Source organism: Streptomyces sp. NPDC001852 (assembly GCF_042891825.1).
Lineage (GTDB): Bacteria > Actinomycetota > Actinomycetes > Streptomycetales > Streptomycetaceae > Streptomyces.
On the sequence record NZ_JBIATN010000044.1, the window covers coordinates 1 to 47,739 of the forward strand.

32 protein-coding genes and 2 pseudogenes are annotated in these 47,739 nt (G+C 69.5%); 16 read left to right on the forward strand and 18 right to left on the reverse strand.

Annotation, left to right across the window (positions count from 1 at the left end; all coding sequences use genetic code 11):
* Positions 1 to 771: 771 nt before the first annotated feature.
* Complete coding sequence (locus tag ACFYZB_RS42330) at positions 772 to 1,158, forward strand: hypothetical protein (RefSeq protein WP_388767217.1); 387 nt, start codon at positions 772 to 774, stop codon at positions 1,156 to 1,158.
* A gap of 206 nt (positions 1,159 to 1,364) precedes the next feature.
* The gene (locus ACFYZB_RS42335) at positions 1,365 to 1,544 is read left to right on the forward strand and encodes a DUF6207 family protein (protein WP_388767218.1); all 180 of its coding nucleotides are present in this window, start codon (positions 1,365 to 1,367) and stop codon (positions 1,542 to 1,544) included.
* A gap of 177 nt (positions 1,545 to 1,721) precedes the next feature.
* Here the strand turns inward: ACFYZB_RS42335 and ACFYZB_RS42340 are convergent, their stop codons facing one another.
* The 4 genes from ACFYZB_RS42340 to ACFYZB_RS42355 all read right to left on the reverse strand — a co-directional run bounded on the left by ACFYZB_RS42340 (position 1,722) and on the right by ACFYZB_RS42355 (position 9,335).
* On the reverse strand, positions 1,722 to 2,450 hold the full coding sequence (locus ACFYZB_RS42340) for a hypothetical protein (RefSeq protein WP_388767219.1): 729 nt from the start codon (positions 2,448 to 2,450) through the stop codon (positions 1,722 to 1,724).
* A 185-nt stretch (positions 2,451 to 2,635) separates the two neighbouring features.
* A complete protein-coding gene (locus ACFYZB_RS42345) occupies positions 2,636 to 2,905 on the reverse strand; it encodes a DUF3761 domain-containing protein (RefSeq protein ID WP_388767220.1) in 270 nt (89 codons plus the stop codon).
* A 489-nt stretch (positions 2,906 to 3,394) separates the two neighbouring features.
* Entirely contained in the window at positions 3,395 to 4,333 is a 939-nt protein-coding gene (locus ACFYZB_RS42350) for a LysM peptidoglycan-binding domain-containing protein (protein ID WP_388767221.1), read from the reverse strand.
* Between the two features lie 22 nt (positions 4,334 to 4,355).
* Positions 4,356 to 9,335, reverse strand: a complete 4,980-nt coding sequence (locus ACFYZB_RS42355; RefSeq protein WP_388767223.1) for a LamG-like jellyroll fold domain-containing protein — start codon at positions 9,333 to 9,335, stop codon at positions 4,356 to 4,358.
* A 437-nt stretch (positions 9,336 to 9,772) separates the two neighbouring features.
* Between ACFYZB_RS42355 and ACFYZB_RS42360 the strand changes: the two genes are divergently transcribed.
* Both ACFYZB_RS42360 and tpg read left to right on the forward strand, forming a co-directional pair.
* Positions 9,773 to 16,222 (forward strand): RHS repeat-associated core domain-containing protein, encoded by a 6,450-nt coding sequence (locus tag ACFYZB_RS42360; RefSeq protein ID WP_388767224.1) that lies wholly within the window; start codon positions 9,773 to 9,775, stop codon positions 16,220 to 16,222.
* A 764-nt stretch (positions 16,223 to 16,986) separates the two neighbouring features.
* Positions 16,987 to 17,550, forward strand: coding sequence for a telomere-protecting terminal protein Tpg (gene tpg, locus ACFYZB_RS42365; RefSeq protein WP_388767225.1), 564 nt, complete (start codon positions 16,987 to 16,989; stop codon positions 17,548 to 17,550).
* Positions 17,551 to 17,921: 371 nt separating this feature from the next.
* Here the strand turns inward: tpg and ACFYZB_RS42370 are convergent, their stop codons facing one another.
* The 3 genes from ACFYZB_RS42370 to ACFYZB_RS42380 all read right to left on the reverse strand — a co-directional run bounded on the left by ACFYZB_RS42370 (position 17,922) and on the right by ACFYZB_RS42380 (position 18,690).
* The gene (locus ACFYZB_RS42370; RefSeq protein WP_388767226.1) at positions 17,922 to 18,074 is read right to left on the reverse strand and encodes a hypothetical protein; all 153 of its coding nucleotides are present in this window, start codon (positions 18,072 to 18,074) and stop codon (positions 17,922 to 17,924) included.
* Between the two features lie 95 nt (positions 18,075 to 18,169).
* The gene (locus tag ACFYZB_RS42375; protein ID WP_388767227.1) at positions 18,170 to 18,472 is read right to left on the reverse strand and encodes a hypothetical protein; all 303 of its coding nucleotides are present in this window, start codon (positions 18,470 to 18,472) and stop codon (positions 18,170 to 18,172) included.
* Entirely contained in the window at positions 18,469 to 18,690 is a 222-nt protein-coding gene (locus ACFYZB_RS42380; protein WP_388767228.1) for a nitrile hydratase subunit alpha, read from the reverse strand. Before ACFYZB_RS42380 ends, ACFYZB_RS42375 begins: the two co-directional genes overlap by 4 nt.
* A gap of 25 nt (positions 18,691 to 18,715) precedes the next feature.
* On the opposite strand from ACFYZB_RS42380, the gene ACFYZB_RS42385 reads away from it, so the two are divergent.
* Together ACFYZB_RS42385 and ACFYZB_RS42390 are read left to right on the forward strand one after the other, a co-directional pair.
* Complete coding sequence (locus tag ACFYZB_RS42385; RefSeq protein WP_388767229.1) at positions 18,716 to 20,263, forward strand: MFS transporter; 1,548 nt, start codon at positions 18,716 to 18,718, stop codon at positions 20,261 to 20,263.
* Positions 20,260 to 20,835 carry a TetR family transcriptional regulator gene (locus ACFYZB_RS42390; RefSeq protein ID WP_388767230.1) on the forward strand — a complete coding sequence of 192 codons (576 nt, stop codon included), beginning with the start codon at positions 20,260 to 20,262 and terminating at the stop codon, positions 20,833 to 20,835. Before ACFYZB_RS42385 ends, ACFYZB_RS42390 begins: the two co-directional genes overlap by 4 nt.
* A 345-nt stretch (positions 20,836 to 21,180) precedes the next feature.
* On the opposite strand, the pseudogene ACFYZB_RS42395 reads toward ACFYZB_RS42390, so the two are convergent.
* A pseudogene (locus tag ACFYZB_RS42395) lies at positions 21,181 to 21,342 on the reverse strand (alkene reductase); the annotation flags it as partial.
* A 66-nt stretch (positions 21,343 to 21,408) separates the two neighbouring features.
* Here ACFYZB_RS42395 and ACFYZB_RS42400 point away from each other — a divergent pair.
* The 4 genes and pseudogenes from ACFYZB_RS42400 to ACFYZB_RS42415 all read left to right on the forward strand — a co-directional run.
* Positions 21,409 to 21,874 (forward strand): annotated as a pseudogene (locus ACFYZB_RS42400) (integrase core domain-containing protein); the annotation flags it as partial.
* A gap of 220 nt (positions 21,875 to 22,094) precedes the next feature.
* The gene (locus tag ACFYZB_RS42405) at positions 22,095 to 23,636 is read left to right on the forward strand and encodes a circularly permuted type 2 ATP-grasp protein (RefSeq protein ID WP_388767231.1); all 1,542 of its coding nucleotides are present in this window, start codon (positions 22,095 to 22,097) and stop codon (positions 23,634 to 23,636) included.
* The gene (locus ACFYZB_RS42410) at positions 23,633 to 24,565 is read left to right on the forward strand and encodes an alpha-E domain-containing protein (RefSeq protein ID WP_388767232.1); all 933 of its coding nucleotides are present in this window, start codon (positions 23,633 to 23,635) and stop codon (positions 24,563 to 24,565) included. The genes ACFYZB_RS42405 and ACFYZB_RS42410 overlap by 4 nt, the downstream gene beginning before the upstream one ends.
* A complete protein-coding gene (locus ACFYZB_RS42415) occupies positions 24,565 to 25,422 on the forward strand; it encodes a transglutaminase domain-containing protein (RefSeq protein WP_388767233.1) in 858 nt (285 codons plus the stop codon). Before ACFYZB_RS42410 ends, ACFYZB_RS42415 begins: the two co-directional genes overlap by 1 nt.
* Positions 25,423 to 25,565: 143 nt before the next feature.
* Here the strand turns inward: ACFYZB_RS42415 and eutC are convergent, their stop codons facing one another.
* From eutC to ACFYZB_RS42430, 3 genes are read right to left on the reverse strand one after another with little or no spacing between them, the layout of a single operon-like run.
* Positions 25,566 to 26,348: an ethanolamine ammonia-lyase subunit EutC gene (eutC, locus tag ACFYZB_RS42420; RefSeq protein ID WP_388767234.1), complete on the reverse strand. Its 783-nt coding sequence runs from the start codon at positions 26,346 to 26,348 to the stop codon at positions 25,566 to 25,568.
* The gene (eutB, locus tag ACFYZB_RS42425) at positions 26,345 to 27,778 is read right to left on the reverse strand and encodes an ethanolamine ammonia-lyase subunit EutB (protein ID WP_388767235.1); all 1,434 of its coding nucleotides are present in this window, start codon (positions 27,776 to 27,778) and stop codon (positions 26,345 to 26,347) included. The genes eutC and eutB overlap by 4 nt, the downstream gene beginning before the upstream one ends.
* Positions 27,779 to 27,824: 46 nt before the next feature.
* A complete protein-coding gene (locus ACFYZB_RS42430; RefSeq protein ID WP_388767236.1) occupies positions 27,825 to 29,384 on the reverse strand; it encodes an APC family permease in 1,560 nt (519 codons plus the stop codon).
* A 477-nt stretch (positions 29,385 to 29,861) separates the two neighbouring features.
* On the opposite strand from ACFYZB_RS42430, the gene ACFYZB_RS42435 reads away from it, so the two are divergent.
* Entirely contained in the window at positions 29,862 to 30,092 is a 231-nt protein-coding gene (locus ACFYZB_RS42435) for a hypothetical protein (protein WP_388767237.1), read from the forward strand.
* Between the two features lie 192 nt (positions 30,093 to 30,284).
* Here the strand turns inward: ACFYZB_RS42435 and ACFYZB_RS42440 are convergent, their stop codons facing one another.
* From ACFYZB_RS42440 to ACFYZB_RS42455, 4 genes are all read right to left on the reverse strand, one after another.
* Entirely contained in the window at positions 30,285 to 31,418 is a 1,134-nt protein-coding gene (locus ACFYZB_RS42440; protein ID WP_388767239.1) for a nitric oxide synthase oxygenase, read from the reverse strand.
* A 159-nt stretch (positions 31,419 to 31,577) separates the two neighbouring features.
* Positions 31,578 to 32,720 carry a globin domain-containing protein gene (locus ACFYZB_RS42445; protein ID WP_388767240.1) on the reverse strand — a complete coding sequence of 381 codons (1,143 nt, stop codon included), beginning with the start codon at positions 32,718 to 32,720 and terminating at the stop codon, positions 31,578 to 31,580.
* Between the two features lie 902 nt (positions 32,721 to 33,622).
* On the reverse strand, positions 33,623 to 33,823 hold the full coding sequence (locus tag ACFYZB_RS42450; protein WP_388767241.1) for a hypothetical protein: 201 nt from the start codon (positions 33,821 to 33,823) through the stop codon (positions 33,623 to 33,625).
* Between the two features lie 74 nt (positions 33,824 to 33,897).
* Complete coding sequence (locus ACFYZB_RS42455) at positions 33,898 to 34,155, reverse strand: integrase core domain-containing protein (RefSeq protein WP_388767242.1); 258 nt, start codon at positions 34,153 to 34,155, stop codon at positions 33,898 to 33,900.
* Between the two features lie 566 nt (positions 34,156 to 34,721).
* Between ACFYZB_RS42455 and ACFYZB_RS42460 the strand changes: the two genes are divergently transcribed.
* The 5 genes from ACFYZB_RS42460 to ACFYZB_RS42480 all read left to right on the forward strand — a co-directional run bounded on the left by ACFYZB_RS42460 (position 34,722) and on the right by ACFYZB_RS42480 (position 44,428).
* The gene (locus ACFYZB_RS42460) at positions 34,722 to 37,655 is read left to right on the forward strand and encodes a helix-turn-helix transcriptional regulator (protein ID WP_388767243.1); all 2,934 of its coding nucleotides are present in this window, start codon (positions 34,722 to 34,724) and stop codon (positions 37,653 to 37,655) included.
* A gap of 103 nt (positions 37,656 to 37,758) precedes the next feature.
* A complete protein-coding gene (locus tag ACFYZB_RS42465) occupies positions 37,759 to 37,962 on the forward strand; it encodes a hypothetical protein (protein ID WP_351217498.1) in 204 nt (67 codons plus the stop codon).
* Between the two features lie 116 nt (positions 37,963 to 38,078).
* Positions 38,079 to 41,960 carry a kelch repeat-containing protein gene (locus ACFYZB_RS42470; RefSeq protein ID WP_388767245.1) on the forward strand — a complete coding sequence of 1,294 codons (3,882 nt, stop codon included), beginning with the start codon at positions 38,079 to 38,081 and terminating at the stop codon, positions 41,958 to 41,960.
* A 466-nt stretch (positions 41,961 to 42,426) separates the two neighbouring features.
* Positions 42,427 to 43,296, forward strand: coding sequence for a hypothetical protein (locus ACFYZB_RS42475; RefSeq protein ID WP_388767246.1), 870 nt, complete (start codon positions 42,427 to 42,429; stop codon positions 43,294 to 43,296).
* A 166-nt stretch (positions 43,297 to 43,462) separates the two neighbouring features.
* A complete protein-coding gene (locus tag ACFYZB_RS42480; protein WP_388767247.1) occupies positions 43,463 to 44,428 on the forward strand; it encodes a helix-turn-helix domain-containing protein in 966 nt (321 codons plus the stop codon).
* Here ACFYZB_RS42480 and ACFYZB_RS42485 read toward each other — a convergent pair.
* Genes ACFYZB_RS42485 through ACFYZB_RS42495 form a run of 3 tightly spaced genes read right to left on the reverse strand, consistent with a single transcriptional unit; the run spans position 44,418 to position 47,274 of the window.
* Positions 44,418 to 45,623, reverse strand: a complete 1,206-nt coding sequence (locus tag ACFYZB_RS42485) for a cytochrome P450 (protein ID WP_388767248.1) — start codon at positions 45,621 to 45,623, stop codon at positions 44,418 to 44,420. The genes ACFYZB_RS42480 and ACFYZB_RS42485 overlap by 11 nt on opposite strands.
* A gap of 39 nt (positions 45,624 to 45,662) precedes the next feature.
* Positions 45,663 to 47,057 carry an NAD(P)/FAD-dependent oxidoreductase gene (locus ACFYZB_RS42490; RefSeq protein WP_388767249.1) on the reverse strand — a complete coding sequence of 465 codons (1,395 nt, stop codon included), beginning with the start codon at positions 47,055 to 47,057 and terminating at the stop codon, positions 45,663 to 45,665.
* Positions 47,047 to 47,274, reverse strand: a complete 228-nt coding sequence (locus ACFYZB_RS42495) for a ferredoxin (protein ID WP_351217512.1) — start codon at positions 47,272 to 47,274, stop codon at positions 47,047 to 47,049. Before ACFYZB_RS42495 ends, ACFYZB_RS42490 begins: the two co-directional genes overlap by 11 nt.
* Positions 47,275 to 47,739 lie beyond the last annotated feature (465 nt).

A 47,739-nucleotide genomic window follows, 5' to 3' on the forward strand; every position in this document is an offset into this window, starting at 1 on the left:
TTCACTGCCACGGTGCGGCCCAGGCGGGTGTCATGCGCGAGGTAGACCTCCGCCATGCCACCACGGCCGAGCACCTGGCCCAGCTCGTACCGGCCACTCTGGCGACGCGGCTCTTCCACAGCGAGTTCCCTGCCTCTCCCTTTTCCGGAGCCTTTCGGAGCCCGAACCTTCCGACACGGCCCTCGCGGCCGCTGGACGTGCGGTGATCGCAATGGCGATTGCGCGATCTTAGCCTTGGATCCACCTGCTCAGCTCGCCCCGATGAGCAGGCAGAGTTGCCCGAGCACGAGACACGGGGGCAAACACTTGGTGATGCGCAGTCAAGGATCGCTTCCGGCCAATCCACGCCCCAAGCCGGCACTCCCGCTCCTCCTGGTCCTCGCCGTCCTCGCCGACCACGATCATCTCGACGTGTTTGCGCGGCACCCGGAGGTGCCCGTCGCGCTCGTAGAACTGCTGCGCGCTGTACCGGGCGTGCGTGTGCCGCGGGCGGCCTTGCCGTGGCCTTACCCGGGCAGGGCGGGCTGGTGCGTAATATGCGCGGCTAATGGATCACCGGGAGGGGACAGCATGAGAACACGTATACGTGCCGCCGCGGTTGCAGCTGCCATGGTACTGGGGTTGGTGCCGATCAGCACGGGTACAGCGTCCGCGGCCCCGGCCGGCACGCAGGTGTCCGCGCCTCACCAGATCGGGACGTTGAAGGAGTGGGCGAGCGGTATCCCGTCGTCTATGCACCGGGGCGGCACGATCGACGTCACCATGTCTTACGTGCAAAGGTCCCGGGACGTTCTGGCCCCGGCCGGCTTTGCGTTGTCCTTGTGGAACTTCGCCGCCCCGGGCTTCAAGCAGATGCGTGGGATCTCCGCCACCTGGTGGAATCCGGTACACCACCGTTGGGAGAAGGCCAGCCACTACGAGTCGAACGGACTGATCGGTCTCGATCTTCCCGGCTACTCGCCCACGGTGAAGGTCGCATCCGGCAAGGTCGGCCACGTCTACCTGCACGTCACCTTCGGCAAGAGCGCCTACACGGGCACGTGGCACTTCGAGCCGATGGTGGATGCCTACTGGCTGCTCACCCCGAAGGGCGCCTACGACACCAACAGCTACCTCGGCGACAGCAGGAGCCAGTACACCTCCACCCTGCGCCCATGAGCGGATGCGCCGGCTGACCGCCGTGCCCCGTACGCCTGCTCTGTGTTGCCCGGTCCGGCTGCTGGGGTAGCGTGCCAGGCAGTCTTCGTGGCGTTCCCTCCGCGCCGCCTGTGGCGGGGCGCCACGCATACGACTGGTCACAGCGAGCACCGCCCACTGTCGCAGGTGACGCGAACGTAGTGACATTCCATTGATGCCGCGCGCGGATGTCATCGCAGACAGCGGGGCGTGCTGATTCCAGAACATGTCGTGCCGCTTTCGCCTCCCAAGAGACGGACGCTGGCCGCTGGGCGACCGCGACAGATGACCGGACGACCCGGGCGCCCGGCGAGCCGGGCGTAGGGCTGCGCTGCTACCTGGACCTGCGCCAGCCGTTCGACTCGTAAGCGGGTGGCGCTGCGGGCACCCTGCCGCGCCTACTTCCTCCGGATGCTGCCGCTGGAGATCCAGTGGACCAGGATCGCAGCCGTGTGTACGGCCGCTTCCGCCGCCTTCCTGGGTCACGGGAGCGCTGGTGAGTCCTCCCTCATGGCGATCCCGCTGTCCGTGCCAGAGCAGGCTGATCATCGCGACGACCGCGTCAATGTCCGCGGGGCCCCCGTCTTGTCGGAGATGAGCATCTCGTACTTGTGGCGCCCCTGATCCAAGTGAGCACGCAGCTTGCCGAGGGTGGGCTCGGGCGCGTTGGGAAGGAAGAGCGGGTTGACGACGGCCTCAACGGCCTTGATGGCACGGGAGCAGGCGGCACTCGGGTCGGGCTTGATCCCGTACGCCTCGGAGAACGCTGCACGGAGATGATCGGCCGCCGTATCTGCTTTCGAGGCCCCAGCATCCACGGCCTTGTCGTAGAGGGCGTGGAGCGTCTCGTCCATCCGGCGTTCGAGCCTGCTGCCGTCCTCGGATACCGTGAAGGCAGAATCCCCCTCGCGCAGGATGCCCTCCAGCTCGCGGACGTGCGAAGCGGCGATGGCACGGTCCTGCCACTCTGCTCCCTGCAGCGCGTGGTGCAGGCAGCCCAGCGTGTCGTCGATTACTTCCAGGCGCAGCATCGGGTTGCTCATCCGGTCGTCGAGATTGGCCAGCTCGGCGTTTGGGTCGCGGCTCTTGAGAAATCTGGACGGCAGCTTCAGCCGCACTGCCACGGGGGTTGCCATCCCGTACATGTGCAGCGTCTTGTAGACCCAGTCACGGATGGGCGCATCGATGTGGTCCGGAACCCCTTCATCCCACAGAGGCTCCGGCTCGGTCTTCCCCGCCAGACGGTCAGTCAGCCGTCTCCATGTGTTTGTCACAGGTCGACTGTAGGGCGGCACGTGAAGAGATCACGATCGACTTGTTCAGGGGCAGAAGCGGCTACCCCTCCATCGACCTGTCGTGGGTCATGTAGTGGGTGGCACAGGCTCATGGCCGCCTGGACAGCGCGCCGGCCGCCTTCTCCGGGCGCGGAGCAGGCGGCCGGTCTGTGGAAGGGAGAGGGCTACTTGAACCAGTAGCGGACGCCGTGGTGGTGGGAGCAGGTGCCCTGCGAGTGCCGCGAGTACGACAGTGAGGCGTCCTGGCACTTCGCCGTCTCGTACTTGTCCCGGGGCTTTTGGTGGTGCGTCCAGCCGCATACGCCGGTGGTGTGGTGGATGCAGTGATGTGCGGTGTTGGTCGACGGCAGCGTCGCCGCGGACGCGGCCGGTGCACTGAAGAAGACACCGGCCACGGCGATGACCACCGCTGAGACGGCAAGACGAGCGCGCAAAGGAACCCCCCTTTGGAGTCGAGCAAGTGCAGGGGGACTCTATAAGAGTTTCACCCACTTACCTGCCGTTTTGCGATACCGGACCCGGTGACGGCCCTGGAAGCCCATGCGACGCCGACCGGAGCCCGTCGACACTCGACTTCTCGACGAGCAGGGCGGGGTCGATCGTTAGGCGTCGTGTGAGGGGACACGGCCAGCGAGTTCGGCGGCGAAGTGGCGGGCCTATGCGCCCAAGTCGTGATCGGTCGTGCCGAAGTGCTGCAGGGCGTCCAGGAGTTGGTGCGCCTCTGTGAGAGTGGGCAATGGCAGACGTGGCTCGTACAACTCCGGCATGCCGAATCTGGGGTCGAGGAGTTCGTCCATGCCAGAGCAACGGGCACCAGTCGCGCGGGTTACGGCCTGCCGGGCCAGGGCAGACCCAAATGCCTCAGGGGCCGCGATCGGTGTATCGGCCGCGGCCCCTGGTTGTGTGCGTCGCCGCTGCGGGTGCTAGTGGATGGCGATCACCGGGTGCTGGGCGGGATCGATCCAGCGGATTATCTCGGTCATGACCGTGGCGGGCAGGGCGACGCATCCTGCTGTGGGGCCTGCCTGCGGGCCGAGGTCGTGGAGGAAGATTCCGGCGCCGCGTCCGGGGACTGCGGGGTTGGTGTTGAAGTTGATGACGAGGGCGTTGTGGTACTGGGTGGGGTAGTTGATGAGGTGTTCGCTGCCGTGCACACCGGTCTCGGTGAGGGGGAAGCCGCCCTGTTCCGAGGTGCGCATCTGGTTGTAGTAGGCCGAGGAGGGGTCCTCGACCCACCAGTCGTCCGAGGCCACGTGGTGGTAGGGCATCTTGGTCCCGGGGTTGGCGCCGACACCGAAGCCCTGGGTGATGGTGTACGTGCCGCTCGGCGTGGTGTCGGTGCCCTGCTTGCGGGTGGCGCCGTCGGTCACCCCGTTCGCTCCGACCCGGGCGTGGGTGGTGGAGTAGACCTGCTTCCAGGTTGTTCCGCTCTTCTGCCACGCGATGACGGTGGCGTAGGTGCCGTGTGCCTGGACGGTGATGACCTGTGTCGCCTTGCCGACCGTGACCGGGACGGGGAAGGGCAGCGCCGCGGTCGATCCGCTGGAGGCGGTGGGAAGCACGAGGTGCTCGCCGGGATAGATGGTGTACGGGCTGGCGAGGTGGTTGGCCTGGGCGATCGCCTGCCAACCGCCGGGCACATGCTGGGCCTGCGCGATGCCGGACAGGGTGTCGCCCGCTTTGACGGTGTACGTGGTCGTGGCAGCCGCGGTGACCGAGGTCGGTGTGGCGGCCTGCGCTGGGGCTGAGGCGAGGGCGCTGCCCGCGGCGGTGGCGGCGGCGAGCGCCGAGGTAGCCATGGCGGCACGCATGCGCGCCGGGCGTGGCTTGGCGTGCCGACCGGAGCCGGTGATGAAGGACATGGGGTTGCTGTTTCCTTTGCCGTTACTGGATCTGCTGGTAGAGGGCGGTGACCTGGTTGGGGGTCAGCGCGTAGTTCCACGCCTGGACGTCGCTGATGGCGCCGGGGAAGAAGTCGGTGTTGTTCCCGTTGTACTTCGAGCGTCCGATGGAGAACGCGTTGGTGGCGCTCCAGGAGGTCACGTTGGTCGCACTTGCGGCGAGTGTGCCGTTGACGTACAGCTGGGCCGTTTTGGTGGCGGCGTTGTAGACGCCGACCAGGTGGGTCCAGGTGTTCGCGGTGGCTCCGGAGGCGAAGGCGTCAGTGAAGGCCGGGCTGGTCGTGTCGCCGCCGGTGAAGGTGAGGGCCCAGCCGGGGCTGCCCTTGATGGCGTAGTTGTACTGAAGGTAGAAGGGGCTGGCCTGGCTGCCGTCCTGTCCGGCGACGGTGGCGTTGTGCGTGGGCAGCGAGGAGGGATCGACCCAGGCGGAGACCGAGTAGCTTCCGGCGGTGTTGAGGACCTGTCCGTTGCTGGCGGCGTAACCGGTGCTGCCGTCGAAGGACAGTACCTCTCCGCGGGTGCTGTCGCTGGTCCAGGTGGTCGTGCCGTTCAGGTTCAGGGTGTTGCTGCCTACGCCGGTGGTGTCGTTGACGGTGTAGGGGGTGTCGGTGGGCGCGGTGTCGTTGGCGGTGGTGTAGTTGGTGCCGTCGTCGAGCGCCCAGGTGTCGTGCGGGGACAGGATCGCTGTCGTTTCCGCCGCGTAGCCGGCGTTGGTGATGTTGACGTGGTCGCCCGGGTCGGCCTGGGCGTGGAGCTTCTCCTCGCCGTTGCTGGTGTCGGGGACGGAGACGGCGGCGTCGAAGTCGGCGTAGTAGACCGCGGGGGTCGACCAGGGGCTGCCCAGGTTTCCGCCGCTCAGCCAGCCGTTGACGTTGGTGCGGTACCCGTCGACCGTGCTGCTGCAGGAGTCGTTGGGCGTGGCGCCGTCACCGGCGTAGCCGTCGCACGGGGTGAGCGAGGTCAGGGTGGTGGCGATGCCCCAGCCCTGGAGTTGCTGGAGCAGGGCGGTGTATCCGTTGGCTTCCAGATCCGCGTCGGTTCGGCCGAACAGCAGGTCTTCCAGGCCTTCGTAGAGGACGACGTTGCTGATGCCCGGCTGGTCGAGGATGTCCCGGTCGATGCGGGACAGGGCCGAGGGACCGCCGACCGTGCTGCCGTTGTAGGTCTCCGGGTTGTCCCCCATGAGCTGGTTGGATTCGATGCCCTCGGCGATCGTGCCGTAGGGGCTGGGAGTACTGGGCTCGGCCCCTGCCAGGGTGTCCGAGACGCGGTAGCCGCTGGTGTTGGTCGGGGTGGTGTTGGGCTGGAACGGATCGATCAGGCCGTCACCGAGGACCGCCTGGGTGGGAATCTGGGCGGTGGAGACGTCCACGTCGGTGGCGAGGTCGCTGAACCAGCCCTGGAAGGTGCCGGTGCCGGAGAACGGCGTCCCGGTGGTGTCGGTCGTCTTGTCACCGGCGCCGGTCGCGGTCAGGTACTCGTAGGCGTTGTTGGCGTAGGAGTGCTGTACGAGGTAGGGGACCGTGTTGGACAGCTGGTAGGAGACCAGCAGGTACTGGCCCGCGGTGGCGGTGAAGTTCAGCGGATCGCTGTACACCATGCCGCCCTCGGGGATCGTGACCGACTGGCTGCCGCCGAAGGTCAGTGCCGTCGGGGTGCCGCTCGGGGTGGCCGAGGGGGAGCCGGATCCGGAGTCGCGCGCGATGGTGGCGTGCCCGATGGACAGTTTGCTGGTGCCCAGGGCGTTGTCGAGCTTGACCCGGACGGTGCCGCCGGAGACCGAGGGCTTCAGCGCGATGCGGATGGTCTGGTTGGAGTAGTTGCCGCCCTGGTTGCTGTACTGGCCTTCGTTCGCGTTGGCCCATGCGCCGGTCCAGGACTGGCCGGAGGCCGCCGCTGCGGTGCTGCCGTTCGCCTCGGGGGTTCCGGCCGTGGTGTTGCGGGTGGCCATGCCGAAGATGTGCAACGCCTGCGTGCCGTTGCCGACGTGGTCGGAAACGTCGGGCAGGGTGACCGAGGCGATCGTCTTGCTGGGGTCGACGGGTACGGCGAAGGGGTAGATCTTCGGCTGGTAGGCGCTGTTGGAGACCTGGCCGGACGGCTTGTTCCAGTGCGGCAGCGCCACGGCCGCCAGGGTGGCCGGACCGCTGATCCAGTCGGGCGTGGTCAGGTAGTAGGTGGTGCTGGTGCCGTCGGTGTAGGTGATGGTGCCGCTGGCGGGGCACACGTCGTCCGGGTCGGTACCGGAGAAGCAGTAGGAGCCGGAGACGCCGGTGTCCGCGGGCACGTACGGTGCGGTGGTGTCGCCCTGGATGGCTCCGGGGTCGGCGAGGTTGGCGTTGGTGGAGGTCGTCAGGAACACCAGTGCGTTGCCCGAGCCGCTGTAGGTGACGGTCTGGTTGGCGGCCAGCACGTTGTCCTTCTGGCCCGAACCGAAGGCCGGGAGGGTGAAGGTGGCGCCGTCGATCGTGACTTTCCCTCCGCTGGTCCAGCCGGCGTTGGTCAGGTCGGTGGCGGAGAAGCTGGCCGTTCCGTCGGCGGCACCCTCGGACATGTTGCTGTCCGGGCTGATCGCGGTGTTGTTCATGCACGTGGACAGGCTGGTGCAGCTGCTGCCTGCGTGTCCGGTGGCCTCGAAGGCGTAGCCGTAGCCGCCGGAGAAGTCCCCGGCCGCGTCCACCGCGTAAACCCACAGGGTGTGGGGGCCGGGGGAGGGCGGGGTGACGGTCACGGTCGCCGTGTTGTTGGTCGCGGTGACGGTCTCGTTGGCGGGTGGGTTGCTGGTGGGGGGCGACTGGTCGAGGTTGTAGACGAACTTCGTCGCGCTCGCGCCGCCGCTGGTGGCGAGGTCGAACTTCCCCGCGGTTCCCGCGGCGGCTCCTGCGCCGCCACCGTTGTGCGTATCGGGGAAGAGATTGTTCTCGGAGGTGACGGTCGGAGTGTCCGGCGCGGTCGGCTCGGCGGTGAAGTGGCAGGTCGGGGACTGGCTGTAGGACGTGGAGTCCTCACCGTCGCTGACCTTGGCCTGCCAGTCGACCACCTGCCCGCTGGTCAGCGAGCTGATGAAACTGGACGGGACGCTGTAGCTGGCGGTGGAGCCGCTGGCGAGGTTGTCGCCGCTGAGCCCGGTGTACTTGGTCGAGGATCCGTTGACCCAGTACTGGAAGGTGGCTTGCAGCTTGTCGCCGTCGCCGTCCGACACCTTGGCCTTGAGCACTGGCGGGGTGCTCGCGATGGTCTTGCCCATGTACGGATACGGGGAGGAGGTGTCGCAGGCCGCGTCGTCGGCTCCGGAGACCGCGGACATGGAGGCGGCGCTGGGTGCGGAGGGGATGATGTTGTACTCGATCTGGAGTGCCGGGTTGTGGGTGAACCGGGAGAAGCCCATGTCGTCGCCGCGGGACTCCGCCCCGTCCTCGCTGAGGGTGCCGGCGAATGAGGTGCCGTGGCCGGAGGCCATGTTCCGGATCGGGGTCAGGACGTCCAGGCCCTCGCTCACCGAGCCGTTGCTCGGGCAGTAGGTGGGGTTGTAGGCCCGAGGAAAGCCCGCTGAGGTCGAGTAGTTGAGGTATCCGGGCCGGTTGTTCCAGTCCGTTCCCGAGCCGATACCGCCCGACCAGTGCAGGTTGACCGTGTAGGTGCCCGCTCCGCAGGACGCGGAGTAGATCTCCTGCGCCTCCACGGTGGCGCTGTTGATGTGAGCGCCCCAGATGGTCGAGGACAGCCGCCACTGGTAAATCGCGTGCTCTTTGCCGGTGCTGCAGCCGTCGGGCCAGCCGTTGTAGCCGACCCCGAGATTGCCGCCGTCCGCGGTCGAGCCGGTCTGGTTGTAGAACGAGGAACCGGGGCAGCCCTGCTTGACCTCGTCGAAGGCCGGCGCGGCCGGGTCGTAGGGATGCCAGTTGAACGTGGGGTCGATGTAGAGCGGGAACACCGTGGACGCGGCGGACAGCGTCCGCCTGTCGGGTATCAGCGAGAGCGTGGACGCCGACAGTCGGGTCCGCACCGGGACGACGCGCGCAGCCAGGCCGGGGTGGGACGCGTCGGAGGCGTCCGGACCGATCCTGGCGCCGCTCGCCGGCTCGGTCGTCTTCTTCCCGGCGGGGGCGTGCAGGGTGGTGTTGGAGTCCCACATGAACGGTGTGGCGGCGTCCATCACCTCACGCCTGCGGGAGTCGAGGATCGCCAGTGCACCGTTGCCGCGCTGGGCGAGCCGGCCGCCGGTCACCTTGACACCCAGGCGGACGGTGGCCAGGGCCGGGTTCTTCGCGGCGGCCGCCGACTTCACCACCAGCGTGTCGGTGAAGCCGCCCGAGGGCGTGGCGGAGACGACCAGGTCGACCGAGGGCAGAACCGACCGGTAGGTGGCCGTCGCCCCGTGGACGACCGGGGCCGGCAGTGTGCCGGGCCAGGTGACGGCCATGTCCTGGCCGCCGGAGGCCGTGGTGACGAGCGGCGTACGGCCACCGCCGGAGAACGACTCGGTGCCGTACGCGGTGGCGGCCGGGGACCAGGTGCCGTCCGCCGACCGGTGCAGACGCAGGTCGACGGGCACCCAGGTGCCGTGCTTGCGGGCGCGCACCGGCTCCGGGTTCGACGTCAGGACGAACCCGCCCTGGGGACGGGCGGTGATCTGCTGGTCGGCAGTGGTCAGCGAGCCGACCGTCGTCGGGCGTCCCGTCCGGGCCGCCTTCTTCGAGGCGGCCTGCATCGCCCGCTCAGCCGACCCCGACGCACCGTAGCCGTCGCGCATGGGCGTCAGGCCGGAGCGGTGGCTGCTGTGGGCGAGCGGTGCCGAGCGCCCGGTGGAGTAGTGGGCCTGGGTCCCCGCCGGGGGTCTCGGGACCGTGCCGTAGGCCGAGGTGCCCGCCGCCAGGACCGCGGTCACGGCGAGCGCCGCGGTCAGCGCTGTTCGCCGCCGTACGCCCGGTCTGCGTCTGCCGGTGGCGCGTTGTGGGTGCATCAGGTGATGTCTTCCTGTTCCAGTGAGCCAGATGATCGGGTTTCGGACAGACGCTAGGAGCCCGCCAGAGTCAAAGCCAGAGCATGTGCAGCACATGGGGAGAGGATTGGCCCCAGTTGTGATCGCTGTGTGTCGAATTGGCGTAAGTAATAGATCAGCTAAGGCCCTCTGGCGGGGCTACTCAGCGCAAACGCCCTGTTGTTAGCGTCCGCAGGGCTGAAATTGAGCCACCGTCAATGTGAGGGGGACTTGTGGCTTCCGGTAACGACCGAGGCGGCAGATCAGGCAGACGCGGCTGGGTGGGCGGGGCGGGCAGACGGTGGCGGAGCCGTACGGCTTCGCGCGCGCTGACCGCCCTCGCCACGACCGCGTTCCTCTGCGTCGGAGTACTCCAGGCAACCCCGGTCGCGGCCGCTGCGCACCGCCATCCACCGTCAGTGCGGCATGACAAGTCGGTGCCGGTCACTCCGGTCGTCTCCCACTACCACAAGCCCAAGGCGACGCCGCGATACCGGCCGTCGGCGGTCTCCTGGCCCAGCGGGAGCGCCCAGGTGACGCTGGCGCCCGAAGGCCTGCGCCCGACGACGGCCGGCGCGAAGCGGAAGACCCCGGTGCGGGCCGGCTCCCTGCCGGTGTGGGTCGGTCCTGCCACGGCGCACTCCACGAAGGGCCGATCCCACACCGGGACCGCCGCGCCGCACACTCCCTCGGGAGTGCGGGTGCAGGTCCTGCCCCGTGCGAAGGCCACCGCGGCCGGAGTGAACGGCGTGCTCATGACGGTCAACCAGACCGATGCCGCCACGACCGCGGGCACTGTCCAACTGTCCCTGGAATACCGGAATTTCGGCTCCGCCTTCGGAGCGGACTGGGCGTCCCGGCTGCACCTCGTCGCACTGCCCGCCTGCGCACTGACCACACCACACCTGGCACGCTGCCGTACCCAGAAGCCGCTGTCCTCCGTGAACGACGGCAAGCTCGGCCGGCTCCGTGCGGACCTTGCCCTTCCCGCTGGTCAGTCCCAGGCCGGGCACACCACCGCGAGCGTCACGCCCAACTCCTCGGCGGGAACGTCGAAGCGGCGAGCGTCGATGGCGCCGATGACCTCGATGACGCAGAACAGCGTGATGGTGCTGGCCGCGACCTCGTCATCCGGCGGTGGCGGAGGCGACTTCACGGCCACCTCCCTGCAGCCCTCCAGCTCCTGGCAGGCAGGCGGCAGCACGGACGCCTTCAGCTGGTCGTACCCCATTTCCCTGCCCCCGGTTCCCGGCGATCTCCACCCCAGTGTCCTGCTCGGCTACGACTCGCAGTCCCAGGACGGCCTGACCTCGTCCACCAACAACCAGGCATCGTGGATCGGCGACGGGTTCGACTACAGCCCGGGGTTCATCGAGCGGTCGTACCAGTCGTGCCATCAGAATCCCTCCGGCGCGACCCAGACCTGGGACAACTGCTGGTCGTCGGACAACACCATCACCCTGTCGCTGGACGGCCGGACGACGACGCTGGTCAAGGACGACTCCACAGGCGCCTGGCACGCACAGAACGACGCCAACGAGCGCGTGGAGTACAAGACCGGTGCCTCCAACGGCGCCCAGAACGGCGAGTACTGGGTCGTGACGACCCCGAACGGCACGCAGTACTACTTCGGGCAGAACCAGTTGCCCGGATACGCCAGCGGTAACACCGCCACCAACTCGGTGTGGACCGAACCGGTCTTCGCCACCGCCTCCGGGCAGCCCTGCTACAACTCCACCTTCGCCAACTCCTGGTGCCAGCAGGCCTACCGCTGGAACCTCGACTACGTCGTGGACCCGCACCAGGACACCGTCTCGTACTTCTACACCACCGAGACCAACTACTACGCCCGCGACCTTGGCACCACCGCCAACACCAGCTACATCCGAGGCGGTTACCTCAACAAGATCATGTACGGGCAGCGTGCGGGCCATGTGTACTCCACCTCGCCGTCCGCTCAGGTGCTCTTCACGGTCAACGGCCGCTGCAACACCTCCTCCAGCGGCTGTGCCACCTCCACCCTGTCCTCCTCGACGGCCTCCCAGTGGCCGGACGTGCCGTACGACCTGAACTGCGCCAACGGATCCTCCTGCTCGGTCAACTCACCCACCTTCTGGTCGGAGTACGAGCTGACCGGCATCCAGACCCAGGCCCTGGTCGGCACCACCGAGACCAACGTCGACTCCTGGACCTTCGCCCACTCCTTCCCGGCGACGGGTGACGCGACCACGCCGTCACTGTGGCTGTCCTCGATCACCCGCACGGGCCAGGACACGAGCGCCGGCGGATCGACGTCCTCCCTCTCCGTTCCACCCGTCACGCTCGCGGGTACGCCGCTGGCCAACCGGGTCAATACCACCGACGGCTATCCGCCCATCACCCGGCAGCGGCTGAACACCATCACCACCGAGACAGGCGCGACGATCAGCGTCGCCTACTCGTCAGCCGCCTGCGGATCCGGCACACCGTCGGACCCCAGCCAGAACACCCAGCTGTGCTACCCGTCGTACTGGACACCCAGCGGCCAGACGTCACCGATCGAGGACTGGTTCAACAAGTACGTCGTCACGGGCGTCACCCAGCAGGACCCGACCGGGGGCGGGGTCAATGACACCATCGCCACCCACTACACGCCGATCGGCTCGCCCGCCTGGCACTACGACGACAACCCGCTGACCCCGTCCAACCAGCGCACCTGGAACCAGTGGCGCGGCTACCAGGGCATGAAGGTCAGCACCGGCACCGCGCCCGACCCGGTCACCGAGACCGACTACACCTTCTTCCGCGGCATGGACGGCGACACGCTGCCCAACAACGGAACCCGGTCGGTGTCCCTCACCGACTCCCGCGGTGACACCGCCATCAAGGACCTCGCCCAGTACGCCGGCATGACGCTGGAGACGATCACCTACAACGGCTGGGGAAGCGGCAAGGAAGTCACCGACACCATCACCAATCCCTGGACCTCCGCGGCAACTGCCACCCACGCCCTGACTGGCCTGCCCAGCCAGAAGGCGTTCCTCACCGGTGAGAGCCAGAAGCTGGTGTACACCCCACTGGCGTCCGGCAGCACCCGGCAGACCGAGACCGACTACACCCACGACTCCTACGGCCGGGTCACCAAGACCGACGACCAAGGGGATGTCTCCACCGCTTCCGACGACCTGTGCACCACCACCAGCTACGCCGACAACACCAGCGCCTGGATCCTCGACAAGGAAGACGAGACCAGCACCGTATCGGTGAACTGTTCCACCACACCGTCGCTGCCGGGAGACGCCGTCTCGGACACCCGCACCTACTACGACAACTCCACCACCCTTGGCGCAGCGCCCTCCATCGGCGATGCAACGATGGTGCAAAGAGCCATCTCCTACAGCGGCTCGACCCCCACCTACTCCACCGAGTCCACCGGCGTTGACGAGTACGGCCGCGCGCTGACGTCGACAAATGCTGACAACCACAAGACCACCATCACCTACACACCGGCCACCGGCGCGGAACCGACGTCCATCACGGTCACCGACCCGATGACCTACGCCACCACCACGACCTATGACGCGCTGCGCGAGCTGCCGCTGCAGAAGACCGACCCCGCCAGCTACGTGACCAAGGAGCAATACGACGCGCTCGGCAGGCTGACCGCCGTCTTCAAGCCCGGCATCTCCAACGCGAGCCTGAAGTACAGCTACACGCTCTCCAACAGCGCCCCGTCCGTGGTCACCACACAGAACCTGAACAACGACGGATCGACCTACCGCACCAGCGAGGCCCTCTACGACGCGCTACTGCGCCCCAGGGAGACCCAGACTGCCACCGCGGACGGCGGCCGGCTCGTAACCGACACCGTCCACGACACCAACGGCTGGACTGCCAAGTCCACCGCCCCGTACTACAACGGCGCAGCGCCCGACGCCACTCTGGTCCAGGCCCAGGACGGTCAGATTCCCTCCGAGACCGGCTACACCTACGACGGCGCCGGCCGTAAAACCGCCGCCACCGCGTACGCCCTCGGCAGCCAGACCTGGCAGACCACCTACACCTACGGCGGCAATTTCACCACCACGGTTCCCCCCAAGGGAGGAACTGCGGAGAGTGTCAAGACCGACGCCCGCGGCCGTACCACCGACCTGTACCAGTACCACTCCGGCGTACCGGCCGACCCGGTCAACGACCCGGCCTCCGACTACTCGGACACGCACTACACCTACTTCCCGGACGGCAAGCGGGCCACCGAGACCGACCCGGGCGGCAACAACTGGTCCTGGACGTACGACTTGCTCGGCAACCAGACATCCGCGACCGACCCCGACACAGGGCTGAGCCGGAGCACCTACGACAGCGCCGGACAACTCACCACGATCACTGACGCCCGCGGCAAGCAGACCACCTACGCCTACGACAACGACGGCCGCAAGACGGCCGCGTACGACACCACTGGCAACGCCAGCGCATCGAGCAGTAACCAGATAGGTGCCTGGACCTACGACACGCTCAAGAAGGGCTACCCCACAGCGGCCACGTCCTACCAGATGGGCACCACCAGCCCCGCCGTCACCAACACCGTCCTCGCCTACACGAGCATGGCCAAACCGCAGGCCGTCCGGGAGACGCTGGCAAACCTGCCGTCCAACGAGAGCGCGCTCGCCCCCTCTGGTGGCTACACCACGTCCTACACGTACACACTCATCGGCAACATCGCCTCCCAGGGCGATCCCGCTTCCGGCGGACTACCTGCCGAGACTGTCGCGTACGGATACGACAACTACAGCGAGCCCACCGGCATGTCCAGCAGCGGCACCACCGCGTGGGACTACGTGCAGTCCGTCGGCTACTCCGAATACGGACAGCCCCTGCAGTACACCATGGGACCGTCCGGAACCTGGGTCGCCCTGGGGCTCACCTACGACGCGCAGACCCACGCCCTGACCGAGGCTCAGACCACCGACTCCGGAACGAGCCAGGTCGTCGACGACACGACCTACGGCCACAGCAACACGGCGGTCTCCGCCGGCGCCGGACTGATCGTCTCGACCACCGACAAGCAAGACGGCGGCGCGACCACCGACACCCAGTGCTACACCTACGACTACGCCACCCGCCTGTCGGCCGCCTGGACCGCGACCGACAACTGCTCAGCGACCCCAACCCCGGGCAACAGCGGCACCGTCGGAGGCCCCAACCCCTACTGGCAGAGCTGGACCTACGACGCCGCCGGCAACCGGGACACTCAGACCGACCACGACACCGGCGGCAACACCGCCAACGACACCACCACCAGCTACCAATACCCCACGGCCGGCTCCAGCTCGGACCAGCCGCACACCCTCAGCGACACCACCGCCACCGGACCGGGCGCGTCCAACAACACGGCCAGCTACACCTACGACACCTCCGGCAACACCAAGACCATCAGCGGCGGTGCCACCGGAGACCAGACCCTGACCTGGAACGATCAGGGCAAGCTCGCCACCGACACCACCAGCTCGGGCACCACCAGCTACCTGTACGACGCGGACGGCAACCTCGCCCTGCGCACCGACCCCGGCCAAGCCACGCTCTTCCTCGGCGCGGCGAACGAACAGATCGTCGAGAACACCGGAACCCAGTCCCTTACGGGCACTCGCTACTACACCATCGGCGGCACCACCACCGCAGAGCGCTCCAGCAACGGCGACATCCAGTACCTCATCCCTAACCCTCAGGGCACCGACACACTCGCCCTCGACTACCAGACCCTCAAGGTCAGCCGCCGCCAGTACGCCCCCTTCGGCACAGCGCGTGGCACCGCGCCCAGCTGGCCTGGCGACACCGGCTACATCGGCGGAACCCCCGACCCCGCCACCAGCCTGGAGAACCTCGGCGCCCGCGAATACAACCCCGCCAGCGGCCGATTCCTCTCCCCGGACCCACTCCTGGAGAACACCGACCCCAACCAGCTCGGCGGATACGACTACGCAGGAAACGACCCGACCACGGGCAGCGATCCCACCGGCGCCATGCTGCCCACCATGGATGACGGCGGCGGGGACTCCTCCTCCAGCAACACCGACGAGGGCGACGACGGCAGTACGTGGCTCACCGCTGAAAACAACTGGGTCTACCAGGGTGGCTTCGACAGCAGCGGCAACATGGTCGACGACAACGGCAATCCGCGATACGGCGGCCTCAATCTCTCCGATATGGGCAACTACGACTTCAGTCGAGGTCGGCCGGCATATTACGGCTGCGATTCGTACTGCAAGGCTCAGAAATACCTTGCACAGGCCGAGGCGAACGACAAGCGCGCCTACGCTGCCCTCGAGAAGCATCTGACGAGGCCTGTTTCCGGCCTGGTCTTCCTCGGCCCCTTGCCGTCTGACTGTGGCCTTGACTGCCAGTCACAGATCGTGGATCTGATGCACCCGCAAGGCGGAGCCGGCGATGACGGAGATTCAGGGCCGAAGGGCTGCGCCAAGGGCGACGATGCCTGCCAGGAAGTGCACTGGCTGTTCGGGCATACTTACGCGAGCATGTCCGGCTGCATGATGGTGTGCGGTGGTGCAACTCTCCAGCAGCGAACGGCATCTGCCGGAATCACGGGTGGATTGACCTTCGATACGATGAAGGGCGCGACGAAGTTCTTCAAAGAATGGCTCGGCGCCTCGGTGGGCATCAGTACAGCCACCCCAGATGATGAAGGCCGTCAACTCGGTGGCATAACTGTGGCCGATGGATGGGCTGGATTCAGTTTCAGCGTGGGGCAAAGAAATTCGGGCGGGTACTACTACACGTTTGGATGGGCTGGGGGCATGGGAATCGCACTGCAAGGACCCACAACAATGGGCGGCGGCTACACCAAGGGAGAAGGCTGGAGCGGCACCTGGTAGGGGCTTGCCCGCCCACAGGCTGCAGGCTACTGTCTGACCCTTGAGGGCTCGCTGAAGACGAAGGGGGTGCCCATGCGGCCGGTTTCCGGCCGAGCGTGGGCGCCCCCTTGTCGGCCCGTACAGATGCCTGAGAGAAGTATCTCCTCTTTCATTGTCGGTGATTGAGTGGGATAATCTCGCAAGACTTGATGTCCTCCCAAATCTTTCGTTTATCGAGGTTGGTTTCAAAATGTCTAATCATTGTAGTAGTGGCAGGTAGGGATTCCGATGGGTTTGATTGTTGCGGTCCTCCTTGCGGGGATCGTCATGAGCTTTGGAGTGGCCCTCCTGTTTAATGTGCGGGGTCTTCGCGATCTGCTTGCCAGGAGATCGGGCGAGCCTCGATTCGGATCCGCGCGAAGCACCTTGATCATTATCGGTGTCTTTTGCGTGGCAATGCCTCTCTATTTTTACATCGTTGTAATCTAGGTGTACCTTTTGCGCTAGTGTCGTTGATGGGCCTTCGGGAGCGTGGGAGCTGAGTGCTCGATGCTGGGTGCTTATTGTGCCGGACTCGTCGCGACGTGTGTCGCAATTGGTGCTCGGATGGTGTATCTGAAGCTCTGGTGGAAGGCGGTGGCCACTCTTCTGCTAGGCCTTGGATTTATTATCTCTTTTGTCGCAGTGGATTCTGGTAGTTGCTCGTTGAGTTTGGCGGCAACCGCCATTATTGCTGGTTCTGCGCTTGCCATGTTCACGGGGCGTGCACGCGATTAATTGTGCATTTGCCGGAGCCTGGTCACCCCGGGGCCTGGGTTGACGGGCACAGTACCCACGGCGTCGTCAGGCTGCGCTCCGCGAACAGCGCCTCCAACGCCACCCGGCGCCGGGCGTACGGCCAGCCAGTCGGGTCGTCGTATCGGTGGACCAGGTCGAAGGCCACGAAGTGCGCCGGCCACTCCACTGCCGCCTTCAAGCGGCCCCGCCGGGAGCTGCGCGAGCGCATAGATCGCGAGGTCAAGAAGCGGTGGCAGCCGCAGGTCAGGGCGAAGGCGAAGAAGCAGGCCGCGACCACGACCTGGGCCGGTCGTCTCCACCCGCGCCCGCTTCGGGTTCACCGCCGCCCGGGCACCACCGACGACACCCGGATCCGCGACATCACCCAAGCCCTCCCGCCCGAGCATGCGGACCGCCTGTTCACCGCCCGCGAGCGGGGCGCGACCGAGCAGCAGCTCCAGCAGATCGCGGCCGAGGACCTCGCGCAGATGCACTTCCGCGCCAACAACACCCGCGCCCACGGCCTGGGCGTGGAGTTCACCGACATCGAGCAGATCGGCATCGAGCTGTAGCAGGCCAGGCGCCGACGAGGCCCCGCACCAGCGCCAGAAGCGCGGTGCGGGGCCTCACGCGTAACCGCGGGGGCGGCACGCTCTTGGGGCACGGGTCCTACCCTCTGGCCATGCCTTGGACAACACCGGCCAGTGCCGTAGTCGGCGCCTTAATCACCACCGCTTCCGGCCGCGTTACTCGACCGCAATCGGTGGCGACGGGAGCAGGATGACCGCCTCATAAGCGCACGCCGTGTCCTCTACAGCGAGTACCTCGCGTGCCTCTCTCAGGCCCGCAACGACTTCCGTAGCCTGGCGCGCAACCAGACCGCGGACTTGGTCGAACGAGAGCGCTCCGCCCGCGACAGCTTCGCTCCCTGCTACGGCGTGCGCTACCAGATGTCGATCACGGCCGCGTCGAACGTATTCATCGCTTCCGAGAACGCTTTCCGCCGAGCGACCATGACGGCCGGCCGCCCTACGCGGAGCGTCTGGGCAGCAACCTGGAGAACCAGCGTCGGCGGCAGCACGCCGGTGTCGGCCATCGTGTTATCTACGACCGGGCGGCGGTGGCGTGGCCGGGGCGCCTGCGGGACGACATCCTGCCGAGCATGCCGGCGTCTGCGAGGCTTTCCGGATCTCACCTGACCGGGCGCTGTTTTGCATCAGGACCACGATGTTCGCCGCCTGCTGCCCACGTCGGCCGAGCGGGCTGATGCAGGCCGCGCCGGGCGGCCGGGACCGGGGCGCACATGCGGGCCTTGATGGTTCCGAGGGTGTCACCGGCCTTGTTCACCTGCGCCTGGGCGATCTGAACCGCTGTGGTGAGCCCGGCGTCCTCGGCCATGCCGCAGGCACGGCTTTCCCATGGCTCGGCGAACAGCAACTCGCCGTTGGAGCGGGGAGGCGCTGCCGGGCCCTCGGTGTCCAGTGGCGCGTTCACGGTGTCGCGACCTTGGCTACGCCGACCATCGCGTCCCTGGTGATCAGTGGCACGAGTTCTTCTGCCGTAAGGCCCCCGGTGCCGGGTGGACGCCCGGGCAGTACGAGCCAGCGCACCTCGCTGGTGGAGTCCCGAACGCTGATCTGCGCATCGGGGTCGAGTGTGAGTCCCATCTCGGCCAGACCGTGCGTGGTTTCCTCGACTGCATGCCATGTCATCATCTGAAGACATCAACTGATGACTATGGTGGAGGGAGAGTGGCGGACCATGTACGCGGGAGGTCTGCGGCAACGGGCCCTGGTGCCCGTCCTGCTTTTCCTCGGCACGGTCGTAGCGGTCATCAGCAGCCTCGGCGCGCCGCTGGTGCCGACCATCGCCGCCGTCGACCACGTCTCGCTCTCCGACGCCCAGTGGTCCCTGACCGTCACCATGCTGGTCGGCGCGGTGGCTACCCCCGTGATGGGCCGCCTCGGCGACGGTCCCCGGCGGCGGACGGCGATGCTCGCTGCCGTCGCCACCGTCCTGGTGGGCTGTGTGCTCGGCGCGCTCCCGCTGGGCTTCCCCGTCCTGGTGGTGGGCCGCGCCCTGCAGGGCGTCGGCCTCGGACTCACCCCGCTCGCCATCGCCACCGCCCGCGACCGCCTGACCGGCGAACGCGCCCGGTCCGCCGTCGCGATGCTCTCCATCACCACGGTGGCCGGCGTGGGCCTCGGCTATCCGCTCACCGGGCTGATCTCCGAGTCCTTCGGCGTGCACGCCGGCTTCTGGTTCGGTGCGATCGTCAGCGCCGCCGCCCTGGCCGCCGGGGCGCTGGTGCTGCCGGCGGCTGCGCCCCGTCAGCCCGCGCCGCTCGATGCGCTCGGCTCCGTCCTGCTCGGCCTGGGCTTGGGCGGTGTGCTGCTCGTGCTCAGCGAGGCGGAGAGCTGGGGCGGGAGCGCACCGGGCCTGCTCGCCCTCGCCACCGGCGCCGTGCTGCTGCTGGCCTGGTGGGTGTGGCACGAGCTGCGCACCCCGCAGCCGCTGGTCGACCTGCGCTCGCTGCGCAACCGCGTGGTGCTGACCGCCGACGTGACCGGGCTGGTCGCCGGGGTCGGGATGTACCTGCTGATGTCGCTGATGACGCGTTTTGTGCAGACCCCGAGCTCCGCCGGCTACGGTTTCGGTGCCTCGATCACCGTGGTGGGCCTGGTGCTGCTGCCGTTCTCGGTGGCCAGCGTGCTGTCCAGCAAGGTCGTACCGGTGTTGGCCCGGCGCACCGCCCCGGTTCTGGTGCTGCCGATCGGCTGCGGGCTGTCGCTGCTGTCGATCCTGGTGTTCCTGTTCGCCCGGAACCGGCTGTGGGAGTCGTTCGTGGTGATGGCGATCGCCGGGCTGGGCGTCGGCTGCACGTTCGCGGTCCTGCCCGGACTCATCGTCGGCGCGGTGCCGGCGCAGGAGACCGGCAGCGCCGTCAGCTTCAACCAGGTGCTGCGGTACGTCGGTTACTCCACCGGCAGCGCGCTGAGCGCAGCCGTGCTGCAGGCCCACACCGCGCCTGGGCATGCGCTGCCCGCCGGCGACGGCTACGGCACCGCCGCGCTGATCGGCTGCGCGGTGTGGGTGCTGGTCGGAGTGGTTACCATCGTGCTGCCCCGGCACGGTGTCGCGGCGGCTCCCGGCGTGACGATCCGGGCGGGCGGGAAGCCGTCGGTGGGGTCGGTGGACGAGGAACTGCTGGTGGAGGAGAGCATGGCCGACGAGGCGGCGGCCGAGGGCGGAGCGCCGGAGTACGAGGGCGGAGCGCCCAGGTGAGCGAGACACCGCGCCGACGGGACGCGGCCCGCAGCCGTCAGGAACTGCTGAAGGCGGCCGGCGAACTCTTCGCCGAGCGCGGCTTCGAGCGCACCACCATCCGGGAGATCGGCGAACGCGCCGGGGTCGACCCGGCACTGATCGCCCGCTACTTCGGCGGCAAGACCCAGCTCTACCTGGCCCTGGTCCAGTCCGAGCACGGTGACGAGCCCCCCACCGACCTGCTGGACCAAGAGCGGCTCGGTGACCTGTTCGAGCGCCTGCAGCGCCGTCCCAGCCCGTTTCTGCAGAGCGTCATGCTGCCCTCCGACGATCCGTACGTCCACGAGACCGGCCAGGCGCACCTGTACCGGCGGCTGGTCGATCCGCTGCGCGAGCGCTTCGAGCGCGAGGGCCTGGACCGCCCCAGGCTGCGCGCGGAGATCGCGGTCGCGGCGTTCGGCGGGGTGCTCCTCGCCCGCTCCGCCGGGGCCCTCGAGCGGCTCGCCGAGGCGGATGCGGCCGAGGTGCTGGAGCTGCTGCACCGGCTGCTGGGCGGCGTCAGGGGACAACTGCCCCCGGACGCCGCGTAGTCCACCGGATCGTTAGGAGGGCTATCGGACCCACTGCTCGGACGGCTTGACGACCGGCCAGGGCGTCGGCGACGTCGCCCGTACACGTCAGGTCTCCGACGACGACCTCGCAACCCGTCGTGCGCAGCGCCCCCGCTCGCTCGTCCTCGCGACGCACTCGGACGGGCGCCCCGTTGCCGACTACGCCTGTGTGTGGCCGTCACACTCGCCGAGAAGGGGCTGATTCTGATGGCGGTGCATGTCGGCCCACTGCTGCATGCGGCGGTGTTCGGGCTGACTCGTTCCGCCGTCCGCAGGGGGCGCACGGCTGGCCGGGCCGTCTCTGTCGGCCCACCCGCGTGGGCGTCAGGCCATGTGCTGATAGGCGGGATAGGTGAGGTAGCCGGTGTCGGCACCCTGGTAGTACGGGGCCGTCGTCGACGGGGGCGATCGGCAGGCCGTGCGGAGGCGTTCGACGAGGTCGGGGTTGGCCAGGAAGCTGCGGGCGAAGCTGATCAGGTCGGCGCCCGTCTTGCTTGGTGATCCGCTTCCTAGCCGGCGCGATCAGCGCTTTTACCTGCGCATTCTCGGTTCCTCGCCTGCGATTTCCTGGACATCGACCTGGTGGATCTGAGCCGGGTCTACGCGCTGGTCTTCCTCGAGCACGGCGCACGCCGAAAACACTGCGCTTCTTGGTCTGCGACCGGGACGGCAAGTACACCGACCCCTTTGATGCGGTCTTCGAGTCCGAAAACGTCGAGGTCGTGAGGACGGCTCCGCGCGCTCCACGGATGAACGCGCACTGTGAACGGGTCATCGGGACCCTTCGACGCGAGGCCCTCGACCATGTGCTGATATGGAACGGAACGAGACCCATGCCCGGCGAGTACTCGACGAGTACGCCCGGCATCACAACGGGCATCGCCCACATCAGGCCCGAGGACAATTGCCACCGCTCGCTGAACGGCAGCCCGTACCGGTCCCCGCCCTGAACACCACGCGAATCCTACGCAGCCGGGTTCTCGGCGGCCTGATCAGCGAGTACAGATATGTGGCTTGACCAGCAGCGACGGACATCCGAACGGCACACGGTGATGCGACGGGAGGCGCAAGGGGGACCGGGTGTGACCAGATGCGAGGGGAGTCAGGCCGAACATCCGACAATCCGCACTCGGGGTGCCCCCGAGACTGTTGGCACCCCACAGGCTGCGCAGCCGCGAGTGCGCTGCCGGAAATCACGTAGAGATCGTCGCGTTACGAGCCGCACTTAACGTCCCCTCATGGCGGATATATTCGACGCATACGCGTTGGCCGACGCGTGGGACGAGATGTTTGTGCGGCCGGGTGAGGTCAGGACCGCCTATGAGCCGGTACTGGCGGCGCTGCAGCCGATCGCACCGAGTGAACTGCGTTTCAGAGCCGACCAGATGGCCCGGTCGTTCACCGACCGTGGTGTGACCTACGCCTTCGCGGGCGAGGAGCGGCCGTGGCCGCTGGACCTCGTGCCGCGCATCCTCGACGCCCTCGAATGGGATCTCATACAACGCGGCGTCGGCCAGAGAGTCAGGGCCCTGGAGGCCTATCTCGCCGATGCCTACGGTCCCTGCCGTGCCTTCGAGGACGGCGTCGTGCCCTGGCGGCTGCTCCTCAACTCCCCCCATTTCCACCGGGTCACGCACGGGATCGAGCCTCCCGGTGGTGTGCGCATCCACGTCGCCGGCATCGACCTCGTGCGTGACGAGGCCGGGGACTTCCGGGTGCTGGAGGACAACGTGCGGGTGCCCAGCGGGGTCTCGTACGTGATCGAGAACCGGCGCGCGATGACCCGCATCTTCCCCTCCCTCTTCGCCGAGCAGCACGTGCTGCCCGTCGACGGTTACGGACACCGTCTGCTGGCCGCCCTGCGCGCCGCCGCGCCCGCCGGGACCGACGACCCCCGGGTCGTCGTACTGACCCCCGGGCCCAACAACGCGGCCTACTTCGAACACGCCCTGCTCGCCCGGCTGATGGGTGTGCAGCTGGTGGAGGGGCACGACCTGCTGTGCCGGAACAACCGCGTGTGGATGCGGACCACGCGCGGCGAGGTGCCCGTCCACGTCGTGTACCGGCGTCTGGACGACGACTTCCTCGATCCGCTGCACTTCAGGCCCGACTCGGTGATCGGCTGCCCGGGGATCATGAGCGCGGCGATGGCGGGCAATGTCACGCTCGCGAACGCCGTCGGAAACGGGATCGCGGACGACAAGCTGCTCTACACCTACGTCCCGGATCTGATTCGGTACTACCTGTCCGAGGAACCGGTCCTGCCCAATGTGGAGTCCTACCGGCCCGACGAACCAGAGCAGTTGGAGGTAGTCCTCGACCTGATCGAGCAGCTCGTCGTCAAGCCGGTGGACGGAGCGGGCGGTCAGGGCATCGTCATCGGACCGAAGGCCGACCCCGACACCCTCGAACGCACCCGCAAAGCCGTCATCGCCAACCCGCGCGGCTTCATCGCGCAGCGGCCCGTGGCCCTCTCCACCTCCCCCACCCTCGCGGGCGAGCGCATGGCCCCGCGCCACATCGACCTGCGCCCGTTCGCCGTGCACGACGGCAACGATGTCTGGGTGCTGCCCGGAGGCCTCACCCGCGTCGCCCTCCAGGAGGGCAACCTGATCGTCAACTCCAGCCAGGGCGGCGGCTCCAAGGACACCTGGGTACTCGCCGAGGGCCCCGCCGAGCGGCCGGCCCCTGCCGGCTCCGGCGATCTGCCCGACGTCGCTCCCCGCCAGCTGGGTCCCGACGGCACCACCACGGTCGTACAGGAAGGGGCGCAGCAGTGAACGACGTGATCCTCTCCCGGATAGCGGAGGCGCTGACCTGGACCGGGCGGTACGTCGAGCGGGCGGACGCCACCGGCCGGATCCTCGACGCCTATCTGCACCGCATGCTGGAGGACCCCTGGCGCGACGAGGACGCGGCCTGCCGGTCGCTGTACGCGATCCTCGGCGTGGACGCGGGGGCGGAACCGGTGGACATGCAGCAGGTGCTGGACCAGCTCGCGTTCGACGCCCGCTCGACCGGTTCCATCGAGGGTGCGCTGGGCGCCGCCCGGCTCAATGCCCGCAGCGCCCGTGAGGCCGTCTCCTCGGAGATGTGGGAGTGCCTCAACTCCACCTGGCACGCCCTTGCCGACCAGCGGCTCGCGGCCCGCCGTACGGGCCCGTACGCCTACCTGGAACTTGTCCGGCGCCGCGCGGCCCTCTTCTTCGGGCTCGCCGACTCCACGATGAGCCGGGACGACAGCTGGCGCTTCGTCATCCTGGGCCGGAGTCTGGAGCGGGTCGACATGACGGTGCGGCTGCTGAGCGTGCGCGTGCTGGACGCGGCGCACGCGCCGGACTGGCCGACGCTGCTGAGCGCGAGCGGCGCGGACGAGGCTTACGCGCGCGTGTACGGCGGTTTCGGCGACACCCCGCGCGTGGCCGAATTCCTGCTTCTGGACCGGGACTTCCCGCGCTCGGCGCTGCATGCGCTGACGACGGCCGAGGAGTGCCTGACCGCGCTGGGCCGCCCCCGCCAGGACCCGGCACGCCGCCCGATAGGCCGCCTGCGTACCCGCCTGGAGTACCTGGACTCGCACGCTCTTGAGGAGCAACTACCGGTACTGCTGGGTGACTTGCAGCAGGCCTGCATGACGTGCGCCGACGCGGTGGCGGAGCAGTTCTTCCCGTACCAGGGGGCCGTCGAGTGGGCCCAGGAAGGAGCGTGATGGTGACCAGCAAGGGAATCCGCCGCCTCCGCATCCGGCACGAGACCCGCGTCTCCTACGCGCAGGCCGCCGTCTCCTCGCACAACGAGGTCCGTATGACCCCGCTGACGCTGCCCGGCCAGACCACCCTGGACGGCCGGGTGACCGTCGGCCCGGCGGCCGCGACCTGGTCGTACTGGGACTACTGGGGCACTCAGGTGACCGGCTTCGACCTGATGGACCCGCACTCCGACCTCACCATCACCGCCTCCAGCCTGGTGGAGACGGCCCCGCCCGGTTCGCTTCCCGGGCCGCCCGGCTGGGCGGAGGTGGCCGAACGCACCGCGCGCTCCCGCCTGCTGGAGTTCGCGATTCCGACGGTGCGTACGACGGTCCCGGCGGAGTTGATCGCCCACGCGCGGGAGGTCACGGCGGGCCTCGACCCGCACGAGACGGCCGTCGCCGTCTCCTCGCTGGTCGCCGACCGGGTGTCGTACCTGCCCGGCACCACCGGCGTGAACACCTCCGCCGCCGAGGCCTGGGAGCAGGGCACGGGCGTCTGCCAGGACATCGCCCACGTCACCATCGCCCTGCTGCGGGGCCTGGGGCTGCCGTCCCGCTACGTGTCCGGCTACCTGCACCCGGAGAAGGAGGCCGAGCTGCACCGCCCGGTCGCCGGGCAGAGCCACGCCTGGATCGAGTACTGGGCGGGCGACTGGTGCGGCTACGACCCGACCAACCGCACCCGCGCCGACGAGTCCCACGTGGTGGTCGGCCGCGGCCGCGACTACGACGACGTGCCCCCGCACAAGGGCGTGTACCGGGGGGTGGCGGGCGGGCCACCGGAGGTGACCGTGGAGTTCACGCGGGTCGCCTGAACGCGGCGGGGGGGCCGGGAGCCGCTCCCGCCCCCCCCCCGGACGACCGGTCAGTGGTTGGGGCGAGGTCGCTTGGTGCATGGCGCGTGACGGCGCCGCAGACGATCGACGGCGCATCGCGGCACGGCCGACGGGGTGCTGGATCAGCTCTCCAGTGCGGCAGGCTCCTTGACGGCCACCCCGCTCCGCCCGTCGGTCATCAGCGCCTCCACCAGCCCGATGATCCGGCTCGCGGCTTCCCGCACCGGAATCCCCGCGCGGTGGATGTTGGAGAGGAGGTTGCGGTCCGCGTCCGTGTGTCCGGGACGCGGCCGGTACGCCAGGTACGCGGAAAGGCTTTCCGCCGTCGCGAGGCCCGGACGTTCACCGATCAGCAGCACGACCACCGCCGGGTCCAGCAGCTCGCCGATCTCGTTGAGCACTCCGACCCGGCACTGCCGCACCACGATCGGACGGCCCACGGACCAGCCGCGCACCGCGCAGCCCTCGTGCACCAGTGGCAGCAGAGCCGGCACCTGGGCGTGTACGGCGGTGGAGGACAGCCCGTCGCCGATCACGAGCTGCACGTCCGGGCCGGGTCCGTGCTCGGCGCGGATCGTCTGCCGCGCTTGCGGGGTGAGGCGCCGGCCCAGGTCGGGGCGGCGCAGGTAACGGTGCCGGGAGTCGGCCATGGTGGCAACCACCGTCCAGGGGAAGCGGTCGGCCAGCGCGGTCATCCCGGGGGCGTCGAGGTTCAGCGGCGTGGAGACCGCGTCCCGCGCGGCCGCATGGTGGCCGCGCAGGGCCAGCAGGGTGGCGGTGCGGTAGGAACTGCCCGCCCGGCCGGTGAAGATACGAGCGGGGGTCGCCGCGCGCAGCCAGGCAGCGGTTCGCTCCGCGGGCGTCGGGCCGGCAAAAGGGGCGGAGAGCTCCATGTGCTCCGTCACGCCACACCTCCAGGGAGGAGTTCGCGCAGGGCTCCACTGCTCTCCAGCGCGGAGGCGAGCTCGGCCGGGCTGGTCGGCAGGGCGTGCGCTCCGCCGCCCGGGCGGCCGTCGGAGCGGATGCCCATCTCGGCCAGCCAGAACTCGAACTCCGGAGCGGTGCGCAGCCCCAGCGTCCGGCGGACACTCACCACGTCGTGGTAGCTGGTGGTCTGGTAGTTGAGCATCACGTCGTCCCCGGCCGGGATGGCCATCACGAAGGCGCACCCGGCGGAGGCGAGCAGCACCAGCAGGTTGTCGTTGGAGTTCTGGTCGGCGTCCGCGTGGTTGGTGTAGCAGACGTCCACGCCGGTCGGTACGCCCATCAGCTTGCCGACGAAATGGTCCTCCAGGCCCGCGCGGGTGATCTGCACCGAGTCGGCCAGGTACTCCGGCCCGATGAAGCCGACCACCGAGTTGACCAGGAACGGGTCGTAGAGCCGGGCCACTGCCTGCGCCCGCGCCTCCAGGGTGAGCTGGTCGACGCCGTGGTGGGCCTCGGCGGAGAGCGCACTGCCCTGGCCGGTCTCGAAGTACATCACCTGATCGCCGGCGAACTCGCCCGCCCGTTCGGCGTGGTGGGCGAGCACAGCCTCCCGGCCGCGGGCGAGCAGGCCGAGGTCGATGCCGAAACTCGCGTTGGCCGCCTCCGTCCCGGCGACCGACTGGAAGAGCAGGTCCACGGGTGCGCCCGCCTCCAGCGCGGCCAGCTGGGTGGTGACGTGCGCCAGCACGCAGGACTGGGTGGGTATGCCCAGCCGGGCGATCAGCTCGTGCACGCCACGCAGCACCTCGCCGATCACCGGCACGGACTCGGTAGCTGGGTTGACGCCGATCATCGCGTCGCCACAGCCGAACGCCAGGCCGTCCAGCGCGGACAGCATGATGCCGCGCACGCTGTCGGTGGGATGGTTGGGTTGGATGCGAGAACCGAAGACGCCCGCACCGCCCATGGTGTTACGGCAGCGGGTGGTACGGCGCAGCGGGGCAGCCGCCACCACCAGGTCCAGATTGCTCATCAGCTTGGCGCAGGCGGCGGCGATCTCCGGGGTGATCGCCGCGTGCAGCCCACCCGACCAGTGCTGCCGGAAGTCGGGCTCCAGGACCCACTCGCGCAGTTCACCCACGGTGAGCGAGGCGATCTCCGCGAAGCGCGCCGGGTCGGCGGGCACGGAGACCGCCTCCGTCACCGCGTCCTCCACGACGGCGGTCGCGGCGATCTCGGCCAGCCGCACGTCGGCCAGGGCGAGCTTGGCCGCTACTCGCTCCCGTTCGCTGCGTGCGGCGAGTCCGGCGAGCTGGTCACCCGACTTCACCTCGTTCGCCTTGGCCAGCAGCTCGGGCAGCGTGGCGAACGTGAACCGCTCGCCACGCAGAGTGCTGCGGTAGACCATACTGTCAACCTCTCCGAACTCTCTCTGCGGTACGCATGAGGGGCTTTCAGCGCTCGTGGGACTCGGCCAGAACCGTGCTGCCGATCTGCTCGTAGCGCGCCCGGTCGGTGGACCGGAGCACGAGCGCAATCACCGCGCCCAGCACGCCCACACCGATCACCAGGTACGGGGTGAGGGTGTAGACGGGGCTGTTGGAGGCGGCGCCCGCCGCGAAGGAGAGGTTGCTGAACAGCAGGTAGACGACGTAGCCCATGCCCGCTGCGCCCACCGCCGGACAGAGCAGAGTCCGCCACCAGCTACGGGTCTCCGGGTGGCGCTTGCCGCCGTGGAAGTACCAGATCACCGAGACGGAGCAGATCGCCTGGACGATGAGGATCCCCATCGTGCCCATGATCGCCAGCAGGCCGAACTCGTAGTAGTACGCCACGTCCGGCGCGGCCTTGCTGGGGGCCTGGAACAGGAAGAAGTACAAGGTGATGACCAGGGTGATCACGGACTGCACGATCGAGGCGACCCACGGGGACTTGTGCTTGTCGTGGGTGGCGCCGAGCGGGGTGACGGCCTTGTGCAGGCCCTCGCGGCCGATCGCGTAGAGGTAGCGGGAGGCCGAGTTGTGGAAGGCCAGCGCGCAGGCGAAGGAGCCGGTGACGGTCAGGACCTGGTAGAGGTCCTTGGCCCACACACCCACGAACTTCTGGGTGATGCCGAAGAAGAGGTCAAAGGGGTTGCCGGTACCGCCCTGGGCGATGGTGACGGCGTTGTGCGCGCCGTTGCCCGCGATGGTCATCCAGGAGACGAAGGTGTAGAGCGCGCCGAGCGCGATGACCACGAGCAGGGTGGCGCGCGGGATGATCCGGGTCGGGTTGCGGGACTCCTCGCCGTAGACCGCGGTGGTCTCGAAACCCACCCACGACCAGAAACCGAAGAACAGACCGATCGCCACGCTGCCGCCGGCCACCGCGGTGAAACCGCCTGCCGGGTCGAGGGAGCCGGTCATCAGCCCGTCGGGGCCGCCGCCGTGGAAGAGCACCGAGCCGCCCATCAGCAGCAGGATCAGCACCTCGGCGACCAGGAAGACTCCCAGCACCTTCCCGGAGAGCTCGATGTCGAAGTAGCCGAGTACCGCGATGGCGAGGATGCCGAAGAGCGCGTAGACGATCCAGCTCAGTTTCGGCCCGCCGAAGGTCTCCACGTCCGTCTTGAAGAAGGACGCGAAGATCCCGATCAGCGAACCCTCGAAGACCACGTAGGCAAGGGTCGCGATGAGGCCGCTGGCCAGCCCGGCGACCCGGCCCAGGCCACGGGTGATGAAACCGTAGAAGGCGCCGGTGGCGGTGATGTGCCGGGCCATCGCGGAGTAGCCGATGGTGAAGATCACCAGAACGGCGGTGCAGAAGATGAAGGTGGCCGGGGTCCCCGTGCCGGCTCCGGAGCCTATCGCGATGGGCACGTTGCCTGTCATGGCGGTGATGGGAGCGGCCGTGGCCAGCACGGTGAAGACGACGCCCCACATGCCCAGTGCCCCGGTGCGCAGGCGCTTGGGCTCGGGGGTGGCGCCCGTGCCGGGACCGTCGAGGGGCGTGTGGGCGGATTCTGTAGCAGTCACGCGATCTGGCTCCGGATGTTGCGCTGGGCGGTGTAGGTGCCCGATCGTCGCGAACCCTCTTTACGGAATGCTGCGGCCGCCGTTTCACCTTCGTTACGCAGGGCGAAAAGTCATATCTCACGCATTCGTGGCCGCCGTAGGCCGTAGTGAGGAAGTCCTGCGACACCTCCGCGAGCTGCAATCGCGTCGGGGGGTGGTTCACGTTGAGGGTCCGCGATCACGCCGGTGGCAGAGCCGCTGCGCACCATGGCCGCCGCTGTGGCTCTTCCCGCCCGTCCCCGGCGCCCTGCAGCGCACGCAGGACGACGGGCAGCTTGCGTCCAGGGCCAAGCCGCTCGACCCAACACCGCGCGTGACGTCGCATCCCCTGCCTGGGTTGCTGGGCTGCGTCCATCTGGCTGAACAAGCGCCCCTCAAGCGCGATGGGCGGCGCATTCCTGGTCGCTCCGCCCGACCCGCACGGGCCGGCCGGCCCTGATGGTGGGCAGCGCCAATGACCCGTACTGCACCCCCGAGGCAGCCGCCGGCTTCGCGGCGCGGTGGGATGCGCGATGGCACCTTGCGGGCTCGTGCGCAACAGCAGCATGCTCTTCGGCGACGCCAAGCAGAGCGTCGAGGAGATCCTGCACGAGCTCAGCACGAACGGCCGCCGTGCGCGGCCCAACCCGCACGCCGGACGACAGCGGTCGGCCGGTGATCCGGTTCTGAGTTCGCCTCGTCTGTGGTTCGGCGGCGGAGATTCGACCGGTTGCGTGTCCTGTATCGATCGGGTCGCGCCCGAGCCGTGCCTCCCGCATCAAACACCGCTCGGATCTGAAGCACCGTTGTCCGAGCGAAACAGCCCGGTCGCGTCACACCCCACCTCAGCCAGAAACGGACATCGCCTTACGAACCGCCCACTCAGGCAGCGCCGTAGGGGCACCCCCGCGGCACCTCTGCGGTCCGGTGCACGAAGGCCGGCCGTAGCTCGGGGTCCTCGGGGTCGTAGTAGCGGTGGAACACCGCGGTCGCCCCTCCGGACAGCGGCGGGACGATCCAGCTCCAGTCGGTCGGCACCGGGCGCCCGTGCCGCCTTTCGCGGTCCACGTGCGCGAGGAACCGCCGCGACTCCGTGTGGTGGTCGGCCATGCTCACCCCCGCATGCTCGTAAGAATGCAGGACCGCCAGGTTGAGCTCGACCAGGGCGCGGTCGCGCCACAGAGTGCGCTCGTTGCGGGTGTCGAGGCCGAACAGCTCGGCGACGGCGGGCAGCAGGTTGTAGCGGTCGGTGTCGGCGAGGTTGCGCGAGCCGATCTCGGTGCCCATGTACCAGCCGTTGAAGGGCGCAGCCGGGTACGTGACCCCGCCGATCTCCAGCGACATGTCGCTGACGGCCGGCACCGCGTACCAGCGCAGACCGAGGGCGGCGAACCCGGGATGGCGCGGATGCGTCAACGGCACCTCCAGCACGGCGTCCTCGGGCACCTCGTAAAACTCCGGAGCGAGGCCGGAGCCGGGCTGTACCAGCAACGGCAGTACCTCGAAGGGTGTTTCACCGCCCTTCCAGCCCAAGTCCCGGGCCAGCGCCACCCGGTGGGCGCTGCGCGGGTCGTCCGCGTAGCGCACCAACTGCTCGCCCAGCAGCCTGGCAGCGGGACGGCCGGGGCGATCGGGGGCGAACACGCTGATGACCGGCCGGATACGGCCTCCGTTGGTCGCGATCCGCAGATGCTCGAAGCACTCACTGGCGATGTCGTCGGGATGCCTGACGTGCCGCAGGTCCCGCACGATCAGATTGTTCCAGTAGAGCCGGCCTATGCAGCGCGCCGCGTTGCGCCAGGCCACCCGCGCGCCGTACGCCACCTCCGCCGCAGTGTGTTCGTACGTGCCGAAGCGCTCCACCTCCGCGGTGACCTCCGCGAGCCGCCGACGCGGGTCGCCGTCGCCCGGGTTCTCGGCGGCGTACTGCCGGATGAACACCTCGGCGGCCGCCAGGACGGCCTCGTGCGCCGATGGGCGGCGCGGAGCCGGGCCGGACGAAGGGGGGAGTTGCATCGGATTCTCTCCTGCTCGGGGTCTGGTGCTCACGCGAGCCCGGCGCACCGGCGGTGGTACGGCGGCCGCACGGCCGGGAGCGGACGGGGCGATGCCGAGTCCGGCAGGCGGGCGCGGCAAGCGAGTGGCCGCACGGCCGGGGCCGGGTCGGCCGGACGCTCAGTCCTCGGGCGGTTCCCGCAATTTCCGAGGCAGTAACGCGGCCTCGAGTGCGGGCACGTCGAAGGGGTCGAAATGGATCCGCTCCTGCGGGATGCCCTGCCGGGCCAGGGTGGCGCTGGCCTGCGTGACCATGTCCACCGGGCCGGAGAGGAACGCCTCGTGCCGGTACCACGGCCCGAACTCGTTCAGCACCCGCGGCAGGCTACCCTCCAGCCCCGCAATACGCTCGTGCGACACCGCGGCCCGCACAGAGAGCCAGTGGTGCCGCTGGGACATCCTGAGCATGTCGTCCAGGCCGTAGAGCTCCTCGGCGGTCCGAGCGCCGACGAAGACGTCGACGTAGCGCTCTGTCCCGGTGCGGGCCGCGTCCTCGACCAGGGCCTTGATGGGGGCCATGCCGGTCCCGCCTGCCACGCACACCAGATCCCGGTCGCTGCGCGGGTCGAGCGTCATGTCGCCCTGAGTTGGTCCGAGCCGCACCATGTCCCCGGGCTTGGCGCTGTAGACCAGGCCTTGGCTGACCTGGCCCTGGGCGACCGCACGCACGTGGAAGGTCACGGTGTTGTCCGGTCGCGGCGCGTGCGCGGGGGAGTAGTAGCGCCACGTCTTGGGGTGCCAGGGCGTCTCCACGCTCGCGTACTGACCTGCCGTGTATGGGTAGGGCGCGTCGGGCCGCACGGTGATTTCCGCGATGCCATGGCCGCGGTGCAGGTGGTGGATGATCTCCGCCTCCCACACCGCGGGCGCCGTGCGAGCGTCCTCCTCAGCGGCGTGCATCATCACCTGCGCGACGACGCCGTATCCGTGCGTCCATGCGGCGGCCAGCTCCGGGCTCCACGCCGGGCTGGCGTAGCGGGCCAGGGATGCGAGCAGGCACTCGCCCACGGCGGGGTAGTGGCCGTTCAGCGCCCCGAACTTGCGGTGGTCGCGACCGAGCCGGCCGCAGAACCGGATCAGGTTCTCCGGGTCGTCGACGAGGTCGACGATCTGCAGCAGCCCGCGCAGCAATCGGTCGCGCTGGACGTCCAGGTTGTCCGGGAAGAGCCCGCGCACCTCGGGGTAGCGTGCGAACAGAATGGCGTAGAAATACACCGTCATGTCCGCTGCGTACGCGCCGACCACGGCCACACTCGCGCGCATCAGGGCGATTTCCTCCGCAGTCAGCGGCACGAGGTCCGGCAGCGGACTCGGCGCCTGGGGCGAGGGAGTGGAAGGAGACGCTGCTGATTCCGGTGACTGTGCCGTGGCATCCGTTGCGTCACGGCGTCCTCGCGACGCACGGGAGAATATCACCGGGCGCCTCCCGCTTGAGATTGAATCGTCATCACCATGAGGGAAATTCAGTGTCAGAGCAGTGGGGAGCGGGGACCGCTGCGCATCCGGTTGCGGTTGCCGGGGGCAGGCCGATGACCGGCACCGGGTTCCGCTGTGCCGGATGCCCATCCAGCACCCAGAAAGGGTCCGCTATTCGGCTGTGGCGCCGTCTCGATACGGCACCAGGGATCAACTTGGCTGGCACACGGGCTACTTGGGAACGGGTGGGGCGGGACTTCCTGGGATGTCCTGCCGTTCGGTGGCGATCGACAGGACCGCATTCACCCTAATGCACAATCTTCACCCGTCAACCAAAGGATAGGCGCGACCTCGCCGCATTCGCCCCACAGGCCGGCCTGCCACGCGTGTGTTCGGCGCCGAGGAGGGGGAGTGGACGCAGAACTGACCGGAGGAAGTGTGTGGATCCGGCCGGAATCAGACTGCGGCGCGGCAGCCCGGCAACTCCGCGAAATCCGCGTCCGCTTCTGCCGGTGAGATGCCGAAGCCCGCTCGAATTGCCACCCGAAACCAGTAGGTGTCGGGAGCTGCTGTGGATTCAGAAGTCATGGCTGACGACAGCGTAATACCGAGTGAATTCACCGAGATGAACGTGATCTCTGTCGGTAAATCCGGATAACCGCGGCACTCGGGTTCCCGGGCAGCGGTATGGGTGACCCGCGTGAAAACCCTGGTTCGGGCTGATGATCAGGCCGTTTGTGTTCCTGCCGTCAGGCTGCTTGCTGGTGCTCGTAGATGGGGCCGCCGAGTAGTTGAGTGCGGCGGACGCGGCCACCGAAGGGGAGGACAGGTGCCGTCTGGCTGGTCTCCGAGGCTTGGGGAGATCGTTGGTGTGGGGATCGGTGGGGGCGGTGCCGGTTGTGGTGGTCGGTGTAGGTGTTCGGGTCGGTGCGCAGGTGCCGTTCGTTCATGATGAGTAGGCGGTCGGTGCACTCGCGGCGGACGGTGCCGACCCTGCGGCTGCCGAATATTTCGTCCGACCAGGTCAGGCGGCGTGTCGGTAGTCGTGGATCACTCCGGCGAGCCGGTCTCGGTGGCGTATGTCCAGACAGGAGATGTGCCCCGGATCGGTGATCGGTTCAGGGACCGCGCGCAGTGGTGCTGCCTGGTTCATCGCTTGATGGGGCCGGTGGGTGTTGTGGTGCTGCTCGAACTGGCGGAGGGCGTGGCGCAGATGGCGCTCGCTCCAGATGAGGGTGCGGTCCAGGAGTTCGTGGCGGCAGGTCTGGACCCAGTGCTCCATGATTGAGTCCTCGACCAGATCGACGACATCGTTCCGCCCGGCGTCGACGTGAACCCGGACGACTTCTACATCGACCCCACCGCGCCCATCACCGACAAGCGGCTGCGCCGCCGCTGACGCAGGGCACGCGCGACTGCTGACGACGTGCACCTCGTTACATCACGGGACCTGACCAGCAAAACGCCCTTCCGAAGGAGGGCGGAGACTGGGCGTCCCCGGCGGGACGCTCGGAGCATGGGGGCGGGCGGAACCGGGCGCGCGGCTCGCGAGGCTCACAGTGCGGCGGCGCTGCGCACCGGTAGTCCTCATCTCCCGCCCCCGCCCGACCAGACCCTGACCGTCCTGCGCACGACGGGCTGCCGGCGGCGCTGCCTCTGGTAGGGGCAGGTTCCTGCCGGACGGGAGGCGCGCTACTGTACGGCGGCGCTTCGCCGGCCCACCGGAATCTCCGCTACCGAATCGCTTCGAGCAGAGGACTCCACCAGACATACGCGTGCAGAACGCCAGAGTGGGGGCTGAAGGGGTGTCCGGAAGAGTGAGTCCACGGGGCTGGATCGGAGGCGGGGATGACCGTAGCGGAGAGCGCCGGCGTGTCGGCGCGCCGACCTGGCCTCGGCGTACCCCGTCTGGTCGGCCGCGGCCACGACCTTTCGTTGCTCGACCACGCCCTCGACGAGTGGCCGGGTCTCGTCGTGGTCGCGGGTGAGGCGGGGATCGGGAAGACCCGGTTGCTCCACGAACTCCTCCGGCGGCGTCCGGAGACGGCGCTGGTCGCGGTGTGCCCGCCATTCCGGGAGCCATACACGCTCGGCCCGGTCGTCGACGCCGTACGTCGGCTGGCCGACCGTGTCGCCGGCCTGCAGCTCACCGGGCTGGCGGGAGCGCTGCGGCCGGTCTTCCCGGAGTGGGCCGAACAACTGCCGCCTGCGCCCGAGCCGCTGCCCGACGCCGCAGCCGCCCGGCACCGTCTGCTCCGCGCACTCGTCGAACTCATCGACGCCCTCGGCATCGGGCTGTTCGTGGTGGAGGACGCCCACTGGGCCGACGAGACCACGCTCGAACTCCTGCTGTTCCTGCGGTCCCGGCGGGAGCGGAGCCCGCGCCTCGTCCTCACCTACCGGCCCGAGGACGTCCGCCCGGAGTCGCTGCTGCGCCGACTGGTCGCCCAGACCGGCGTCACCCGCCTGGAACCCGGGCCACTGGACACCGCTGGGACGGCGGACCTGGTGTCCTCGATGCTCGGTGGGGAGCCGGTCTCGGCGGAGTTCGCCGAGTTCCTCCGCGGCCATACCGACGGGCTGCCGCTCGCGATCGAGGAGTCCGTCCGTCTGCTCCACGACCGTGCAGACCTGGTCTGTGAGGACGGCGCCTGGCTGCGGCGCGACGTCGCGGAGCTCGACGTCCCGCCCAGCATCCGCGACGCCGTGCTCGAGCGGACCTCCCATCTGGGGCCCGCGGCCCGCGCGGCGCTGGCCGCGCTCGCCGTACTTGAGGGGGAGCGGGCACCGGTGCTGGTCGCCGAGGTCGCCGGTATGCCCCTGTCCGAGGCGGAGAACGGTCTGGTCGAGGCGCTTGCCGGCGGTCTGCTGCACGAGGACCGCGACGCCCGGGTGGGGTTCCGTCATGTGCTGGCCGCGCGCAGCATCTACCACGCCCTCGGCGCCATGGAGCGCGGTCGCCTCCACCGCCGCGCCGGGGAGGCCCTTGAGCGGGAGCCGATACGCAGCGTCGCCGAGTTGGCCCGGCACTTCCGGGAGGCGGGCGACCCGGGCCGCTGGGCTGCGTACGCCGAGCAGGCGGCCGATCACGCGATCTCGTCGGGCGACCCACGTACGGCGTTCGGACTGCTTCTCGACCTCCTCACCGGCGGTGCCGTCCGCGGCGCGGCGGTGTCTCGTCTGGTTCGGCGCATGCCGCTGTACGCCGCACCCGGTAACGGGCCACTGCGCGAACTCGTGACAGTGCTACGTGAGACCGCCGCCGGCGAACTCACGCCGGAGGAGCGGACCGAGGCGACCTGGCAGCTGGCCCGGCTGATGTTCCACGTCGGTGACGTGGTGGGTGCCTCGGCCGAGATGGAGCAGGCCGTGCCGGGGCTGGTCCAGGACCGGCCGGTCGCTGCGGTCCACGCGATGATGATGCTCGCCCGCCCGCTCGGTACCGCGCACCCGGCGGCGCATCACCGTGCCTGGCTGGAGCGCGCCGGGCGTCTCATCGAGGCCGGGCCGGGCCCGTCGTCCGAGGAGTGGCTCGCCTTTCTCATGGACCGTGCCGCCACGCTCCTGGTACTCGGCGACCCTGCCGGTTGGGCGGCGGCGCGCGATCTCCCGGCCGGCGGGGAGACCCCCGGCGAGGTGCTGCAGCGCGCCCGTGGGTACGCCAACCTCGGTGAGGCGGCGATGCTGTGGGGCTGCTACGACGACGCCCGGCGTCGGCTCGATGCGGCCGCTGCTCTGGCCGAGCAGCACCGATATCTGCGCCTGCGTGACCTCGTCGGGGCCACCCTCGTTCATCTCGACTGGCTCACCGGCGGTTGGAAGGGCCCCATGAAGTGGCAGGCCTCGGCCCTTGACGCGGACGAACCCGTGCTGCGCGCCGACGCATTGCTGCTGGCCGGTCTGCTCGACGCGGCCCGCGGCGACCACCGTCGGGCCAAGGAGCAGGTCCGCGCCGCGATCGCGGTCGGGCGTCCGCGCGGCCCCGCCGATGGGTCCCGAGACCCGTCCGCCGCGCTCGCACGACTGGCGATCGCCGCCGGCCGCCCCGAGGAGGCCCTGGCCGCCACCGATGCCGCCTGGCGGCTCGTCGAGGCCAAGGGACTCTGGCTCTGGGCCGCCGAGATCGCCCCGCTCCGGATCCGCGCCCTGCTCGAAGACGGGCGCGTCGGGGAGGCCGTCCGCGCGGCCGAGGCCTTCGCGGCGGGTACCCGCGACCTGGATGCGCCGGTGGCTACGGCAGCCCGCCGGCTGACCGAGGCCCTGCTCGCCCGCGCCGGCGGTGACCTCACCGGAGCCGCCGGGCTCTTCGAGGAGGCGGGCGCCGCCTGGACCGCCCTTCCGAGGCCGTACGAAGCCCTGCTGGCCCGCGAGGCGGCGGCCGGCTGTCACCTCGCCGTCGGCGAGCGGGACCGGGCCGTCGGCCTGCTCCGCGCGGTCTTCGGCGACCTCACCGCCCTCGGCGCGACCGAGGACGCGGACCGGGTGCGGCGTACCCTCGCGGACGCGGGGGTCCGGACCGGAGCGCGGGCGGGCCGACCCGGCTACGGGGACCAGCTCTCGCCGCGCGAACTCGACGTGGTGCGCCTGCTCGTCGAGGGTCGGACCAGCGCACAGATCGCCCGGGTTCTCGGGCTCTCGCCCCGCACCGTCGAGAAGCACGTCCACTCCGCGATGCGCAAACGGCAAGCGCCCTCGCGGACCGCGCTCGCCGTCACCGCGGTGGAGTCCGGTGACGTACCGCTGCCGGGGAGCATGCCGCAGCCGCCGACATCGACGGAGTAGCCGCCGGTGACCGTACGGGGGTTTCCCGGGTAGTTCTGCGCATTGCCGCCTGATCGCCGTGCGGCGTTCACTGCTGGCTCTGGGACAGAACGGAGCAGCCACGATGGCTTCTGGCAACGGCGTCGAACGGTCTGGCGAGGAGATTGCGGTCGGCCCCATCGACGGATCCCTCAAGGGTTCCACCGAGGACCCCGACGAGGACTCCAACGACGGCGAGGACACCACCGCCGATCCGGCCCCGGCGGCGAGCGCGGACCGGTCGCGTGAGTACCGACGGAAGGCCGGCGTGGTGTACCGGCCGGTCTGACCAGCACCCACTCGAGTCGGCCCGGCCGACGCACCCTCCCGAGAAGAGCGATGCACAGACCAATACGGATATGGGCCGCCGGGATGGCGGTCGCTTGCGCAGTGGCGTCCGGCCTGATGGCCGTCGCCCCGGCGCAAGCGGCGCCCACCCTGGCCAGCGGCACCCCGCAGAGCACAGCGACCTACAAGCCCGCCGGATGCGCCGTCCCCCTACCTGCCTCCGAGCAGAAGGGGGGCGCGCCCTACGCCACCTGCGACCTCATGGGCGTGACCGACAGTCACGGCGCCCTGGCCGCGGGTTCGTCGACCCCGCCCGCCACCGCCCTCGCCCCGAAGGACCTCAGGGCTGCGTACGACCTGCCCTCGGGCGGCTCGGGCGAGACGGTCGCCATCGTCGACGCCGGCGGCTATGCGACCGCCGAGGCCGACCTGGCCGTCTTCCGCAGCACCTACGGCCTTCCCACGTGCACGACGGCGAACGGCTGCTTCACCAAGCTCGACCAGGACGGTGGCCACAACTACCCACCGCAGGACGGCGACTGGTCCATGGAGACTGCGCTCGATCTCGACGCTGTCTCCGCCGCCTGTCCGGCGTGCCGCATCCTGCTGGTCCAGGCCGACTCGGCCGGCATCGACGACCTCGGCCAGGCCGAGGACACCGCTGCCGCCCACCACCCCGCGGCCATCTCCAACTCCTACGGCATCCCCCGCGAGGGTGGCGGCTTGGGCGGCGAGGGCGGCGGCTTCGCGGCGGCGTACGACCACTACTACGACCACCCCGGTATCGCGGTCACCGCATCCACCGGCGACTACGGCAACATCGTGAACTGGCCCGCGTCGAACGGGAACGTCGTCGCCGTCGGCGGGACCACGCTGACCCGCGACGACACCACCGCCCGCGGCTGGACCGAGGCGGCCTGGGCATCGGGCGGCTCGGGCTGCTCGAGATTCGAACCGAAACCGGCGTACCAGCAGGGCATCGACACCGGCTGCGACAACCGTGCCATCGCCGACGTCTCCGCGGACGCCGACCCGGCCACCGGTCTCGGCATCTACAACTCGACCCCGACGGTCGGCGGCTGGCTCCAGGTCGGCGGCACTTCGCTCTCGTCGCCGCTCGTCGCCGCGATGTACGCCCTCGCGGGCACCCCGACGCCCGGTACCTACCCGGTGACCTACCCGTACGCCGACACCAACGCCGGCGACCTCACCGACGTCACCGCCGGCTCCGACGGCTTCTGCGGCAACCAGCTCTGCGACGCCCGCCACGGCTGGGACGGCCCGACCGGGCTCGGTACGCCCGTCGGCGTCGGCGCGTTCCGCCAGGGGCCGCACGGTCTGGTGGCCGGCACCGTGCGCGGCGCCGGCTCGGCAACGGCCAACGGGCCGATTCCGGGTGCCGCCGTCACCGCCACCGACGCGGACGGCCGCAGCTACAGCGCCACGACCGACGCGTCGGGCGGCTTCGACCTCGCCCCGGCACCGGGCACCTACCACCTGACTGTCGCGCAGTTCGGCTATGCGACGACCACCGCCACGGTGAAGGTCACCGAGGGGAGCACGGCGAAGGAGTCCATCACCCTGCACGCCCTGCCCACCCACATCGTCTCCGGCACCGTCACCGACGCCTCGGGCCACGGCTGGCCGCTCGCCGCGGCGATCACCGTCGACGGCTACCCCGGCGGCGTGGTCGACACCGACCCGGTCACCGGCCGGTACGCCGTCCGGCTGCCGGACGACGGGAACTACGAGCTGCACGTCTCGGCGACCCTGCCGGGCTACAAGACGGCGGACGACACCGTTGCCGTCGGCGCCGGCGACGTACGCCATGACGTGTGGCTGTCCGTGGACGCGAGCGCCTGCACCGCGCTCGGCTACCACTTCGGGTACAAGGGAACCACGACCGACTTCGAGGGCTGGCCCGGAGGAAAGCCGCAGGACGGCTGGACGGTCACCGACGACAGCGGCTCCGGGGTCACCTGGCGCTTCGACGACCCGGGTCACTACGGCAACGACACCGGTGGCACCGGCCAGTTCGCCGAGGTCGAATCCCGCTCCGGTGACATCGGCAGCCGCGTGACGAGCAGCCTGGTCTCGCCGCTGCTCGACCTGAGCGGCGATGCCACGCCGATCGTCTCCTTCGACAACTCCTTCTTCAGGGGGATTCACACCCCGGCCAACGCATCCGTGGAGGTCAGCGTCGACGGCGGACAGACCTGGACCTCGGTCCGGATTTTCACGCTCCCCTCCATCGGCCCCGAGGTCGTCGCGATTCCTCAGGCCGCCGGCAAGAGCAACGTACAGGTGCGGTTCCGGTACGACGCGGCCCACTCGTACTTCTGGAAGGTCGACAACGTCTTCATCGGCAACCGCTCCTGCGATGCCACCGCCGGCGGGCTCGTGGCCGGCACCGTCGACGACGCCAACACGGGCAAGGCACTCTCCGGTGCCACCGTCAGCGTGGCCGGCACCCCGACGGCCTCGACGACCGACGGCGCCTACGAGCTCTTCGCGTCCGCTTCGGCCGCCGACAGCTCCGGCCGGACCACGCTGGGGGTCGTCGACGGGGCGTACACCGGCTCGACCGCGCAGGTCACCGTCGCCCGCGATCAGGTGACCCGTAAGGACTGGCGCTTGGGCGCCGGCCGGATCAGTGTCTCCGGCGACTCGCTGCGGGTCGCCCAGCCGCTGGGCCGTTCGACGACCCGGACCGTGACGCTCCGCAACACCGGCACCGCACCCGTCCACGTCTTCCTCAACCCGCAGGACGGCTCGTACACGCCCAACTCCCGCCCGTACAGCCCGAGTCATTCCCGCAGCGGGGCACCGGTCCGACATGTCGGTGGCGACTTCACCCCCCGGTCGCTGGTCGCCGATGAGACGCACAGGGTCGCGGCACCGACGGGCTCGACCGACGCGACCGCCGTGGCGGGTGCCACCGCCTGGACGACCGCCGACGGTCTGCCGAAGCCGGTGATGGACAGCGGCTCGGTGACGCTCGACGGGAAGGTTTACGTGTTCGGCGGGACCGACGGGGCGAACCTGCTGTTCAAGTCCTACGTCCACGACCCGGCCACCGGCGGGTGGCAGCGGCTGGCGAACATGCCGGAGGGGCTGGAGAAGCCCGGCGTGGAGGCGGTCGACGGCGAGATCTACGTCGTCGGCGGCTGGAACAGCACGCGCAACGCCTCAGCCGCGGTGTACCGCTACGACCCGAAGCACGACTCGTGGTCCTCGGTGGCGTCGCTCCCCGCGGGCGTCGCCGCCGGCGGCACGGCGGTCCTCGGCGGCCGGCTCTACGTGGTCGCCGGCTGCGGCGGCGACTGCTTCCCGGCCTCGCAGGCGACCTACGTCTACGATCCCCAGGCCGATGCCTGGAGCCAGGTGGCGAACTACCCGATCACGGACGAGTGGCTCTCCTGCGCCGGCATCGACGGCCAGGTCGTCTGCGCCGGCGGGTACGATCCGCTCAGCGGCGAGGACACGACGGCCACGTACGCCTTTGACCCGGTCACCGGCAAGTGGACTGCGCGGGCCGACCTGCCGTACCCGAACTGGGCGATGGCCTCCGCGTCCTCCGGCGGTCGGCTGCAGCTGGTCGGCGGAGTCAGCGGCGGACAGCTGACCAACCAGGCCGAGGAGTACGACCCGGCCACCGACACCTGGTCGGCTCTGCCGGCGGCCAACGCGCTGGTCTACCGCGGCAGCGGCGCCTGCGGACTGTACGTCGTCGGCGGCTCGGACGCCTACCACGCGGTCACCGGCGTCGAGCAGCTCCCGGGCTACGGCGACTGCGGCAGCTCGGGCGCCGCCACCTGGCTGTCGGCACCGCATACCGTCACCGTCGACCCGGGCGCCACGGTGAAGGTACGGGTCACCCTGAACGCGGGCGCGGTCGACCAGGACGGCACCTACACGAGCGGGCTGACCGTCGACACCGACTCGCCGTACGCCGTCCCGGCGCTCGCCGCCACGATGAAGGTGGTCGGCACGCAGTGACCGCGGACGGCTGACTGCCCACGGCTGACCGAATGGGCACGACCTGACGGGGCTCCCGGGAACCTGGACCCGGGAGCCCCGTCCCGCGATCAGTACCGCGCCCGGGGCATCGCCGTCTCCCCCGTGGTGGGGACCTGGGCCCACAGAGCCGGAAAGCTTCGGCAGCGCGCCGTGGCAGCACCGGGGTCTGCACCATCGGGGAGCCGCTCCACTCCACGCACGCGCCGACCAGGATCGCCGTCTTGGCGAACACACGCCCCAGGCGGGGAAGCAGGGGAGCGACCGCCGGCGTACCGGCGCGGCAGGAGTCGGGCCCCACCGTGCCCCAGCACGCGAACTTGTCCGGGCCCGCCTGCGACACCAGCACCGTGCTCCACCACGCCACAAGGAAACCGCAGTGCCCGTCGAGAATCAGGGACTTGTTCCGGTGCCCGCGGGCGCATGGAAGAGTCGAAGGAGTCATCTCATGCAGATGAAGGAAGAGCTCGCCTGCGCCTATGCACGGGCCACCTGGAACATGGTGGAGCCCTTCCACGGAGCCGTGTACTTCGCTCCCGAGGCCCAGGCCCAATACGCGGAGCTGGGCGTCGACGGCAGGGCCGGCTACTTCGGTTCGCGTGCCGCGGCCCTGGGCCCGGCATCCGCCGAACTGGTGATCGCCACCTTCTACAACTTCAGCCCTGAGCTGGTGCGCAGTGTAGTTCCCGCGGTATGGAAGACAGCGTCGCCGGAGACACTGCTGGCGGCCCGGCTGGCGGCCGTCGATGCCACGCTGCGCCGCATCCTCGGCCCCGCCGTCCACTCCCCCAAGATGGAGCGCGCTGCGGAACTGGCCCAGGAAGCGGCCCGAGCGACACTGCTCCATCCCCAGGGCCGCCCGCTCTTCGCCGCGCACGCTGCCCTGCCCTGGCCGCACGAACCACACCTGGCGCTTTGGCAGGCACAGACGCTGCTGCGTGAGTTCCGCGGCGACGGCCACATCGCGACGCTGCTCGCCGCCGGGCTCGACGGGATCGAAGCGCTGGTCACACATGCTGCCGCCGGCCCGGTGGCTGCCGAGGGCCTTCGCAGGACACGGGCCTGGTCCGAGGACCAGTGGGCACAGGCAGCACAGCGGCTCCGCGAGCGCGGCTGGCTGGCGGAGGGCCCCGACCTTGCCTTCACCCCGGAAGGACGGGAGCGACGCGCGATGGTGGAACACACCACCGACGAGCTGGCCGCGCTGCCATATGTCGCGATAGGCCCTGAGAAGTGCGCCGAGTTGCGCCGTCTGGTCAGGCCCTACAGCGTGGCCCTGGCCGAGGAGCTGTTGCCCTGGCGTGTCGGCAGCCTCTGATCGCTGATACCGATGCCGATCGTGAGGATACCGGGGCGGGGGCGCGGCCGATACAGACCGGGACTCCACTGGCCGGCATGTCAGCCCACGCGGAGTGTGGCGGGGATGGCCCGGTGCCGAGTCGGGCCGGGTGGGTGGTTGGTTGACAAGAATGACCGGAGCACACATGGAACTTGACGTCGTCGGACTCAGCGATGCCTCACAACTCGTGTACAGCACCCTGGTGGGGCTGCGCCCCAGTACGGCCTCGGAGGTCGCCGATGCCTGCGGGTTGAGCCTGGGCACGGCCGGCCGGTATTTGTCCGCGTTGGTGAAGGACGGCCTTGCCACCAAGGCGGCGGGCCGTCCCCCACGCTTCACCGCAGCGGCTCCCGACGTGGCGGTCACCGAGCTGATCCACGAACGTGAGCGCCAGCTCGACGCGGCTCGCTCTGTGGTGCGGCAGCTCGCCGAGAGGCACCGTGAGGCCCGTCGGATCAGCGACCCGAACATCGCTGTCGAACTGATCACCGGTCATGAGGACATCAGTGCGGCCGTCTCCCGGCTCACCGCGAGCGCTCGGCGCCAGCTGCGCGCCTTCGACCGTCCGCCCTATGTCGAGCGTCCGGGCAGCAACCTGGAGAACCAGCGTCGCCGGCAGCACGTCGGTGTCGGCCATCGTGTCATCTACGACCGGGCCGCCGTGGCGTGGCCGGGTCGCTTGCGGGACGACATCCTGCCGAGCGTCCGTATCGGTGAGGACGCCCGGGTTCGGGAGAAGTTGCCCCTGAAGCTTGTGATCGCGGACGACAGATGGGCGGTCATTCCCTTCAGCCTCGCCACCGGTGGCCATTCCGTGGCCTACCTCGTACACCGCTCACCCATGCTCGCCGCACTGGAGGCTCCCTGGGCCTACGCGGACCTACCGAGGGTGCTCCGCCCGGACACCACGCCGCGGTCGTTCGTCGTCAGGACACCCGCGGACCTGGCGGAGGCCCTCAGCGCCCCCAACGACACGCTGGTCTTCATCGAAGCGGTCATGGATCCCCACGACGCTCCCGCCCCGGTCATGACCAGCAGCAACATCGGCGCGGACCTCGACTACGGGCCTCGCGGCCCGCAACACCGCGACAACGTGCAACTCAGACCGTGACGCCCTCGATCGCCACGGGAAGGTGGCGAGGCCCGCGCAGCACGGCGTTGGCACGGTACGGCGGCGGGTCCTCGATCAGCCCGGTGAACTTGACCCGGCGGAACAGTTCGGGGATGGCCGCGTGGAGTTCGATGCGGGCGAGCGGGGCGCCGAAGCAGTAGTGGATGCCGGTGTACATGCCCAGGTGTTCGTTGTCCTTTCGGTCGGGGTCGAACCGGTCGGGATCCCGGAAGCGTTGGGGATCACGGTTGGCCGCGGCCAGCATGAGCCAGACCGGCGAACCGGCGGGGATCGTGGTGCCGGCGACCTCGATGTCGGCAAGGGCTGTGGTGAACGGGATGAACTGGACCGGGGACTCGTACCGCAGCACCTCCTCGATGAGCGGGACGGCCAGCTTCGGCTCCTTCTGGAACCGGTGGAGGACGTCGGGATGGCGCAGCAGGGTGAGGGTCGTGTTGGTGATGGCGTTGACGGTGGTCTCGTGGCCGGCGACCAGGAGCAGCACCGCCGTGGCCTCCAGGTCCGCCGGTGTCATGTCGGGGGCGAGCGCGCTGAGTATCCCGGGCCCGGGATGGCGGCGTTTGGTCTCGATCAGATCGGCCAGATAGCCGCCGAGCTCCTGGCGTGCCTGCTGCGCCTTCGCCTGGCCGTCGTCGCCGGCCTGGGGATCGAGCGACGACGCCAGGGCATCGGCCCAGCCGTGGAAGCGCGGTTCGTCCTCGCGCGGGACGCCGAGGACCTTGCAGATGGCGGTGACGGGAAGCGGATAGGAGAAGTCCTCGACGATGTCGACCTGGTCCTTGCCCTCGAAGGCGTCGAGCAGTTCGGTGACGACCTGGGCCAGCTCGCCGCGCAGGCCGTCGAGGAATCTGGGGCTGTGCGGGGGTCCAAAGGGCCGGTTGATGGTGCCGCGCAGCCGGTCGTGCACGGGCGGGTCGGTGAAGATGAAGCTGGGCGGCAGGCCGGTCTCCGCCGCCGGCTGCCCGGTGCGGGCGTAGCCGGGCGGGCGGTTGCTCGTGTCGTTGCTCAGGCGCGGGTCGTTGGCCAGGCTCCGCACCTCGTGGTAGGTGCTGACCAGGTAGGTGCCGTCCTCCTCGCGCATGACCGGTGTCTTGCGCAACTCCGCGTAGAGCGGGAAGGGATCGGCCCGGTTGGCGTAGTCGACGATCTGCGCGGAGATGGAATCGGGCGTCATGACATCTCCTCGGGGCTCCGAGCGGTACAGGGCCGGTGGTCAGGCATGTGACGGAACGAACTGGACACGCCGTTCGCTCGGTGAGTGGCCCGTCAGCGTGACTGTGGCCCCGTGGGTGGGCAGGTGGGGATCCGGGAAGGCCGGGTCGACCGGCTGCAGCGTCTGGGTGCGACGGTCGACCGTGCGGTACTCCGGCGGGAACGGCGCTCCGGACGCGATCTGCTGCTCGTAGAACCCCAGCCACCTGGCACCGTCGAAGGACACCGCGGCGATGACGCGGCCGCGGTACCCGTAGACCGCGACGAACCGCTCGTCGTCGAGCGCCCCCTGGGCGACCACCAGCTTGTCGCCCAGCGAGGGCACACCGACCGACTTGATGTTGACACCGAACTGGGTGGACCAGAACATCGGCAGCCACAGGTGCGGACGGCGGTCCGGACCCGCACAGATCATGTTGTGGGCGGCGATCTCGGCCTGCTCGACCGCGTTGCCCCAGTGCTCCAGCGCCAGGAACTGGTAGTCGAACAGCGGGTGGGGGCTGCGGGCGACGTCACCGGCGGCGTAGATGTCGTCGGTGACGATGCCGTTGACGTCGAACACCCGGCACCCGGCGTCGCACGCGATTCCTCGGGGCCCCGCGGCCACCCCCGAGCCGGCGAGCCATTCCGTGTTCCGCATGGCACCGAGCGAGACGACCGCCACCTCCACGTCGATCGCCGAACCGTCGGACAGATGAGCCCGCCTGAGCCGCCCCACGTCGTCGCCTTCCAGGGCGGTGACGCTGATGCCGCAGCGCAGGTCGACTCCGTGCCCCCGCTGCAGCCGGTCCGCGACCGCGCCGATCACCCCGCCGAGCGCGCCCACCAGCGGCGCCGGGCCGCGCTCGGCGACCGTGACCTCTAGGCCCAGCTCCCGGCAGGCGGAGGCGACCTCCGAGCCCGTGAACCCGGCGCCGATCACCAGCACCCGAGACACACCTCCGGCCAGCTTCCGGGTCAGACGCGCGGAGTCGTCGCGGGTGCGCAGCACGAACACCCCGTCCAGCGCTGCCTCTTCCGGGTGGAACCACGGCCGGGCCCTGGTTCCGGTGGTGATCAGCAGCCGGTCGTAGGGGACGCTGTCGCCGTTCGCCAGCCGTACCTGCTTGCCGTCCCGGTCCAGTTCCTCGGCGGCGACGCCCAGATGCCACTCGGCGTCGATGTCGCGCCGCCGCGGCAGCGCCGTGTCCTCGGGCCGTGCCCGCCCGAGCAGCGCCTGCTTGGACAGCGGCGGCCGGTCGTAGGGCTCGTACGGCTCGTCTCCGATCATCGTCAGCGATCCGGTGAAGCCCTGCTCGCGCAGCGTCTCCGCCGCGCGCAGACCGGCCAGCGAGGCACCGACCACGACGATGCGGCCCTGACGCCGCAGGACCTCGACGTCCGTGTCAGCCGACATGGGGCTGCACACCCTTGGTCGGCTCGTCGGAGTAGTCCACCAGGATGGCCTGGACCGGACAGGCGGCAGCGGCTTTCTCCACCCGGTCACGTTGCGCCTCGTCGAAGCGAGGGGAGAACAGCAGCGCTTCTTCCCCGTGGAGGGAGAAGACGTCCGGGGCGAGAAAGACGCACTGCGCGAATCCCTGGCACCGGTTGAGATCGACGACAAGCCTCATCTGGAACCCGCTCCCTTCACGGGCCGCGGCAGCCACGGGCTCCGCGACCCTGTGCGCTCGGTCCGTACGGTTGGCCCAGACGCCCCTTTCTCCCAGGGTCACCCCCTGCCGAGGGGGTAGCAAGCCGGGACTTTCCTTGCCGTATTCACCCGGCGGGCCACGAGAGCAGCACGAAGCCCTCTGCCGCCTCCCCGCCCCCTGGAGCCAGGAAGGCGCCGACGAAAACAGCCGAACGGCCGCCCACCTCGGATCCGCCATGCCCAACGGACACCGGCGCACCCGACCGCGGTGACCGGCCGCGTTGCCGTACGCCTGCCCGAGGCAAGCACATGATCGGGCAGGCGAGTTGAAGCGGACGGGGCCGTCCTAGGTCCGGCCGACCATGGTGGCGGGTTTGACGATGCGGTCGAAGTCCTTGGCACTGATGTAGCCGGAGTCCACCGCTGCCGCGCGCAGGGTGGTGTC

Bases quoted from the DNA above. Each gene is read 5' to 3' on its own strand.
- ACFYZB_RS42350 (WP_388767221.1), bottom strand. From the start codon at position 4,333: ATGTCCTTCATCACCGGCTCCGGTCGGCACGCCAAGCCACGCCCGGCG.
- ACFYZB_RS42460 (WP_388767243.1), top strand. From the start codon at position 34,722: ATGACCGTAGCGGAGAGCGCCGGCGTGTCGGCGCGCCGACCTGGCCTC.
- ACFYZB_RS42485 (WP_388767248.1), bottom strand. From the start codon at position 45,623: ATGACGCCCGATTCCATCTCCGCGCAGATCGTCGACTACGCCAACCGG.
- ACFYZB_RS42475 (WP_388767246.1), top strand. From the start codon at position 42,427: ATGCAGATGAAGGAAGAGCTCGCCTGCGCCTATGCACGGGCCACCTGG.
- ACFYZB_RS42470 (WP_388767245.1), top strand. From the start codon at position 38,079: ATGGCCGTCGCCCCGGCGCAAGCGGCGCCCACCCTGGCCAGCGGCACC.
- ACFYZB_RS42380 (WP_388767228.1), bottom strand. From the start codon at position 18,690: ATGACATGGCATGCAGTCGAGGAAACCACGCACGGTCTGGCCGAGATG.
- ACFYZB_RS42385 (WP_388767229.1), top strand. From the start codon at position 18,716: ATGGTGGAGGGAGAGTGGCGGACCATGTACGCGGGAGGTCTGCGGCAA.
- ACFYZB_RS42490 (WP_388767249.1), bottom strand. From the start codon at position 47,057: ATGTCGGCTGACACGGACGTCGAGGTCCTGCGGCGTCAGGGCCGCATC.
- ACFYZB_RS42370 (WP_388767226.1), bottom strand. From the start codon at position 18,074: ATGGCCGACACCGGCGTGCTGCCGCCGACGCTGGTTCTCCAGGTTGCT.
- ACFYZB_RS42455 (WP_388767242.1), bottom strand. From the start codon at position 34,155: ATGGAGCACTGGGTCCAGACCTGCCGCCACGAACTCCTGGACCGCACC.
- ACFYZB_RS42415 (WP_388767233.1), top strand. From the start codon at position 24,565: ATGGTGACCAGCAAGGGAATCCGCCGCCTCCGCATCCGGCACGAGACC.
- ACFYZB_RS42450 (WP_388767241.1), bottom strand. From the start codon at position 33,823: ATGAACGAACGGCACCTGCGCACCGACCCGAACACCTACACCGACCAC.
- eutB (WP_388767235.1), bottom strand. From the start codon at position 27,778: ATGGTCTACCGCAGCACTCTGCGTGGCGAGCGGTTCACGTTCGCCACG.
- ACFYZB_RS42335 (WP_388767218.1), top strand. From the start codon at position 1,365: ATGTCATCGCAGACAGCGGGGCGTGCTGATTCCAGAACATGTCGTGCC.
- ACFYZB_RS42405 (WP_388767231.1), top strand. From the start codon at position 22,095: ATGGCGGATATATTCGACGCATACGCGTTGGCCGACGCGTGGGACGAG.
- ACFYZB_RS42495 (WP_351217512.1), bottom strand. From the start codon at position 47,274: ATGAGGCTTGTCGTCGATCTCAACCGGTGCCAGGGATTCGCGCAGTGC.
- ACFYZB_RS42355 (WP_388767223.1), bottom strand. From the start codon at position 9,335: ATGCACCCACAACGCGCCACCGGCAGACGCAGACCGGGCGTACGGCGG.
- ACFYZB_RS42480 (WP_388767247.1), top strand. From the start codon at position 43,463: ATGGAACTTGACGTCGTCGGACTCAGCGATGCCTCACAACTCGTGTAC.
- ACFYZB_RS42440 (WP_388767239.1), bottom strand. From the start codon at position 31,418: ATGCAACTCCCCCCTTCGTCCGGCCCGGCTCCGCGCCGCCCATCGGCG.
- ACFYZB_RS42465 (WP_351217498.1), top strand. From the start codon at position 37,759: ATGGCTTCTGGCAACGGCGTCGAACGGTCTGGCGAGGAGATTGCGGTC.
- ACFYZB_RS42435 (WP_388767237.1), top strand. From the start codon at position 29,862: ATGGTGGGCAGCGCCAATGACCCGTACTGCACCCCCGAGGCAGCCGCC.
- ACFYZB_RS42445 (WP_388767240.1), bottom strand. From the start codon at position 32,720: ATGCGCGCGAGTGTGGCCGTGGTCGGCGCGTACGCAGCGGACATGACG.